General features: G+C 72.2%; 45 protein-coding genes and 1 riboswitch (1 of these 46 running past the window's edge). Of the genes, 17 read left to right on the forward strand and 28 right to left on the reverse strand.

Features of this window, described 5'->3' with window-relative positions; genetic code table 11:
- Positions 1-509 carry the 5' portion of an aldo/keto reductase gene (locus NLX94_RS21485; protein WP_254384613.1) on the reverse strand. It extends 349 nt beyond the left edge of the window, so 509 of the gene's 858 nt are visible here — the first part of the coding sequence; its start codon is at positions 507-509; its stop codon lies off the left edge, out of view.
- 44 nt (positions 510-553) lie between these two features.
- Here NLX94_RS21485 and NLX94_RS21490 point away from each other — a divergent pair, with 44 nt between their 5' ends.
- Positions 554-1,558, forward strand: a complete 1,005-nt coding sequence (locus tag NLX94_RS21490) for a ketopantoate reductase family protein (RefSeq protein WP_254384614.1) — start codon at positions 554-556, stop codon at positions 1,556-1,558.
- Between the two features lie 214 nt (positions 1,559-1,772).
- Here NLX94_RS21490 and NLX94_RS21495 read toward each other — a convergent pair whose 3' ends face one another.
- The 14 genes from NLX94_RS21495 to NLX94_RS21555 all read right to left on the reverse strand — a co-directional run bounded on the left by NLX94_RS21495 (position 1,773) and on the right by NLX94_RS21555 (position 15,463).
- The gene (locus tag NLX94_RS21495; protein ID WP_254384615.1) at positions 1,773-2,543 is read right to left on the reverse strand and encodes a sirohydrochlorin chelatase; all 771 of its coding nucleotides are present in this window, start codon (positions 2,541-2,543) and stop codon (positions 1,773-1,775) included.
- A gap of 5 nt (positions 2,544-2,548) precedes the next feature.
- Complete coding sequence (locus NLX94_RS21500) at positions 2,549-3,451, reverse strand: ABC transporter permease (protein WP_254384616.1); 903 nt, start codon at positions 3,449-3,451, stop codon at positions 2,549-2,551.
- The gene (locus NLX94_RS21505; RefSeq protein WP_254384617.1) at positions 3,438-4,232 is read right to left on the reverse strand and encodes an ABC transporter ATP-binding protein; all 795 of its coding nucleotides are present in this window, start codon (positions 4,230-4,232) and stop codon (positions 3,438-3,440) included. The genes NLX94_RS21500 and NLX94_RS21505 overlap by 14 nt, the downstream gene beginning before the upstream one ends.
- A 32-nt stretch (positions 4,233-4,264) precedes the next feature.
- Positions 4,265-5,383: an aliphatic sulfonate ABC transporter substrate-binding protein gene (locus NLX94_RS21510; protein ID WP_374684004.1), complete on the reverse strand. Its 1,119-nt coding sequence runs from the start codon at positions 5,381-5,383 to the stop codon at positions 4,265-4,267.
- A 205-nt stretch (positions 5,384-5,588) separates the two neighbouring features.
- The gene (locus tag NLX94_RS21515; protein WP_254384619.1) at positions 5,589-6,929 is read right to left on the reverse strand and encodes a sulfate adenylyltransferase subunit 1; all 1,341 of its coding nucleotides are present in this window, start codon (positions 6,927-6,929) and stop codon (positions 5,589-5,591) included.
- A 2-nt stretch (positions 6,930-6,931) separates the two neighbouring features.
- Complete coding sequence (gene cysD, locus NLX94_RS21520) at positions 6,932-7,870, reverse strand: sulfate adenylyltransferase subunit CysD (RefSeq protein ID WP_254384620.1); 939 nt, start codon at positions 7,868-7,870, stop codon at positions 6,932-6,934.
- Positions 7,867-8,412, reverse strand: a complete 546-nt coding sequence (gene cysC / locus NLX94_RS21525; RefSeq protein ID WP_254384621.1) for an adenylyl-sulfate kinase — start codon at positions 8,410-8,412, stop codon at positions 7,867-7,869. Before cysC ends, cysD begins: the two co-directional genes overlap by 4 nt.
- A gap of 50 nt (positions 8,413-8,462) precedes the next feature.
- The gene (locus tag NLX94_RS21530) at positions 8,463-9,176 is read right to left on the reverse strand and encodes a phosphoadenylyl-sulfate reductase (protein WP_254384622.1); all 714 of its coding nucleotides are present in this window, start codon (positions 9,174-9,176) and stop codon (positions 8,463-8,465) included.
- Positions 9,173-9,352: a DpnI domain-containing protein gene (locus NLX94_RS21535; protein WP_214956597.1), complete on the reverse strand. Its 180-nt coding sequence runs from the start codon at positions 9,350-9,352 to the stop codon at positions 9,173-9,175. Before NLX94_RS21535 ends, NLX94_RS21530 begins: the two co-directional genes overlap by 4 nt.
- Complete coding sequence (locus tag NLX94_RS21540; protein ID WP_254384623.1) at positions 9,349-11,058, reverse strand: nitrite/sulfite reductase; 1,710 nt, start codon at positions 11,056-11,058, stop codon at positions 9,349-9,351. The genes NLX94_RS21535 and NLX94_RS21540 overlap by 4 nt, the downstream gene beginning before the upstream one ends.
- Before the next feature lie 208 nt (positions 11,059-11,266).
- Entirely contained in the window at positions 11,267-11,422 is a 156-nt protein-coding gene (locus NLX94_RS39640) for a putative leader peptide (RefSeq protein WP_374683998.1), read from the reverse strand.
- A 145-nt stretch (positions 11,423-11,567) separates the two neighbouring features.
- Entirely contained in the window at positions 11,568-12,137 is a 570-nt protein-coding gene (locus NLX94_RS21545) for a GNAT family N-acetyltransferase (protein ID WP_254384624.1), read from the reverse strand.
- Positions 12,138-12,142: 5 nt separating this feature from the next.
- Positions 12,143-13,408, reverse strand: coding sequence for a GAF domain-containing protein (locus tag NLX94_RS21550; protein ID WP_254384663.1), 1,266 nt, complete (start codon positions 13,406-13,408; stop codon positions 12,143-12,145).
- 399 nt (positions 13,409-13,807) lie between these two features.
- Positions 13,808-15,463 carry an acyl-CoA dehydrogenase family protein gene (locus tag NLX94_RS21555; RefSeq protein ID WP_254384625.1) on the reverse strand — a complete coding sequence of 552 codons (1,656 nt, stop codon included), beginning with the start codon at positions 15,461-15,463 and terminating at the stop codon, positions 13,808-13,810.
- Between the two features lie 17 nt (positions 15,464-15,480).
- Between NLX94_RS21555 and NLX94_RS21560 the strand changes: the two genes are divergently transcribed.
- Together NLX94_RS21560 and NLX94_RS21565 are read left to right on the forward strand one after the other, a co-directional pair.
- Positions 15,481-16,605, forward strand: a complete 1,125-nt coding sequence (locus NLX94_RS21560) for a YihY/virulence factor BrkB family protein (protein WP_254384626.1) — start codon at positions 15,481-15,483, stop codon at positions 16,603-16,605.
- Positions 16,606-16,658: 53 nt separating this feature from the next.
- The gene (locus tag NLX94_RS21565; RefSeq protein WP_254384627.1) at positions 16,659-17,447 is read left to right on the forward strand and encodes a helix-turn-helix domain-containing protein; all 789 of its coding nucleotides are present in this window, start codon (positions 16,659-16,661) and stop codon (positions 17,445-17,447) included.
- Here the strand turns inward: NLX94_RS21565 and NLX94_RS21570 are convergent.
- Both NLX94_RS21570 and NLX94_RS21575 read right to left on the reverse strand, forming a co-directional pair.
- Positions 17,360-17,779 (reverse strand): VOC family protein, encoded by a 420-nt coding sequence (locus tag NLX94_RS21570; RefSeq protein ID WP_254384628.1) that lies wholly within the window; start codon positions 17,777-17,779, stop codon positions 17,360-17,362. The genes NLX94_RS21565 and NLX94_RS21570 overlap by 88 nt on opposite strands.
- A gap of 73 nt (positions 17,780-17,852) precedes the next feature.
- On the reverse strand, positions 17,853-18,677 hold the full coding sequence (locus NLX94_RS21575; RefSeq protein ID WP_254384629.1) for a TetR family transcriptional regulator: 825 nt from the start codon (positions 18,675-18,677) through the stop codon (positions 17,853-17,855).
- 350 nt (positions 18,678-19,027) lie between these two features.
- On the opposite strand from NLX94_RS21575, the gene rsgA reads away from it, so the two are divergent.
- Entirely contained in the window at positions 19,028-20,146 is a 1,119-nt protein-coding gene (gene rsgA, locus NLX94_RS21580) for a ribosome small subunit-dependent GTPase A (protein ID WP_254384630.1), read from the forward strand.
- A 138-nt stretch (positions 20,147-20,284) separates the two neighbouring features.
- On the opposite strand, the gene NLX94_RS21585 is transcribed toward rsgA, so the two are convergent.
- Together NLX94_RS21585 and NLX94_RS21590 are read right to left on the reverse strand one after the other, a co-directional pair.
- Positions 20,285-20,776: a DUF456 domain-containing protein gene (locus NLX94_RS21585; protein ID WP_254384631.1), complete on the reverse strand. Its 492-nt coding sequence runs from the start codon at positions 20,774-20,776 to the stop codon at positions 20,285-20,287.
- Positions 20,777-20,800: 24 nt separating this feature from the next.
- Positions 20,801-21,778 (reverse strand): helix-turn-helix domain-containing protein, encoded by a 978-nt coding sequence (locus NLX94_RS21590; RefSeq protein WP_254384664.1) that lies wholly within the window; start codon positions 21,776-21,778, stop codon positions 20,801-20,803.
- Between the two features lie 201 nt (positions 21,779-21,979).
- Here NLX94_RS21590 and NLX94_RS21595 point away from each other — a divergent pair, with 201 nt between their 5' ends.
- The 4 genes from NLX94_RS21595 to NLX94_RS21610 all read left to right on the forward strand — a co-directional run bounded on the left by NLX94_RS21595 (position 21,980) and on the right by NLX94_RS21610 (position 31,739).
- A complete protein-coding gene (locus tag NLX94_RS21595; protein WP_254384632.1) occupies positions 21,980-25,780 on the forward strand; it encodes a S8 family serine peptidase in 3,801 nt (1,266 codons plus the stop codon).
- Between the two features lie 2,739 nt (positions 25,781-28,519).
- Complete coding sequence (locus NLX94_RS39025; protein ID WP_302170124.1) at positions 28,520-29,308, forward strand: protein phosphatase 2C domain-containing protein; 789 nt, start codon at positions 28,520-28,522, stop codon at positions 29,306-29,308.
- A gap of 91 nt (positions 29,309-29,399) precedes the next feature.
- Positions 29,400-31,142 (forward strand): pyruvate dehydrogenase, encoded by a 1,743-nt coding sequence (locus NLX94_RS21605; RefSeq protein ID WP_254384665.1) that lies wholly within the window; start codon positions 29,400-29,402, stop codon positions 31,140-31,142.
- Between the two features lie 210 nt (positions 31,143-31,352).
- A complete protein-coding gene (locus NLX94_RS21610) occupies positions 31,353-31,739 on the forward strand; it encodes an ATP-binding protein (RefSeq protein WP_308402483.1) in 387 nt (128 codons plus the stop codon).
- Between the two features lie 45 nt (positions 31,740-31,784).
- Here the strand turns inward: NLX94_RS21610 and NLX94_RS21615 are convergent, their stop codons facing one another.
- A complete protein-coding gene (locus tag NLX94_RS21615) occupies positions 31,785-32,852 on the reverse strand; it encodes a DUF2637 domain-containing protein (RefSeq protein WP_254384633.1) in 1,068 nt (355 codons plus the stop codon).
- Between the two features lie 340 nt (positions 32,853-33,192).
- Between NLX94_RS21615 and NLX94_RS21620 the strand changes: the two genes are divergently transcribed.
- Positions 33,193-33,582: a VOC family protein gene (locus tag NLX94_RS21620; protein WP_254384634.1), complete on the forward strand. Its 390-nt coding sequence runs from the start codon at positions 33,193-33,195 to the stop codon at positions 33,580-33,582.
- A gap of 64 nt (positions 33,583-33,646) precedes the next feature.
- Here the strand turns inward: NLX94_RS21620 and NLX94_RS21625 are convergent, their stop codons facing one another.
- Positions 33,647-34,546, reverse strand: a complete 900-nt coding sequence (locus NLX94_RS21625) for a (2Fe-2S)-binding protein (RefSeq protein WP_254384635.1) — start codon at positions 34,544-34,546, stop codon at positions 33,647-33,649.
- A gap of 68 nt (positions 34,547-34,614) precedes the next feature.
- Between NLX94_RS21625 and NLX94_RS21630 the strand changes: the two genes are divergently transcribed.
- Positions 34,615-35,337: a GntR family transcriptional regulator gene (locus NLX94_RS21630; protein ID WP_374683999.1), complete on the forward strand. Its 723-nt coding sequence runs from the start codon at positions 34,615-34,617 to the stop codon at positions 35,335-35,337.
- A 590-nt stretch (positions 35,338-35,927) separates the two neighbouring features.
- On the opposite strand, the gene NLX94_RS21635 is transcribed toward NLX94_RS21630, so the two are convergent.
- A complete protein-coding gene (locus tag NLX94_RS21635) occupies positions 35,928-36,707 on the reverse strand; it encodes a hypothetical protein (RefSeq protein ID WP_254384637.1) in 780 nt (259 codons plus the stop codon).
- A 199-nt stretch (positions 36,708-36,906) separates the two neighbouring features.
- Positions 36,907-38,586 (reverse strand): PucR family transcriptional regulator, encoded by a 1,680-nt coding sequence (locus NLX94_RS21640; protein ID WP_254384638.1) that lies wholly within the window; start codon positions 38,584-38,586, stop codon positions 36,907-36,909.
- A gap of 254 nt (positions 38,587-38,840) precedes the next feature.
- On the opposite strand from NLX94_RS21640, the gene NLX94_RS21645 reads away from it, so the two are divergent.
- The 6 genes from NLX94_RS21645 to NLX94_RS21670 all read left to right on the forward strand — a co-directional run bounded on the left by NLX94_RS21645 (position 38,841) and on the right by NLX94_RS21670 (position 47,277).
- Complete coding sequence (locus NLX94_RS21645) at positions 38,841-39,737, forward strand: xanthine dehydrogenase family protein subunit M (RefSeq protein WP_250744166.1); 897 nt, start codon at positions 38,841-38,843, stop codon at positions 39,735-39,737.
- Between the two features lie 2 nt (positions 39,738-39,739).
- On the forward strand, positions 39,740-40,348 hold the full coding sequence (locus tag NLX94_RS21650) for a (2Fe-2S)-binding protein (RefSeq protein WP_254384639.1): 609 nt from the start codon (positions 39,740-39,742) through the stop codon (positions 40,346-40,348).
- A 2-nt stretch (positions 40,349-40,350) separates the two neighbouring features.
- Entirely contained in the window at positions 40,351-42,759 is a 2,409-nt protein-coding gene (locus tag NLX94_RS21655; RefSeq protein WP_254384640.1) for a xanthine dehydrogenase family protein molybdopterin-binding subunit, read from the forward strand.
- Positions 42,760-43,127: 368 nt separating this feature from the next.
- The gene (locus tag NLX94_RS21660; protein WP_254384641.1) at positions 43,128-44,591 is read left to right on the forward strand and encodes an NCS2 family permease; all 1,464 of its coding nucleotides are present in this window, start codon (positions 43,128-43,130) and stop codon (positions 44,589-44,591) included.
- 91 nt (positions 44,592-44,682) lie between these two features.
- Positions 44,683-45,846 (forward strand): XdhC family protein, encoded by a 1,164-nt coding sequence (locus NLX94_RS21665; protein WP_254384642.1) that lies wholly within the window; start codon positions 44,683-44,685, stop codon positions 45,844-45,846.
- Positions 45,847-45,966: 120 nt separating this feature from the next.
- On the forward strand, positions 45,967-47,277 hold the full coding sequence (locus NLX94_RS21670; protein ID WP_254384643.1) for a YncE family protein: 1,311 nt from the start codon (positions 45,967-45,969) through the stop codon (positions 47,275-47,277).
- Position 47,278: 1 nt separating this feature from the next.
- Here the strand turns inward: NLX94_RS21670 and NLX94_RS21675 are convergent, their stop codons facing one another.
- The 3 genes from NLX94_RS21675 to aroD all read right to left on the reverse strand — a co-directional run bounded on the left by NLX94_RS21675 (position 47,279) and on the right by aroD (position 51,870).
- The gene (locus NLX94_RS21675; RefSeq protein WP_254384644.1) at positions 47,279-48,631 is read right to left on the reverse strand and encodes a phospholipase D-like domain-containing protein; all 1,353 of its coding nucleotides are present in this window, start codon (positions 48,629-48,631) and stop codon (positions 47,279-47,281) included.
- A 59-nt stretch (positions 48,632-48,690) separates the two neighbouring features.
- On the reverse strand, positions 48,691-50,910 hold the full coding sequence (locus tag NLX94_RS21680; RefSeq protein ID WP_254384645.1) for a germacradienol/geosmin synthase: 2,220 nt from the start codon (positions 50,908-50,910) through the stop codon (positions 48,691-48,693).
- A gap of 222 nt (positions 50,911-51,132) precedes the next feature.
- A complete protein-coding gene (aroD, locus tag NLX94_RS21685; protein ID WP_254384646.1) occupies positions 51,133-51,870 on the reverse strand; it encodes a type I 3-dehydroquinate dehydratase in 738 nt (245 codons plus the stop codon).
- 220 nt (positions 51,871-52,090) lie between these two features.
- On the opposite strand from aroD, the gene NLX94_RS21690 reads away from it, so the two are divergent.
- Positions 52,091-52,309 (forward strand): hypothetical protein, encoded by a 219-nt coding sequence (locus NLX94_RS21690; protein WP_243338778.1) that lies wholly within the window; start codon positions 52,091-52,093, stop codon positions 52,307-52,309.
- Between the two features lie 43 nt (positions 52,310-52,352).
- Here NLX94_RS21690 and NLX94_RS21695 read toward each other — a convergent pair whose 3' ends face one another.
- Complete coding sequence (locus tag NLX94_RS21695) at positions 52,353-52,826, reverse strand: hemerythrin domain-containing protein (RefSeq protein WP_254384647.1); 474 nt, start codon at positions 52,824-52,826, stop codon at positions 52,353-52,355.
- Positions 52,827-52,856: 30 nt separating this feature from the next.
- Positions 52,857-56,474: a cobaltochelatase subunit CobN gene (cobN, locus tag NLX94_RS21700; RefSeq protein ID WP_254384648.1), complete on the reverse strand. Its 3,618-nt coding sequence runs from the start codon at positions 56,472-56,474 to the stop codon at positions 52,857-52,859.
- 53 nt (positions 56,475-56,527) lie between these two features.
- Positions 56,528-56,609: riboswitch (cobalamin riboswitch) on the reverse strand.
- Positions 56,610-56,737: the final 128 nt, after the last annotated feature.

The raw sequence follows: 56,737 nt of genomic DNA on the forward strand, positions 1-56,737 counted from the left end.
GCCTCCTGCAGCTGGGCCGCCGTCACCGTGTTCAGCCCGATGTGGCGGATCTTGCCCTCCGCCCGGAGCTCCGCCAGCGTGCCCAGCTGCTCCGCCGCCGGGACGGCCGGGTCGAAGCGGTGCAGCTGGTACAGGTCGATCCGGTCCAGGCGGAGCCTGCGCAGGCTCGCCTCGCACATCGCGCGCAGGTCCTCCGGGCGGCCCGCTGCGTGCCACTGGTCGGGCCCGGTGCGCACCACCCCGCCCTTGGTGGACACCACCAGCCCTTCCCCGTACGGGTGGAGGGCCTCGGCGACCAGCTCTTCCGCCAGGTGGGGGCCGTAGTTGTCGGCGGTGTCGATCAGGGTGACCCCGCGGGCCACGGCCGTGCGCAGCAGCCCGACCGATTCGGGGCGGGTGGCGCGCGGGCCCCAGTAGCCGGCGCCGACCAGACCCCCGGTGCCGAGTCCGAGGCGGCGTACGGGCAGGTCCCCGCCGAGGGCGAACGTCTCATCCACGTCAACAGACATGGCCCGACCGTAACCCAGGCCCTCGGATGTGCCAGGCTCGAGGCATGCGTTACATCATCATCGGCGCCGGAGCGATCGGCGCGACCATCGGCGGACGGCTCGCGGAGTCCGGCGGCGAGGCCGTCCTCGTCGCCCGCGGCCCGCACGCGCAGGCCCTGCGCGCGGACGGGCTGCGGCTCACCACGGCCGACGGGGAGCGCGTGCACCGGCTGCCCGTCGTCACCGGGCCGGCCGAGCTGGGCGAACTGCGCCCCGACGACGTCCTGTTGCTGACCGTGAAGACCCAGGACGCGCTCGCCGCCCTCGATGCGTGGGCCGACGCCGAGGTCGCGGGCGGCGGCACGGCCGCGCAGCGGCTGCCGGTGCTGTGCGCACAGAACGGGGTGGAGAGCGAACGCCTCGCCCTACGGCGCTTCGCGCGCGTGTACGGGGTCTGCGTGTGGCTGCCGGCGACCTTCCTGGAGCCGGGGGTGGTCTCCGCGCTGTGCGCGCCGCTGACCGGGATCCTGCACATCGGGAAGGCGGCCGGGGGCGCGGACGCGCGGGCCGGGCGGATCGCGGCCGACCTGGAGAAGGCCGGGTTCGGGGCGCCCGTCGTCGAGGACGTGATGCGGTGGAAGTACGCGAAGCTGCTGGGCAACCTGGGCAACGCGATCCAGGCGACCACCGGCCCCGAGCCGGAGCCCGCGAAGGCGGCGCTGCTGCTGCGGGCGGTGCGGGAGGCGAAGGCCGCCTTCGCGGCGGCGGGGATCGACTGGGCCTCCGACGCCGAGCAGTCGGCGGCGCGTGACGGGAAGGTCGAGGTGCCGGCCGGGCTGGTGCGGGGCGGGTCGTCCTGGCAGAGCCTGGCGCGGGGGACGGGGTCGGTGGAGGCGGACTATCTCAACGGGGAGATCGTGCTGCTGGGGCGGCTGCACGGGATTCCGGCGCCGGTCAACGACACGCTGCGGCACGCGGCGAACATCTTTGCGCGGGAGGGCCTCCCGCCGGGCGCGATGTCCATCGAGGACCTGACGGCCCTGGCCGACGAGGCTGCGGCCCGGGCGTAGCGCCGGCTGCGGGCGCTCCGCCCTGCGGGGCGAAGTCCCCTACCCACCCTTCCACCGTTCCCTGGGGCTCCGCCCCAGACCCCGCGCCTCAAACGCCGGCGGGGCTGGATTGCCCGCAGGGCAATTTCAGCCCGTCCGGCGTTTGAGGACCGGGTCCGGGCGGAGCCCGGGGAACGGTGGAAGGGCGGGTAGGGGACAGCCCCGCAGGGAGGGGTCAGGCCGCCAGGGCCGGGATGCGGGACGGGGCTGCCGCGTCGAACCTGCGGAGCAGCAGGCGGGCCAGTTCCGGGGAGGGGCCGAGGACGTCGGCCACCACATCCGCGCCGGCCTCGGCCGCGCCCGCCGCGATGCGGTCGGGCAGCCGCCCGGGGGCGATGACGTAGGGGGCCACCGCGATCCGGCGGACGCCCTCCGCGCGCAGCGCCCGTACGGCGTCCTCCGTCCGGGGGAGAACAGCGGAGGCGAACGCAGGCCGCACGGCGCACCAACCGGTGTGCCGCCACTCCCGCGCGATTTCAGCGATCACTGCGATCGCCTCCGGGTCTGAGGAACCGGCGGACGCGAGCACCACACCGGTGGTGGCGCGGTCCGCCGGGGTGAGGCCGGCTTCCCACAGCCGGCGCTCCAGGGTCGCCAGCAGCAGCGGCGACGGGCCGAGCACGTCCGCGGTGCGGACGGTGAGGTCCGACAGGTGGGACGAGGAGGCCGCGAGCACGGCCGGGATGTCGGACTTCGCGTGGAACGCCCGCGTGAGCAGGAGCGGGAGCGCCACTATCTCGCGTACGCCCGACAGGTAGAGCGAGGCCACCGCCTGGTCGACGGTCGGGGTGTCGAAGTCCAGGAAGGCGGTCTCCACGCGCAGCCCCGGCCGCAGCGCCCGTACCCGCCGGGTGAGGGCGTGCACGGTCGCCGCGTGCCGCGGGTCGCGGCTGCCGTGGGCGATGACCAGCAGGGCCGGGGCGTGAGTGGAGTGGTGCGCGGACACGGTGATCAGCTCTTGACCAGCAGGCCGCGGGTGCGCAGCACCCACCGCTCGATGGGGCTGAAGATCAGCAGGTCGATGGCGATGCCGACGACCAGGATCAGGATGATCGCGAGGAACACGCCCGGCAGGTCGATGTTGTTGCGGCCGTTCTCGAGGAGCTGGCCCAGGCCCAGACCGAGGTCGGGGGAGCTGGCGATGATCTCGGCGGCCATCAGGGAGCGCCAGGAGAAGGCCCAGCCCTGCTTGAGGCCGGCCAGGTACCCGGGCAGCGCGGCCGGCATGACGATGTGCCAGGCGCCGCGCAGGCCGGTGGCGCCCAGGGTGCGGCCGGCCCGCAGGAAGAGCGGGGGGATCTGGTCGATGCCGGAGACGAGGCCGTTGGCGATCGAGGGGACGGCGCCGAGCAGGATGACGGTGTACATCATCGCGTCGTTGAGCCCGAACCAGAGCACCGCCGGGGGCACCCAGGCGACCGAGGGCAGCGACTGCAGGCCCTGCAGGATCGGGCCGATCGCGGCGCGGACGAACTTCACCCGGGCGACGAGCAGTCCGAGCGGGGTGCCGATGGCCAGGGCCAGCAGGAAGCCGAGCAGACCGCGCGAGACGCTGGTCCAGATGACCTCGAGCAGGGTCCCCTTCATCCACATGTCGGACAGGCTGTCCCAGACGGAGGACAGGGCGGGGAGCTTGGTCTCGTCGGTGATCTTCGCCGCGACCAGGATCTGCCAGACGAGGAGGACCAGGCCGACGGCGAGGACCGGCGGCAGGACCTTCTTGACGAGGACCTCGCGCACCGGGGTGCGGTGGGTCTGGACGGCGTCGAGCGCGTCGAGGCCCGCCTCCAGTCCCGCGAGGTCGTCGGCCTTGGCCTTGGACTGGGTCTCGGGGGTGGTGTCAGTGCTGGCCATGGCGGCGGATCTCCCCACGCAGGTGTTCAGTGATCTCAAGGGACAGCTCCGCGACGTCCGCGTCTTCGATGCGGCGCGGCTGCGGGATGCCCACGGTCCACTCCTTCGCGACCCGGCCGGGGCGCGAGGACAGCAGGACCACACGCTGCGCGAGCCGTACGGCCTCGCGGACGTTGTGCGTGACGAACAGGACGGACAGGTTCGTCTCTTCCCAGATGCGGGTGAGCTCTCCGTGCAGCACGTCGCGGGTGATGGCGTCGAGCGCCGCGAAGGGCTCGTCCATCAGCAGCAGCTGGCTGTCCTGGGCGAGCGCCCGGGCCAGGGCCACGCGCTGGCGCATGCCGCCGGACAGCTCGTGGACCCGCTTGCCGTACGAGCCGGACAGCCGGACCAGCTCCAGGAGGCGTTCGGCCTCCGGCTTGCGGTCGGCCTTGGCCACCCCGCGCAGGCGCAGGGCGAGTTCGATGTTCTTGCCCGCGGTGAGCCACGGGAAGAGGGCGTGCTCCTGGAACATGAGCGACGGACGGCCGCCGGGGGTCTCGATGGACCCCGTGGACGGCTTGTCCAGACCCGCGACCAGGTTGAGCAGCGTCGACTTTCCACACCCCGAGGCGCCCAGGATGGTGACGAACTCTCCGGGAGCGACATCGAGACTGATGTCGTCCAGGACGAGCTGCGATCCGGCCGGGCCGGAGAAGGACTTCGAGACGTGCTCGATGCGGGCGGCGTGCGTCAGCTCCGCTACGGAGCCCTCGGCAGCCTTGGCAAGCATGGTGGCCATGGTCGTCACCTCCTGGGTTGCTGGTTACGGGGTTACTTGGTGGCGCCGAGGCCGGCGTCGGAGACTGCGGGCTTGCCCGCGGCCTTGAGGACCTTGTTCAGGAGCGTCAGGTCGTAGATGCCGTTGAGGTCGGGCTGCTCGATGAGCTTGGCCTTGACGGCCCATTCGGCCTGGGTCTTCAGGGTCGAGGCGAGCGGGTCGTCGGTGAGGAGGATGCTGGGCCAGGCCGGGTCGATGACCTTGGCGTCGAGGGGCTTGCCGCTCTCGGCGGCGAGCTTGGCGTTGGCGGAGGCCTTCGCCTTCTCGGGGTTGGCGTTGATCCACTCGTTGGTCTTGACGGTGCCGGTCAGGACGGCCTCGACGACGTCGGGGTGCTCCTTGAGGAACTTCTGCGACACGATGATGTTCGTGATGACGAACTTCTTGTCGGGCCACAGGGCGGTTTCGTCGAGGAGGACGGCGCCGCCGTCGGAGACGAGCTTGGAGGCGGTGGGCTCGGGGACCCAGGCGCCGTCGATGGAGCCGGACTTGAAGGCGTCGGGGGTGACCTTGTTGTCGGTGCGGACGACGGAGACGTCGCCCTTGCCGGACTCGGGGTCGACCTTCCAGCCCTTTTCGGCGATCCAGTTGAGGAACGCGACGTCCTGCGTGTTCCCCTTCTGCGGGGTGGCGATGTTCTTGCCCTTGAGGTCGTCCAGGGTCTTGATCTTCGCCGGGTTCACGACCAGCTTCACGCCGCCGGAGGCGGAGCCGGAGATGATCCGCAGGTTGGAGCCCTTGGACTTGACGTAGGCGTTGATCGAGGGGGAGGGGCCGATGAAGCCGATGTCGAGAGAGCCGCCGTTGAGGGCTTCGATCTCGGAGGGGCCGGCGTTGAAGGCCTGGGGCTTGATGGCGGTGGCGCCGAGTTCCTTGGCGATCAGGCCTTCCTGGAGACCGACCAGCGCGGTGGCGTGGGTCAGGTTCGGGAAGTAGCCGATGCGGACCTCGGAGGCCGAGAGCTTCTTGCCGTCGGCGGCGACGTTCGCCTTGGGGGCGTCGTCCTTCGCGGCCTCGGAGCCGTAGCCGCACGAGGCGAGGGCGCCGATCAGGAGCGGCAGGGCGGCAGCGGCGACGAGGCTGCGGCGCAGGGTCTTAGCAGAGGTACCGATGGCAGGCACGGGAGGACTTCCTCTCGTAGCGTCGCGTCACGACGCACGTCTTCGTTTGCTGAGCAGTGGGAGGGTGTGGGCGCGCATGCGGTGCGCGTACGCCTTCACGCACATCGCCCCACACCTCCCTGGCCGCTGCCGAGGGAGCCGCTGCCTACACGGCCGCCCTCCTTCGCGAAGGTGGAGTAGATATCGGCCGACATGATCAGAAGTCCCACCCTTCTTCGTCGGCCTGGACGGTGGTCTCCGCGGTGGAGGCGAAGGATTCGCCGACCATACCCGCCGCCAAAGTCGTTCCGTCCGCCGGGTCGATCAAGAGGAAGGACCCGGTGCGGCGCGAGTCGGCGTACGCGTCGAGCGCGAGCGGCTCGGCGGTACGGACGACGACCCGGCCGATGTCGTTGGCCACGAGCTGCCCGGGGTTCGGGTGCTGGGACAGGTCGTCCAGGGTCAGCCGCGAGGGGATCTCCTTGACGATCGCCTTCACCGTGCGCGTCGTGTGCTTGATCAGCACCCGGGCGCCCACGGCGAGGGGCTGGTCCGCCACGTGGCAGACCGTCGCCACGACGTCCTGCGTGGTGGCGGGGGAGCTCGACGACGGCGCGATCAGGTCGCCGCGCGAGATGTCGATGTCGTCCTTGAGGCGCAGGGTCACCGACTGCGGGGCCCAGGCGATGTCGACGCTCTCACCGAGCGCGTCGATGCCCTCGATGACCGAGGTGCGGCCCGACGGCAGGACGGTGACGGCCTCGCCGACCCGCAGCACGCCGGAGGCGATCTGGCCCGCGTAGCCGCGGTAGTCCGGGTGCTCGGCGGTCTGCGGACGGATCACGTACTGCACCGGGAAGCGCGCCGGGCAGGCGGTGAGGTCGTGGCTGACCGGGACGGTCTCCAGGTGCTCCAGCACCGTGGGGCCGCCGTACCAGTCCATGTTCGCGGAGGGCTCGACCACGTTGTCGCCGGCCAGGGCCGAGATCGGGATCGCGGTGATCTCCGGGACGCCGAGGCCCGTGGCGTACGCCGTGAACTCCTCGGCGATCTTCGCGAAAACGGCCTCGTCGTAGCCCGCGAGGTCCATCTTGTTGACGGCGAGGACCACGTGGGGGACCCGGAGGAGGGCCGCGACGGCGGCGTGCCGGCGGGTCTGCTCGATCACGCCGTTGCGGGCGTCGACCAGCACCACGGCGAGGTCGGCCGTGGAGGCGCCGGTGACCATGTTCCGGGTGTACTGCACGTGCCCGGGGGTGTCGGCCAGGATGAACCGGCGCCGGGCGGTCGCGAAGTAGCGGTAGGCCACGTCGATGGTGATGCCCTGCTCCCGCTCGGCCCGCAGGCCGTCGGTGAGCAGCGCCAGGTCGGGGGTGTCCTGACCGCGGCTGGCCGAGACCCGCTCCACGGCTTCCAGCTGGTCGGTGAGGACCGACTTGGAGTCGTGCAGGAGGCGGCCGACCAGGGTGGACTTGCCGTCGTCGACGGAGCCCGCGGTCGCGAAGCGCAGCAGCGTGGTCGCCGACAGGTCGGCGAACTGCTCGGTGGTGGAGGTCATGGTTAGAAGTACCCTTCGCGCTTGCGGTCTTCCATCGCAGCCTCGGACAGCTTGTCGTCGGCGCGGGTCGCGCCCCGCTCGGTGAGCCGGGAGGCGGCGATTTCGGTGATCACGGCGTCCAGCGTGGTGGCGTCGGAGTCGACGGCACCGGTGCAGGACATGTCACCGACGGTCCGGTAGCGGATCAGGCGGGTCTCGGTGGTCTCGCCTTCCTTGGCGCCACCCCATTCGCCGGCCGTCAGCCACATGCCGTTGCGCTGGAAGACCTCGCGCTCGTGGGCGAAGTAGATCTCCGGCAGTTCGATCTTCTCGCGGGCGATGTACTGCCACACGTCCAGCTCGGTCCAGTTGGACAGCGGGAAGACGCGGACGTGCTCGCCCGGCGCGTGGCGGCCGTTGTAGAGCTGCCACAGCTCGGGGCGCTGGCGGCGCGGGTCCCACTGGGAGAACTCGTCGCGCAGGGAGAAGACGCGCTCCTTGGCGCGGGCCTTCTCCTCGTCGCGGCGGCCGCCGCCGAAGACGGCGTCGAACTTCAGCTGCTGGATCGCCTCCGTGAGGGGGACGGTCTGCAGCGGGTTGCGGACGCCGTCGGGGCGCTCGCGGAGCTTGCCGGAGTCGATGTACTCCTGGACGGAGGCCACGTGCAGCCGCAGTCCGTGCTTGGCGACCGCGCGGTCGCGGTAGTCCAGGACCTCGGGGAAGTTGTGGCCGGTGTCCACGTGGAGCAGGGTGAACGGCACCGGCGCGGGCGCGAACGCCTTCAGCGCCAGGTGCAGCATGACGATGGAGTCCTTGCCGCCGGAGAAGAGGATCACCGGCTTCTCGAACTCGCCCGCCACCTCGCGGAAGATGTGCACGGCCTCCGATTCGAGGGCGTCGAGGTGCGACAGCGCGTAGGGCGCGTCCGTCCCTTCGTGGACGTGTGCGACGGTGGCGGTCATGCCAGACCCCTCTCGGTGAGCAGCGCGTGCAGGGCCGAGGCCGACTCCTGTACGGACTGCGTGTGCGACTCGATACGGAGGTCCGGGGACTCCGGTGCCTCGTACGGGTCGTCGACCCCGGTCAGACCGGAGATCTCGCCCGCCGCCTGCTTGGCGTACAGGCCCTTCACGTCGCGCTCGGAGCAGACCTCGACGGGGGTGGCCACGTGGACCTCCAGGTACGAGGTGCCCTCGGCGGCGTGCCGCTTGCGGACGGCCTCACGGCTGTCCGCGAACGGCGCGATCACCGGGACGAGCGCCTTGACGCCGTTGGACGCGAGGAGTTCGGCGACGAAGCCGATCCGCTGCACGTTGGTGTGCCGGTCCTCGCGGGTGAAGCCGAGGCCGGCGGAGAGGAACTCGCGGATCTCGTCGCCGTCGAGGACCTCCACGCGGTGGCCCTCGCCGCGCAGCCGCTCGGCCACCGCGTAGGCGATGGTGGTCTTGCCCGCGCTCGGCAGCCCGGTCAGCCACACGGTGGCGCCCTGGTCGCTCACGCTCATCTGGTTCGTCTCCGTAGGTTCCGTGCGTTCGGTGCGTTCGGTCGTCGTCATCAGCTGTGCAGCCCGCACTCGGTCTTGCCGCGCCCGGCCCAGCGGCCGGCGCGGGCGTCCTCGCCCTCCACCACCCGGCGGGTGCAGGGGGCGCAGCCGACGGAGGTGTATCCGTCCATCAGCAGCGGGTTGGTGAGCACGCCGTGCTCCAGGACGTACGCGTCCACGTCGTCCTGGGTCCAGCGGGCGATCGGCGAGACCTTGACCTTCTGCCGCTTCTCGTCCCAGCCGACCACCGGGGTGTTCGCCCGGGTCGGGGACTCGTCGCGGCGCAGGCCCGTGGCCCAGGCGTCGTACGCGGTCAGGCCCTTTTCGAGGGGCTTGACCTTGCGCAGCGAGCAGCAGAGGTCCGGGTCGCGGTCGTGCAGCTTGGGGCCGTACTCGGCGTCCTGCTCGGCGACCGACTGGCGCGGGGTGAGGGTGATGACCTTGACGTCCATCACGGCCTCGACCGCGTCACGGGTGCCGATGGTCTCCTCGAAGTGGTAGCCCGTGTCGAGGAAGACCACGTCCACGCCGGGGAAGGCGCGGGAGGCGAGGTGGGCGACGACCGCGTCCTCCATGGAGGAGGTCACGGCGAACTTCTTGCCGAAGGTCTCGGCCGCCCAGGTGAGGATTTCCAGCGCGGTGGCGTCCTCGAGGTCCCGGCCCGCCTGCTCGGCCAGTTCCTTCAGACCGCCGGTCGTGAGATCCACGTCCTGAATGGTGGTCATATCTCGTCCCCTCCAGCGTCATTGGACTGAACGCCCCGGGCCAGCAGCCCGAGGTACTTCAGCTGGAAGGCTCGATTGCAGGCCCTGCATTCCCAGGCGCCGTGGCCTGTTTCGTTCGGGAACAGGTCCTCGTCGCCGCAGTACGGGCAGTAGAACGGTGCGGCGCGCTCGCTCACGACAGGTCCTCGTCCTTGGCGCGGCCGACCCAGGCGGCGAAGCGCTCGCCGTCCTCGCGCTGCTGCTCGAAGCGCGTGACGACCCGCTCGACGTAGTCCGGCAGACCGGACGAGGTGACCTTCAGACCGCGGACCTTGCGGCCGAATCCGGCCTCCAGGCCGAGCGCGCCGCCGAGGTGGACCTGGTAGCCCTCGACCTGGTTGCCCTCGTCGTCCAGGACCAGCTGTCCCTTGAGACCGATGTCCGCCACCTGGATACGGGCGCAGGCGTTCGGGCAGCCGTTGATGTTGATGGTGAGCGGCTCGGCGAACTCCGGCAGGCGGCGCTCCAGCTCGTCGATCAGCGAGGCGCCGCGCGCCTTCGTCTCGACGATGGCCAGCTTGCAGAACTCGATGCCGGTGCAGGCCATCGTGCCGCGGCGGAACGGGGACGGCTTGACCCGCAGGTCCAGCGCCTCCAGGGCCGCGACGACCGAGTCGACCTTGTCGGCTTCGATGTCGAGGACGATCATCTTCTGCTCGGCGGTGGTGCGCAGGCGGCCGGAGCCGTGCTGGGTGGCCACGTCCGCGATCTTGACCAGGGTGGCGCCGTCGACACGGCCCACACGGGGCGCGAAGCCGACGTAGAACTTGCCGTCCTGCTGCTGGTGCACGCCGACGTGGTCGCGCCACTGGCCGCTGGGCTGCTCGGGCGCGGGGCCGTCGGTCAGCTCGCGCTTGAGGTACTCGTCCTCCAGGACCTGGCGGAACTTGGCCGGGCCCCAGTCGGCGACGAGGAACTTCAGGCGGGCGCGGGTGCGCAGCCGGCGGTAGCCGTAGTCGCGGAAGATCGAGATGACGCCCTCGTAGACGTCCGGGACCTCGTCGAGCGAGACCCAGGTGCCCAGGCGCACGCCCAGCTTCGGGTTGGTGGAGAGGCCGCCGCCGACCCAGACGTCGAAGCCGGGGCCGTGCTCGGGGTGGTTCACGCCCACGAAGGCGATGTCGTTGATCTCGTGCGCCACGTCGAGCAGCGGCGAGCCGGAGATCGCGGACTTGAACTTGCGGGGCAGGTTCGAGAAGGCCGGGTTGCCCACGATGCGGGCATAGATCTCGTCGATGGCGGGGGTGCCGTCGATGATCTCGTCCTGCGCGATGCCGGCGACGGGCGAGCCGAGGATCACGCGGGGGGTGTCACCGCAGGCCTCGGTGGTCGAGAGGCCGACGGCCTCCAGACGGCGCCAGATCTCCGGGACGTCCTCGATGCGGATCCAGTGGTACTGCACGTTCTGCCGGTCCGTGAGGTCGGCGGTGCCGCGGGCGAACTCCTCGGAGATCTCGCCGATGACGCGCAGCTGCTCGGTGGTCAGCCGGCCGCCGTCGATGCGGACGCGCAGCATGAAGTACTTGTCGTCCAGCTCCTCCGGCTCCAGGATCGCGGTCTTGCCGCCGTCGATCCCGGGCTTGCGCTGGGTGTACAGGCCCCACCAGCGCATACGGCCGCGCAGGTCGTTGGGGTCGATCGAGTCGAAGCCCGCCTTGGAGTAGATGTTCTCGATGCGCGCGCGCACATTGAGACCGTCGTCGTCCTTCTTGAACTGCTCGTTGCCGTTGAGGGGCGTGTGGTGTCCGACGGCCCACTGGCCCTCACCGCGGTGACGGCCGGTCTTGCGGCGCGCGGCGGCGGCGGGTGCGGCGGCTGCGGTCGTTTCGGGGGTGGCGGCCATGGCGGTACGTCCTTCTTCGGCGGCTCGAGGCAGGGGCAGGGGGAGCGGCGGCGTGACCCCTGGCGCGCGTGGAGCGGATGTGGCTGTTTCGCCGCCCTTTTGGGGCGACGTCGGGCCTACAGGGGACTGCGGTGGTGGCTGACGACGGGCGGTGTGTTCGCGTCCGCGGCGACGTCGGTGCGGGGCGCTGTCGCGGCGGTGATGTGCGTCAGCGCGCCGGACAGATGGCGCTGGACATGCGGCCGAGGTCGACGTGCCGCCGACTCACCAAGGCAATTCCAGCTCCGTTCATGGGGGGAAGCGTGGCATGTGGCGATTGGACGAGTCCACTACTGTCCACTATCCGGACGAACTCGTCTCGCATCGCAAGATCCCCGTGACGGGGGTCACCCCAGGAGCCCCTTGGGGGGCCAGCAGCCACATGCCCGTGTCCGTGTGCGGAGCCCCGGGGAACGGTGGAAGGGCGGGTAGGGGACAGCCCCGCAGGGCCGCCCGCCCGCCCCGCAGGGCTACGCGCCCGGCCAGGGGCCCGGGGTGGGGGCGACGGCCTTCTCCTCCGTCTCCTCCTTGAAGACCTTGAAGCCCCGCCGGAGGTAGTTCGCCATCGCGGTCGGGCCGTCGTCACTGCACGTGTGCAGCCAGACGCGTCGCGTCGGCTCCAGCTCCGGCCAGCGCTCGGCCAGCGACCAGGCCCGCTCGATGCCCACGGTCAGCAGGTGGCCCCCGATGCGCCGGCCCCGGAAGTCGGGGATGAGGCCGAAGTACATGATCTCCACCACACCGTCGGGCTGCGGGTCGAGTTCCACGTACCCCGCCGGGGTGCCCCGGTCGTACGCCACCCACGTCTCCACGCCGGGACGGTCCAGCTGCTCCACCCACTGCGCACGGGTCAGCGACAGCCGGTCCGTCCAGTGGATGTCACCGCCCACCGAGGCGTAGAGGAACCGGCTGAACTCGGGGGAGGGGACCTCCGACCGGACGATCCGGATCTCCGGGCCCGGTACGGCCGCCGGGACGAGGTCGGTCGGTGCGGTCATTTCCAGGGACCAGGTGGTCAGTGTGTTCGTGCTCGCGCTCATGCACTTCAGGGAATCACGCCGCTCCCCGCCGGGCCCAGCCGGGCGCTGATCACCGCCGGCGCCGTGGAGTGCGGCAGCAGCGCGGCCGGGTTCGCGGGGCGGATCAGTTCCACCTCCACGTCGTGCGCGAAGCGGTACGGGCGGTGCGCCAGCACGCCGCCCAGGTTGCGGCGGACCCGGGAGATCTCCGCGCGGACCGTCACCGTGCGCGTCGGGTCCCCGAACAGCTCCTGCGCGAGCTCCGCCGCCGAGCGCCCCTTGGGGGACTCCGCCAGCAGGAACAGCAGCTCCGCGTGGCGCGGGCTCAGCTCCTGCGACCAGCTCCCGGCGGCCCCGTAGACGGTGGCCCGCCAGGCCCCCGGCCGGCTGAGGTCGAGGACGACGCGGGCGGCCGCCCCGGCGCCGGTACGGGCCTCCGTGACGTTCACCAGCCAGCCGCCGGGCAGCGGCTCCACCAGGCAGTCGCCGAGCTGCGGCACCCACACCCGGCCGGGCCCGAAGGTCTTCGGCAGCGGGATCCGCTCCGTCGGCGCGATCCCGGTGACGGCGGCGGTCCACCCGTTGGCGTCCAGGGCCAGCGCCCGCCCCGGCACCCGGGCCAGCAGCGGGGCCGCCACCGCCCGCAGCCGTTCCAGCGACTCCAGGTGCCGCACCCGCAGCTCCCGCTCCGCGAGCCGGGCCACCGAGCTCACCCACGCCAGGGTCGCCGGGTGCATGGTGGCCAGCGGCCCGCTGACGTCCAGGACCCCCAGCAGCTGCCCGTCGCGGGGGTCCCGTACGGGGGCCCCGGCGCAGGTCCAGTCGTGGTGGCTGGAGACGAAGTGCTCCGCCGAGAACACCTGGACCGGTCTGCGGGCCACCAGCGCGGTGCCCACCCCGTTGGTGCCGACCACCGCCTCGTCCCAGTGGGCGCCCACCCCGAAGCCGAGCCGGTCCGCGTTGCGCAGGATCGAGGAGTGGCCCTCCCGCCACAGCAGCCGCCCGTCGGCGTCGGCCACGACCATGATGTGCAGGGCCTCGTCCAGGGAGGGCAGCAGCCCTTCGCGCAGGACGGGCAGCAGGTCCCGTAGCGGAGAGGTCTGGCGCCGTTCCTCGGTCTCGGCGGCCGACAGCATCCGCGAGCGGCTGTCCCGGTCCGGGTGCACCCCGCCCGCCATCATCCGGCGCCAGGACTCGGCGATCTCCGGTCGCGGTGCGGCCGGCGGCCGGTCCCCGGCAAGGGCGGCCGCCCGTACCCCCTTGAGCAGACGCGCGGCCTCGCGGGCGTCCATGGCCGAGATGCGTGCCGCATCGACCGCGCTGCCTGTGGTGTGGTGGACCACCGGAACCTCCCCGTGCGGAACAGACGTACGACGGCTTCCGCCCCGGGGGGCCGTCCGGTGCGCGCCGTTTCCGGGAGCGGACCGGTACGCCCGAAGGGCGGTTCCGAGTCAAAGGTTGCAACGTCTTGCAACTCTCGCCAAGTCCCGGTCGGCCGATCGAAACTGTACGGACGTCGCAGAGCGACGTGACAGCTCCTTCCTCGGGGCTTCGCGGATCAGGGGTGGTGCCGAGTCGGCGCGGCGCCATCCCTGTTCCTGGTCGACGGGTCCGGATCCCGCACCGCAGTGCTTTTCGTAGGGTTGGGGCCCTTCGCATCAGCCTCGCTTCCGGAGGGTTGGGGCCCTCCGTCAGCCCGCGATCCGGGCCCGTTCCACCACGGATCCAAGATCCAGACTGTGCGGCAGCGTGCCGAAGGCCGCGCCCCAGTCCCCTCCCAGGCGCGAGGCGCAGAAGGCGTCGGCCACCTCCGGCGGGGCCCAGCGCACCAGCAGGGACCCCTGCAGCACCAGGGCCATCCGCTCCACGACCCGGCGGGCCCGGGCCTCGATGCCCTCCAGGTCCGCGAGCTCGGTCAGCAGGTTCTTGATGGCCGAATCCAGCCGGTGGTCGGCGCCGCGGGCCAGGCCGACCTCCTGGAGGAAGGCGTTCAGCGCCTGCGGCTCGCGCTGCAGGGCGCGCAGCACGTCGAGGGCCTGGACGTTGCCCGATCCCTCCCAGATGGAGTTCAGCGGGGACTCGCGCAGCAGCCGGGGCATCCCGGACTCCTCGACGTAGCCGTTGCCGCCCAGGCATTCCAGGGCCTCCGCGACCATCGGCGTACAGCGCTTGGTCACCCAGTACTTCGCGGCGGGCACCGCGATGCGCAGGAAGGCCCGCTCCCGCTCGTCGCCCGTGCTCTGGACGGCGTCGTACGCGGCCGCGAGGCGGAGCGTGAGCGTGGTGGCGGCCTCCGACTCCAGGGCGAGGTCGGCGAGCACGTTGCGCATCAGCGGCTGGTCGATGAGCGGTGCTCCGAAAGCAGAGCGGTGCTCCGCATGGTGAGCGGCCTGCGTCAGCGCCTGCCGCATCAGCGAGGCCGAACCGATCACGCAGTCCAGCCGGGTCGCCGCGACCATCTCGATGATGGTCCGCACCCCCCGGCCCTCCTCGCCCACCCGCCGCGCCCACGTCCCGTCGAACTCCACCTCGCTCGACGCGTTCGACCGGTTGCCCAGCTTGTCCTTCAGCCGCTGGATCGCGAAGACGTTGCGCGTCCCGTCCGGCAGCACCCGCGGCACCAGGAAGCAGGTCAGCCCGCCCGGAGCCTGCGCCAGCACCAGGAACCCGTCGCACATCGGAGCCGAGCAGAACCACTTGTGCCCCGTCAGCAGGTACTCGCCCGAGGCGTCCAGCGGCACCGCCGCCGTCGTGTTCGCCCGGACGTCGCTGCCGCCCTGCTTCTCCGTCATGCCCATCCCGAAGAGCACCCCGGCCTTCTGCCCGGCCGGCCGCAGCCCCTCCTCGTACACGTGCGAGGTCAGCCGCGGCTCCCACTCCGCCGCCAGCTCCGGATCGGCACGCAGCGCCGGAACCGCCGCGTGCGTCATCGAGACCGGGCACCCGTGCCCCGCCTCCGCCTGCGACCACACGAAGAAGCCGGCCGCCCGCCGCAGATGCCCCGCCGGCCGCCCCCACGCGTCGGTGAGCCCGGCGCCCACGGCGTGCCCGAGGAGCCGGTGCCACGAGGGATGGAACTCCACCTCGTCGATCCGGTGGCCGTAGCGGTCGTGCGTCCGCAGCTTCGGCGGGTTCTCGTTCGCCTGCGCCCCCCAGTCCTGCGCCTGCCGTGACCCGGCCGCGCGGCCGAGGTCCGTGAGCTCTTCCCTTACCTCCGCGGCGAGTTCGGGCGCGGCGTCCGCGAGGTGCCGCTCCACCCCCTCGCTCAGGACCCGGTCGCTGCCGTATACGTCGTGGCCCACGAGCGGCGGGGCCTGGTTGCTGACTGTGTGGGTGGTGGCTGCCATGCCGATACCGTAAGGACGTGCAGCACGCGAAAGAAACACCCGAGCGGATTCCGGGACGCCTCCACCGGGCCCGCGCCCTCTACCGCAACGTCTCGAAGCGCAAGATGGCGTGGCTGCTGCTCAAAGACACCGTGAACTCGTGCATCGAGTACCGGATCCTCGGACTCGCCGCCGAGGCCGCCTTCTTCACCCTCCTCTCGCTGCCCCCGCTCTTCCTGGGCCTGCTGGGCCTCCTCGGGTACGTGGACGGCTGGTCGGGCGGAACGACCGTCGCCAGCATCGAGGAGAACATCCTGCGCGCGGTCGGCACCGTCCTCTCCGACCGCGGAGTCAACGACATCGCCAAACCGATGCTCGACGACGTCACCGGCCGCGGCCGCCCCGACCTCATCTCCCTCGGATTCGCCTTCGCCCTCTGGTCGGGCTCGCGCGCCGTCAACGTCTTCATCGACACCATCACCGTCATGTACGGACTCGACGGACACCGCGGCATCGTCAAGACCCGGCTGCTCGCCTTCGTCCTCTACGTGATCGCCCTGCTGATCGGCGCCATCGTGCTGCCGCTGATGGTGGTCGGCCCGGACGCGGTGGTGCGGGTGCTCCCCTGGAGCACCGAGGTCATCGCGGTCCTGTACTGGCCCGTGGTCACGCTGCTCTCCATCGCCTTCCTGACCACGCTCTACCACGTCTCCGTCCCGGTCCGCTCGCCCTGGATCGAGGACGTGCCCGGCGCGCTGGTCGCCCTCGCCATGTGGGTGCTCGGCTCGTTCCTGCTGCGGATCTACCTCACCAACACGGTGGAGGGCCCGACCATCTACGGATCGCTGGCCGCCCCCGTGGCGATCCTGCTGTGGATCGGCATCTCGGCCTTCGCCGTCCTCGTCGGTGCCGCCGTCAACGCCGCGATCGACCGGGTCTGGCCCTCGGTGGCCACCGCGGCCGCGCGCGAGGCGAACGAACGGGCCCGCGAGGCGGAGGCCGCCCAGCTCGTGGCCCGGGCGGCCGCCTGGCGGGCCCTGGCCGAGGGGGAGTCGGAGGACGACGAGGGCGACGAGGACGCGGGCATGCCCTCGGAATTCCCGGAGCGCTGGTCGAAGTTCCTGCCCCCGGAGGACTACCACTCCCGCCTGCGCAAGCACTGACGGCTGCCGTCCGTCGGCCGCGGCCCGCCGCCCGTCGCCGTAGCCTGGTGCGCGTGGCAGATCCCGCGGACCGCGCACCCGCACCGGGCTACGAGGAACGGCCGTCCCGGACCGTCCCCGGAGCGGTGCTCTGGCGGGCCGCCGGGGCCGGCGGCGGCGTGGTGCTGCCCGACGGGTGCATGGACCTGCTGTGGGTGGAGGGGCGGCTCCTGGTGGCCGGACCCGACACCGCCGCGCACCCCGCCGGAGAGGTCCCGGGCTCCGGCTTCGCCGGGATCCGGCTGGCCCCCGGCACCGCGCCCGCGCTGCTCGGCGTACCGGCCCGCGTGCTGCGCGACCGCCGGGTCGAGCTGGCCGACCTCTGGCCCGCCGCCGAGGTACGGCGCCTCACCGCGCGCGTGGACTCGTACGGGGATCCCCGCGCGGGACTGGAGGAGCTGGCCCGGCTCCGCACGGCCGAGAGCGGCCCCCCGGACCCGCTCGTCACGGAGGTGACGGCCCGGCTGCGCGCCGGGCAGGGCGTGGCCGCCGTGGCCGGGGCCGTCGGCCTCGGGGAGCGGCAGCTGCACCGGCGCTCGCTCGACGCCTTCGGCTACGGGCCCCGGACCCTCGGGCGGATCCTGCGCCTCCAGCGGGCCCTCGCGCTGACCCGGCGCGGGCTGCCGCAGGCGGCGGTGGCCGCGGCGGCGGGCTATGCCGACCAGGCCCACTGGACCCGCGAGGCGCGGGCCCTGGCCGGGACCACGCCGGGGGCCTACGCGGCGGGGTCGGCCGGATCGGCCGGATCGGCTGCCGCGAAGAGGGAGATCCCGGAGCCGTCCGGGTCCAGGACGACGGCGTAGCGCTGCCCCCAGAAGGCGTCCCAGGGCTTCAGGTGGCCGGTGTGCCCGGCCCCGGTCAGCTCCGCGTACAGCGCGTCCACCTCGGCGGGGGAGTCGCAGAGGAACGCGAGCCCCACCCGGCCGTCGCTCGTGGGGCGGGTCCAGGAGGGGTCGAAGGAGCGGACGACCTCCTCCGTGTCCCAGCCGATCCGCTGCCCGCCCGGCAGGACGGCCTCGACGTGCGGCTGGGAATCGGCCTCGGCGGGCACGTCGATGCCGAGGCGGCGGTAGAAGGCGAGCGATGCGGGCATGTCGGAGACGATGATGCCGATCATGTCGAGTCGGGGAGTCATGAACTCACCCTAGGCAGGCCCGCCCCGGCCGGTCTTGAACGAATCGGACACGGGCGGGTGCCCGGTCACCCCGTCACTCGGAGGATTCCTCCTGCGGCAGGTGCCGGTAGACCGTGGCCCGGGAGACCCCGAGGGCGGCGGCGATCGCGGTGGCCCCGCTGCCCGCCGCGTGCATCCGGCGGGCGGCCTCGATCATGGCCGGGCTCATGGCCACGGGCCGCCCGCGCCGGCCGCCGGGCACGGGCCGGGCGGGGCCGCCGGGTCCCTGCTGCCCGTCGGGCCCGTCGAGCAGGCGGCGTACGCCGTCCAGCACGGCCTCGCGCAGGGCCGGTACGGGGGCGTCGGCGAAGAGCACCACCGGGTCGGAGAGCATCGCGACGGCCTGGGCGGCCCGGACCCGCTCCGCGAACCCGGGATTCGCCCCCGCGACCAGGAAGTTGGCCCGGAGCAGGGCGTCGCGCAGCTGGGCGAAGACCGGGCCCGGGGTGGCCTGGGCTGTGTCCTGGAGGTACTGGAGGTTGAGGCGGAGCAGGTGGCGGTGGGCCAGCCAGACGTCGAGCACCCCCTCGATGGCCGCCCACCGGGCCCGGTCGGAGGCGCCGGGTCCGTCCGGGGCACCGGGGCCGTCGGAGGCGCCGGCCGCCGCGGCGCGGGCCAGGGCGGCCGCCAGATCGCGGAGCACCGGCTCGACGAGGGCGCCGAGGATGTCGGCCTTGCCGGGGAAGTGGTAGAGCACCGCCGGCTTGGAGACGCCCACCCGTTCGGCGATCTCCCGCAGCGAGGTCTCGTGGAATCCGTGGACCCCGAACAGCTCCGTGGAGACCCGCAGGATCCGCCGCCGGGTATCGGGCGCCGTCTCGTAAATCGTCTCAGAATGGGCGGTTCCGCTTCTCTCCATGCGGAACAGCTTAGTCTTGCCAACCGACTTGACCGGCGATTTATTCGGTCCGTCCTGACCGGCGGTAAGTTCGAACGCCCGCATCGAGCCCGCCCGTAAAAGAAGTGGCGCGGCCCTGAGGGCGCTTGTTACGGTGGGGACGTCCCGCCGACCGGTGCGGGACCGCACAACAGGTACGTCAGTACGTATGCAGACCCGGAGGTGAGTTCATTGATGACTGTCATGGCGCAGGGCGTTGCCCGCACTCAGAAGACCATCAATGTCACTTCTGTGGTCTCCGGCTGACCTCTCACCTCTCCCGCGCCCGGTAGCGGCGCGCACCGCCGGGGCCACCCTGTGAAGGGTTTCCCTTGTCTCTCCCCGCTTCTTCCGCTTCCCTCTCCTCCCTTTCCCTTTCCTCCTCCCTGGCCCCCTACGGCTGGGACGAGGCGTGGGCGGCCGAGTTCGCCCCGTACGCGGACCAGGGCCTCCTGCCCGGCCGGGTCGTACGGGTCGACCGCGGCCAGTGCGACGTCATGACGGCGGACGGCATCGTCCGCGCCGACACCGCCTTCGTCACCCCGCACGACCCGCTCCGGGTCATCTGCACCGGCGACTGGGCGGTGCTGGAGGCGCACGGCAACCCGCGCTACGTGAAGGCGTACCTGCCGCGCCGGACCGCCTTCGTGCGGTCCACCTCCTCCCAGCGGTCCGAGGGGCAGATCCTCGCCGCGAACGTCGACCACGCGATCATCGCGGTGTCGCTGGCGGTCGAACTGGACCTCGGCCGCATCGAGCGGTTCCTCGCGCTCGCCTGGGAATCGGGGGCGCAGCCGCTCGTGGTCCTGACCAAGGCGGACCTGGTCCCGGACCCCGTCACCCTCGGACACCTCGTCGAGGACGTGGAGACCACGGCGCCCGGCGTCCAGGTCCTCACCGTGTCCTCGGTGACCGGGGAGGGCACGGACGTGCTCGCCGCGGTGGTCGGCGGCGGTACGAGCGTGCTCCTCGGAATCTCCGGCGCGGGCAAGTCCACGCTGGCCAACGCCCTGCTCGGGGCGGAGGTGATGGAGGTCCAGGCGGCCCGCGAGGTCGACGGCAAGGGCCGCCACACCACCACGACGCGCAACCTGCTCGCGCTGCCGGGCGGCGGCGTGCTGATCGACACCCCCGGGCTGCGGGGCGTCGGACTCTTCGACGCGGAGGCGGGCGTCGGGCAGGTCTTCTCGGAGATCGAGGAGTACGCGGAACGCTGCCGCTTCCACGACTGCGCGCACGAGGCGGAGCCGGGGTGCGCGGTGACGGCCGCGCTGGGCTCCGGGGAGCTGTCGGAGCGGCGGCTGGAGAGCTACCGCAAGCTGCTGCGGGAGAACCAGCGGATCGTCGCGAAGACGGACGCGCGGCTCCGCGCGGAGATAAAGCGCGACTGGAGGCTCCGCTCGGCGGAGGGCCGCGCGAACTACTCCGCGAAGCGCACGGGCCGAGCCTGACCGAAGCCCCCGCCCGGGCCCCGCACCCCGACCCGCAGCCGGGCCCTTCCCCCCGCCCCGGGACGGGCCCCGCCCGGCCCGGGGCGGGGGCGCCGCTGCGGACGGGGCGATGCGGGCCGGGGGCCCCGGGGCCCCCGGCTACGCCCACACCAGCGTGCCCACCCAGGCGCCCACCACCAGCAGGCATGCGAACAGTTCCACCAGGACGCTCGTGCCCACCGCCCGCATCACCGCCCGGACCGACGCCCACGCCTCCTCGTGGGCACCCAGGCGGCGGCGTTCGCAGAGGTAGATGCCGCCCACGAAGCCGGGGACCGTGCCCACCACCGGGAGCAGGACGAAGCCCAGGAGCGCGCCCGTGCCCGCGTACACGACCATCCGGCGGGTGACGCCGACCCCGCGGAGCTGCCGCGGGGGCAGGAGCCGCTTCACCACCTGCACCACCAGCAGCAGTGCCGTCGCGCCCGCGAGCAGGCCCCAGGCCGTCGGGGAGCCCTCGTGCAGGGCCCACCACAGGACACCGGCCCAGACGAGGAGGGCGCCGGGGACGCCGGGGACCAGTACCCCGAGCAGACCGAGCACCAGCACCAGCCCCACCAGCGGCACCTGGGGCAGCTGCGGCAGATCCATCTGCTCAGCCTGCCTGACCTGGGGCTATCGGGCCACCCAGCCCCGTTCGTACGCGTGCCAGCCGAGCTGGAGCCGGGTCGTGACGCCCGAGAGCTCCATCAGGCCCTTGACCCGCCGCTGCACCGTCCGCAGGCCCAGTTCCAGGTGCTTCGCCACGCTTGCGTCCGTCATCCCCGCCAGGAGGAGGGTGAGGATCTCCAGGTCCGTGGCGTCGGGCCCGCCGCCGGTCTCCTCCGGCGCCCCGGTGGAGCCCAGCCGCAGCGGGAGCGACTCCCGCCAGACCGCCTCGAAGAGGCCCATCAGGGACTCCAGCAGCCCCGACGCGTGCACGACCAGCGCCGCCGGCTCCGCGCCGCGGGCCGTCAGGGGGACCATTGCGAGGGTCCGGTCCGCGATGACGAGTTTGGTCGGCACCGCCGCCGACACCCGGATGTGCTCGCCGCGCGCCAGCGCCGCGGAGGCCTCGCGGATCCCGCTCGGCTGGGCGAGCACCTCGCGCTCGATGACCACCCGGTACGCGACGCCCCGTACGGCCGCCCGGTCCTCGGCCTCGTTGTCCGTGCCCGTCACCACCTGCGGCCGGCCGCTGACCAGCGCGAGCACCTCCTCCACCGCGCCGAGCTGGAGCTGGTGGAAGCGGTGGGCCACCGCGCTCGCGCCCGTCACCACCTCCACCAGGTCGTGCACGGCCGGCTCGGCCGCCTCCGCCCGGTACTCCTCCGCCAGCAGGGCCGCCGCCAGCTCCGCCTGCTCCAGCTCGTGCCGCTGCTGGGTGAGCAGGGCTCCCAGGGCCACGCCGGGCGGGGCCGCCACCCAGCGGCCGGGGCGGGCCGAGGACTGGGCGGCGAGCCCGTGGCGCTCCAGGTGCCGCAGGGTCAGCTCGGTCTGCTGCACCGGCAGGGTCAGCCGGTGCGCGAGGTCCGGTATCTCCGCCGCCCCCAGCGCGACCAGCGCGCGGTAAGCGGACTCCTGTCCTTCGTCGAGACCTATCGCACCCAGCAACTCGTCCACCCAACCCTCTCGGAGCCGTTCCTGGCGGGAAGCGGCCACGGCGCAAACCCGCCGCCGACATCATCGCCGCACCCGGCGCCCCTCTGCCAAGGTGGCGCCACCGCAGCACCAACATCCGCTGGCCAGAAGCCATTTACGCGGCGATTTCGCCGTGCAATGCAGTAGTTGGCCGGAATTCATCTGGGGAGAGCGATGCGCCCGATATCGCGTACGGCACTGGGAGCGGCCATCGCCGCCGTCCTGGCCGTCACGGCCGTGGGCCCGTCCACGGCGCAGCCGAGCGACGGAGCCTCCGGAGCAGGATCCGGAACGTCGAAGAAGGCCCTCACCGGGAGCCAGGAGGCCGCGAAGCAGCCCACCGGTCCCGTGACGGTGACCCTGGTCACCGGTGACCGGATCCTGGTGTCCACCGACGCGCAGGGGCGTACGGCAGCCACCGCGATGCCCCGCGAGGACGGCTCGCAGCCGATCGTGCAGACCCGGCAGGCGGGCAAGGACCTCTACGTCTACCCCGAGAGCGCGGTCAAGGCGCTCGCCGCGGGCAAGGCCGACGAGGAACTCTTCAACGTCACCGGCCTGATCCGGCAGGGGTACGACGACGCGCACGCCAAGAAGCTCCCGCTGATCGCGGTCTACGAGCGCTCCGCGAGCCTCGCCCGCAGCGCCCCGCCCGTCCCGCGCGGCGCCGAGCAGTCGCTGGTCCTCGGCTCCATCGGCGGTGTCGCCCTCGCTGCCGACAAGGAGAAGGCCGCCGACTTCTGGGCCGATGTCACCGGCGCGCACGTCGACCCGCGGGCCCGCTCCACCGCCTCCGCCCCGCTGAAGAAGCTGTGGCTGGACGGCAAGGTCCAGGCGAACCTGGAGCGTTCCACGAAGCAGGTCGGCGCCACCGCAGCGTGGGCCGCCGGATTCGACGGCACGGGCACCAAGGTCGCCGTCCTCGACACCGGCACCGACCTCGAACACCCCGACCTCAAGGGCCGGGTCGCCGAGGCGAAGAACTTCACCGACTCGGACACCGCCGGGGACCGCCAGGGCCACGGCACCCACACCATCTCCACCGTGGGCGGCTCCGGCGCCGCGAGCGCCGGCGCGAAGAAGGGCGTCGCCCCCGGAGCCCAGCTGCTCAGCGGCAAGGTCCTCAACGATTCCGGCTACGGCCTGGACTCCTGGATCATCGCGGGCATGCAGTGGGCCGTCGACAGCAAGGCCGACGTGGTCTCCATGAGCCTGGGCGACCCCTCCCAGCTCTCCTGCGACGACCCGATGGCCGCGGCCACCGAGGCGCTGGCCCAGAGCAGCGGCACCCTCTTCGTCGTCGCCGCCGGCAACGCAGGCCCCGGCAACAACACCGTCTCCTCGCCCGGTTGCGCGCCCAGCGTGCTGACCGTCGGCGCCGTGGACCGCGCCGACAAGACCGCCTCCTTCTCCAGCCGCGGCCCGGCCGGCCTGAACCACACCCTCAAGCCCGAGATCTCCGCCCCCGGCGTCGACATCTCCGCCGCCGCGGCGGGCGGCCGCGGGGTGTACGCGTACCAGTCCATGTCGGGCACCTCGATGGCCACCCCGCACGTCGCGGGCGCCGCCGCCATCGTCAAGCAGCGCCACCCCGACTGGACGGCGCAGCAGATCAAGGCAGCGCTCGTCGGCTCCGCCAACTCGGCGGTCCCGGGCGACGTACGGGAGACCGGCGGCGGCCGGCTCGACGTCAAGGCCGCCCTCGGCACCACCGTCACCAGCGCCCCCGCACTCCAGGGCGGCACCTTCAACTGGCCGCAGGACCGCAGCGACCGCACGTCCGTCGAGGTCCCGTACACCAACACGGGGACCAAGCCCGTCACGCTGAAGCTCTCCGTCGAGAAGGTCACCGGCAACGACGGCTCCGCCGTCCGCGGCCAGGTCGCCCGCCTGGAGCGGCGTACCGTGACCGTCCCGGCCGGCGCCACCGTCAAGGTGCCGCTCGCCCTGGACCCCGCCGCGAAGCTGGAGCGCTCCCAGTACGGGGACGTCACCGGCCGCGTCGTCGCCACGGCGGACGGCGGCGTGCACGTCTCCACCCCCTTCTCCCTCTACGTGGAGCCGGAGACGGTGACGGTGCGCGTCAAGCTCGTCGACCGCGCGGGCAACCCGGCCGGCGGCCCGTCCTCCCTGGACCTGATCGGCACCGACGACGCCACCGGTGAGCGCCGCTTCAACGAGGGCTCCGTGGACCAGGTGTTCCGGGTCCGCCCGGGCTCGTACTTCCTCTCCGCCTTCGTCGGCACCCCCGACGCCGGCGCGGAGCCGCAGATGTACGACTCGCTCACCTACCTCGGCCGTCCGCAGACGGAGATCAAGAAGGACACGGTGATCGTGCTGGACGCCCGCAAGGCGGCCCGGCTGAGCATCGCCACCGACAAGCCCACCGAGGCGCGCGCCACCACCCTCGCCTTCTCCCGCTCCTGGGGCGACGCCTGGCAGCACGCGGGCACCGCGGCCGGCGGCCGCACCATCCGCGGCTTCTACGCCTCGGTCGACGGCCGGGCCACGGAGGGCGACTTCGAGTTCGGCAGCTACTGGCGGGCGGCCGCGCCGCTGCTCACCGAGCTGAAGGCCGACGGCGGCCCGGTGCTGCACCCGATCACCGCCTCCACCGGCAGCGACAACCTCGACGGCACCGGCAGCGCCCCGCTCGTCGACGCGGGCACCGGCACCCCCGAGGAGCTCGCGGCCGTCGCCGCCAAGGGCGCGATCGTCCTGGTCAAGGTGGCCGACGACGCGCTGTACGGGATCGCGAACGACGCGAAGGCGGCGGGCGCCAAGGCCGTCCTCGCCTACCGCGACGCCCCCGGCCGCTGGCAGGGCTTCACCGGCTACGCGGGCGGTGCGCTCCCGGCCCTGTCCATCGAGGCGGCCGAGGGCCGGGCCCTGCTGGCCAAGCTGGGCAAGGGCCCGGTCACGCTGCGCTGGAAGGGCACCGCGAAGAGCCCGTACGTCTACAACCTCGCGCAGATCGAGAAGGGCCAGGTCCACGGAGACCGCACCTACCGGGTGCGCGACCGCGAGCTCGGCACCGTCGAGTCGGCCTACCAGTCGATGGGCGTCGCCGCCGACTTCGTCGACGTGGTCGGCGCCTACCGCCCGCTCGGCAACGCCGTGTACTTCGGCTCCCTCGACACCGTCGCGGCGCCGGGCAAGCGCACCGAGTACTACTCCGCCGGGGACACCTCCTGGGACCACCTGCTCTCCAGCAGCTTCCCGTGGGGCGAGTTCATGACCGACCAGCACCGTACGTACAAGGCGGGCTCCCAGCGCACCGAGAGCTGGTACGACGGGGTCATCGGCCCGGTCGCGCCGCGCGACACCGCGGGCAAGGAGCAGCTGGCCGCCGAACGCCAGGGCAACCTGATCGGCTTCGCCTCCGCGATGTGGGGCGACAGCGGCCACTACGCGCAGCAGGGCGGCTTCGGCGACCTCGGCAACGTCTCGCTCAAGGTCAACGGCGAATCGCTGGGCGACACCGGCTACCCGTTCGGGGCCTTCGAGGTCCCGGCCGAGGAGTCCACGTACGAACTGACCCAGTACCTGGAGAAGTTCGGCCAGCCGGCCCGCACCTGGCAGCGCTCCTCGGCGATCCAGACCACCTGGACCTTCCGCTCGAAGCTGGACGCGACGCAGTACTCGCAGGGGCTGCCGGTCATCTTCCCGCGGATCTCCGCCCCGCTGGACGGCATGAAGACGCTGGCCGCGGCCGACGGCCAGAAGATCGGCCTCGCGGTCAGCGGGCACGCGGGCTACGCGCCGGGCGCGCTGGCGTCGGCGAAGCTGTCGTACTCGTACGACGAGGGCGGCAGCTGGAGCGAGGCGAAGGTGAGCGAGCGCGGTGGGCAGTGGACCGCGACCGTGGACCACGCCGGAGCGGCGGGCAAGCAGGTCATGCTCAAGGTCGAGCTGACCGACAGGAACGGCGCCACCGTCACCCAGATGGTCGCGCGGGCGTACGACATTCGGTAAGTCGTACGACATAGGGCAGGGGGGTCCATCGGACGGCGGTCCGATGGGCCCCCCTTTTCCTGCGCTTTTCCTGCGTTCGCCGGATTTCGGCTGCGCCGGAGCCCGACAATGAGGGCCATGAGTCAGCGGGACGCGGGCGCGGATGACTGGTGGCACAAGCTCTACGAGGACCCCGAAGGGGTCCCGGACCCCGACCCCAGGGACACCCTGGAACACCGCTTCCGCTCGGCAGCGGTCCTGGTCGCCCCGACCCCGCTCCCGGGTCCCCGGACACCCCCGACCCCACGACCACTGACGCCGCCGGACCCGTCTGCGGTGGAGACCGGCCCGGCGCGCGATGCCACGCCGCCGGCGGAGGGTCCCGGGCCCGGCCCGGAGGCCGGGCCGCCCGCGGAGGACCCCGGGCGGGTGGCGGAGGCCGGGCCGCCTGTGCCGGGATCCGGGCGGGAGGCGGAGGCCGGGCCGCCTGTGCAGGGTTCCGGGCGGGAGGCGGAGGCCGGGCCGCCTGTGCCGGGATCCGGGCGGGAGGCGGAGGCCGGGCCGCCTGTGCCGGGTTCCGGGCGGGAGGCCGGGGGCGTGCTGCCTGAGGTCACGGTGCGGGAGGCCGGGCCGGAGGCTGCCTCTGAGGTCACCTTGCCGGGGTCGGGTTCCGGACCGTTGGCGGAGGTTGGGCGGCCTGTGCCGGGGTCCGGGCCGCTGGACGAGGGCACGCTCTCCGAGGTCACGTTGCCCGTGCCGGGTTCTGGACCCTTGGCGGAGATCGAGGGGCCTGTGCCGGGGTCCGGGCCGGCGGGCGGGGTCGGGCCGGCCGAGCCGAGGTCCGGGGCGGTGGCGGACGCCGGGCCACCCGTGCCGGGTTCCGGGCCGGTGGCCGGGGCCACGCCGCCCGAGGTCGCGTTGCCCGGGGCCGGTCTGCCCATGGAGGGCTCCGAGTCGGCCGCAGGGCTGCCGGAGGCCGGGGCACCGGCGGGGGACGCGTACGGCGGCGGCTCGGTGCTGCCGCCGCCGCGGGATCCCCGGGAGGGCGGCCAGACCTGGTACGCGCTCGGCAGTGTCGCCGTCCCGCCCGCGCTGCCCGCCGAGGAGCCGGGGGAACCGTCCGACTGGAGCTGGGGCCTACGGGACGACGCGCCGACAGCGGCTGCGCCCCCGGAGCCGGCCCCGGACCCGGCAGGGGCCGGGCGCGGCCCCGACACCGCGTACGGCGGAGCCGGGCACCCGCGGCCGGCCGAGCCGGCCCCCGGCCCGGACGGCGCCGCCGCTCCGCGGACGAGCCCGGACACCGGCTCGCCGCAGGACCCCGCTCCGTGCACGCGTCCGGACACCGGCATGCCGCAGGACGCCGCTCCGTGGACGAGCCCGGACACCAGCTCGCCGCAGGACGCCGCTCCGTGGACGCGTCCGGACACCGGCATGCCGCAGGACCCCGCTTCCGGGACGGGCCCGGGCTCTGGGCAGGCTTCGGGGTCCGAGGCCGGGCCCGGCCCGGCTTCGCGGGCTGGGACCGGACCCGGGGCGGATTCGGGGTCTGGACCTGGGTCTGGGGCTGGTATGGCTACCGGGTCAGGTTTTGGGCCTGCGACTGGTCCAGTTCCGAGGTCTGGGACGGGGGCTGAGTCGGCTCCAGGGCTTGAGGCCCGGACTGGACCGGTTCCAGGGTCTGGGGCAGGGGCTGGACCGGTTCCAGGGTCTGGGGCAGGGGCTGGACCGGTTCCAGGGTCTGGGGCAGGGGCTGGACCGGCTCCCGGGTCTGGGGCAGGGAGTGGACCGGCTCCCGGGTCCGCCATCGGATCTGCTCCTACCCCGGGCGCCTGGGCCGGGTCCGGCCCCGGCGCGGATCCCAGGTCCGGGCCTGCTGCCACTGCCTGGCCGGGCCACGGGCATACGTCTGGCGCTGCACCCGGCCCTGGCACCGGCTGGGGCCCCGGGCATGCGTCTGGCGCGGCACCCGGTCCTGTGTCCGGCCCCGGCTCTGTGTCCGGCCCCGGCACGGGCTCGGGCTCGGGCCCCGGGCATACGTCCGGCGCTGCACCCGGTCCTGTGTCCGGGGCCGGCTCCGTGTCCGGCCCCGGCACGGGCTCGGCCTCGGGCCCCGGGCATGCGTCCGGGGCTGCACCCGGTCCCGTGTCCGGCACCGGCACCGGCTCCGTGTCCGGCACTGGCACTGGCACTGGCACGGGCTCGGGCCCCGGGCATGAGTCCGGCGCTGCACCTGGTTCCGTGTCCGGCACCGGCACTGGCACGGGCTCGGGCCCCGGGCATGCGTCTGGCGCTGCACCCGGTCCTGTGTCCGGCACCGGCACCGGCTCCGTGTCCGGCCCCGGCCCCGGCCCCGGCACGGGCACGGGCCCCGGGCATGCGTCTGGCGCGGCACCCGGTCCTGTGTCCGGCACCGGCACCGGCACCGGCTCCGTTTCCGGCCCCCGGCCGGGTGCTGCTCCCGGCCTAGAGGTCGGTGCCGGCACAGGCTTTGCCCTCGGGTCGCATCCCGGGTCCGGGGCGGGCTGGGGCGCCGCCCCCGAGGGACGGGACGGCCCCGGGGCGGGCTCCGCTCCCGGGGCCTCGTCCGGAGAACCCGACGGCAGAGCCGGGAAGGAGACCCGCCCGGGCACCGGCGAGGAGGCCGGGAGGGCGGCCGGGCAAAAGGTCGGCCCGGAGGGCCGGGGGTTCGGGGGGTTGCGGCCCAGTGTGGGGTATTTGGGGGATCGGCCCCCTACCTATGCCGCGGAGCCCATCGCGTTGCCCGTCGCCGATCCGGCCGGGCTGCCCGGGCTGACGCCCGACATCGTGCTGGAGGGGGCCCAGTACGGCGGCTGGACGCTGCGCGCGGCCTCCGTGCGGGGGGACTCCGCGCGGTTCCGGGGCGAGGCCCGGCGGGACTTCCTGCTCGTCGCGCGCTTCGGCGGCGGGCCCGACGCGCTGGTCCTGGTGGTCCTCGCCGGAGGCGACCGCGCCGCGCCGGGGGCCGCCGAGGCCGCCGCGGAGGTGTGCCGCTCGGTCGCGGGGGCCGTCGGGCGGAGCCAGGAACGGCTGTCGCAGGACATCCGGGACGGCCGCCGCGAGGCCCTGCGCTCGGGGCTCCAGCGGCTCACCGACCGCGGCTACGGGCAGCTGCGCGCCCGCGCCGCCGAGCTGGGGCTCCCGGAGGACGGCTACACGGCCGGGCTGCGCGGACTGCTGCTGCCGGTGGACCCCGGCTGCCGCACCCGGATCTGCTTCGGCGCGGGCGCGGGCGGGCTGTTCCGGCTCCGGGACGGCCAGTGGCGGGACCTGGAGGAGGCCGCGACGGCCGCGGCCCCCGCAGGCTTCCGCTTCCGGGCCTCCGTGGCCCGGCCCGGCGACACCCTGCTCCTGTGCACCGGCGGCCTCGCGGACCCGATGCGCGAGGAGGAGCCGCTCTCCGCCGAGCTCTCCGCCCGCTGGGCCGACGCGGCCCCGCCCGGCCTCGCCGCCTTCCTCGCGGACACCCAGCTCCGCCTGAAGGGGTACGCCGACGACCGGACGGCCGCCGCGGTCTGGGAGGCGTAACCCGGCGGACCATGCGTGGATGGGAGGCGCACACGGCACACGGCACACGGCACAGCGGAGCCGAACCGGAAAAGGGAAGGGCGCCCCCTCCATGGCCAAGCAGAACGTGGCGGAGCAGTTCATCGACATCCTCGTGCGCGCCGGAGTGCGCCGGATGTACGGGGTCGTCGGGGACAGCCTCAACCCCGTCGTCGACGCGATCCGCCGCACCGGCGGCATCGAGTGGATCCAGGTGCGCCACGAGGAGACCGCCGCCTTCGCGGCCGGCGCCGAGGCCCAGATCACCGGCACCCTCGCCGCCTGCGCGGGCTCCTGCGGCCCGGGCAACCTCCACCTGATCAACGGGCTCTACGACGCCCACCGCTCCATGGCCCCGGTCCTCGCGCTCGCCTCGCACATCCCCTCCTCCGAGATCGGCCTCGGCTACTTCCAGGAGACCCACCCCGACCGGCTGTTCACCGAGTGCAGCCACTACAGCGAGCTGATCTCCAACCCGCGCCAGATGCCCCGGGTCCTGCAGAGCGCCGTCCAGCACGCCATCGGGCGCGGCGGGGTCAGCGTGGTGTCCCTGCCCGGGGACATCGCCTCCCAGCCCGCGCCGGAGCGGAGCGCCGAGCAGGCGCTGGTGACCGCGCGGCCGACCGTACGCCCCGGGGAGGGGGAGATCGACAAGCTGGTCCGGCTGATCGACGAGGCCGACAAGGTCACCCTCTTCTGCGGCAGCGGCACCGCCGGCGCGCACGCCGAGGTCATGGAGTTCGCGGGCCGGGTCAAGGCCCCCGTCGGGCACGCCCTGCGCGGCAAGGAATGGATCCAGTACGACAATCCGTACGACGTCGGTATGAGCGGGCTGCTCGGCTACGGCGCGGCCTACGAGGCCACCCACGAGTGCGATCTGCTGATCCTGCTCGGCACGGACTTCCCGTACAACGCCTTCCTCCCCGACGACGTCAAGATCGTCCAGGTGGACATCCGGCCCGAACACCTCGGCCGCCGCTCCAAGCTGGACCTCGCGGTCTGGGGCGATGTACGGGAGACCCTGCGCGCGCTGAACACCCGGGTGAGGGCGAAGACGGACCGCCGGTTCCTCGACCGGATGCTGAAGAAGCACGCGGACGCGCTGGAGGGGGTGGTGAAGGCGTACACGCGCAAGGTGGAGAAGCGCACGCCCATCCACCCCGAGTACGTGGCCGCGGTGCTCGACGAACTCGCAGACGAGGACGCCGTTTTCACCGTGGACACGGGCATGTGCAACGTCTGGGCGGCGCGCTATCTTTCCCCGAACGGAAAGCGCCGCATCATCGGCTCCTTCAGCCACGGCTCCATGGCCAACGCCCTTCCGCAGGCCATCGGCGCACAGTTCACCGATCGTGGACGTCAAGTGGTGTCGATGTCGGGCGACGGCGGTTTCTCCATGCTGATGGGAGATTTCCTCACCCTGGTGCAGTACGACCTCCCCGTCAAAGTGGTCCTCTTCAACAACTCATCCCTCGGCATGGTCGAGTTGGAGATGCTGGTTTCCGGCCTCCCTTCGTACGGAACGACGAACAAGAATCCCGACTTCGCCGCGATCGCCCGCGCGGCGGGCGCCTACGGGGTCCGCGTGGAGAAGCCCAAGCAGCTCACAGCAGCTTTGAGGGATGCTTTCAAGCACAAGGGACCCGCTCTGGTGGACGTGGTCACGGACCCCAACGCCCTGTCCATTCCACCGAGGATCAGCGCCGAAATGGTGACCGGATTCGCACTTTCGGCCAGCAAGATCGTGCTGGACGGAGGGGTGGGCCGGATGATCCAGATGGCGCGATCCAACCTCCGCAACGTGCCGCGCCCTTGAGCCGGTATGCGTGCGGATTCCCCCGGGGGGCATGCATCCCGTAGGCCTGTTCGACCGGCGGGCCGTCGGGCAGCGGGGACATGCGGGAGGTACATCGCCGTGCGGGTGGGGGCGAAGGCCGGGAAGCTGTGGCGCAGAGGGCGGCCGGTGCCGCGCGAACCGTCGGCCGAGGAGGGGACGGGGGCGCACGCGTCGGGGATCACCCGCAGCGTGCGGCGGGCCGACCTCAAAGCGGTGGGAGAAGTCCGCAGGGATTTACGGGAGTTGATGCGCCACCGGTGCCGGGCGGAGGCCGCGGAGGTGGCCGAGCTGCTGATCACCGAGCTCGTCACCAACGCCCTCGTCCACACCGATCACGGGGCCGAGGTGTCCGCGATGCTCGCCGCCGACCGGCTGCGGGTGGAAGTCCGCGACTACGCCGCCCGCCGGCCCCGGCCGCACGTACCGTCCGCCGACGACGGTACGCACGGCAGGGGGCTGGTCCTGGTGCAGTCGCTCGCCGACGCCTGGGGCGTGGACGCGCTCGGGCTGGCGCTGGGCGGCGGCAAGGTGGTGTGGTTCGAGCTCGACGGGGCGAAGGAGGCGGGGCCCGCCTGAGTGATCCGGCGGGCCCCGCGATCAGCCGGCCAGCCGACTGGCCGATCAGCCGAACTGCTGCTCCAGGTCCTTCAGTTTGCGCTCCAGGGAGTCGAGCCGGGGGAGCGTCTGCGTATCGTCCTCGGCGGTGAGGTCCACCGTCCGAGGACCGACGGCCAGGTCAGTGGATTCGGTTCCGCTCACGGCCTGCAGGGAGGGCCGGCGCCGCAGTGGCAGCTGTCCGGTTTCCGCTATGGCCGGCTCCGCGCCGACCGGCGCGGAGCCCGCTCCGGGGGCCAGCCCCGGCACTTCGACCTGACGGGCCCGGGCCACGCGCCCGAACGCCCGGTTCTGCCGGCCGAGCGCCTTGATGTGCGCCCGGTCCAGGCGGTGCTGCTCCCGCCTGCGGTGCCGGTCCTGCTCCTTCTCCTTCTTGTCCTCGCGCACCTCGTCCACGGCCTCGTCGAGCGTGCGGACCCCCTCCAGCAGCATCAGCGACCACGCGCCGAAGGTCTCCCGGGGCGCCCGCAGCCAGCGGACCATCCTGATCTGCGGCAACGGCCGCGGGATCAGGCCCTGTTCGCGCAGTGCGGCCCGGCGGGTCTGCTTCAGGGCGCGGTCGAAGAGCACGGCCGCCGAGAGCGACATGCCGGAGAAGAACTGCGGGGCCCCGTCGTGGCCGAGACCGCGCGGGGCGTGCACCCAGTTGAACCAGGCGGCGGCTCCCGCGAACAGCCAGACCAGCATGCGCGATCCGAGGGCCGCGTCGCCGTGGCTGGCCTCGCGGACGGCGAGCACCGAACAGAACATGGCGGCGCCGTCGAGACCGAAGGGCACCAGGTACTCCCAGCCCCCGGAGAGGTTGAGGTTCTGCCGGCCGAAGCCGACCAGCCCGTGGAAGGAGAGCGCGGCGGCGACCGCCGCGCAGCAGAAGAGCAGGACGTAGGAGGCGGTCCCGTAGACGGCTTCCTTGCGCCGCCGCCGCTCCTCGCTGCGCTCCCAGCTGTCCTCGGCCACCGCGGCCTTCTCGCCTTCGCGCTTGCCCCGGGCCAGTACCGCCACTGCCGCAAGTCCGCCCAGGATCAGCAGGCTGCCGGGCAGCAGCCAGTCCAGCGATATGTCGGTCAGTCTCATGCGGTTGTCCCTTGCCTCGCGTATGCGGCTGTTCGGCTTGTGGCCGGTGCGGCTTTCCGGGCGCCATAGTGGCGCAGCCGGTGAGCCGTACACGCGGGTTTCGGGGCAAGTGGACGCCAACGGGGGGCGGAGCCCGCCGGATAGGGTGTTGCGGATCGAACTCCAGCTCGTGTGGGGTGAGTTGGGTTCGATTTTCGTCAGCCTGACGGGTGGGTTGAGGCGGCGGAGGCGGCGGCGCGGAAACCCGGTGGCGGTCGTACGTCCGGGCGGGTGACACTGGGCGGCCGTCGGCGCCCCAGCGGGAGCGCCGGTCCGACCGTCGGAAGTAGAGAAGAGCACTGTGGCGAGCAGGTTCACCGAGCTGAGTGTCGACTGCCACGACCCGGAACGGCTCGCGGCCTTCTGGTGCGAGGTCCTGGACTACCAGGTGATCGACCGGGGCGAGGACATGATCGAGATCGGCTCCTGGGTGCCGACCGTGGAGGGCGTCCGGGCCGGCGGGATGCCGCCCACCCTGGTGTTCGTCCAGGTGCCCGAGGGCAAGACCCTGAAGAACCGGCTCCACCTCGACGTCAGCCCGATCGACCGCGGCACCGAGGAAGAGGTGACCCGCCTGCTCGGCCTCGGCGCCACCCGTACGGACGTGGGCCAGGGCCCGGGGCGGAGCTGGGTGGTCATGTCCGACCCCGAGGGGAACGAGTTCTGTGTTCTGAGGAGTCTCGCGCCCTAGGGGTCCCCCGGCTGGGGGCGTGCGGCGGCCGTCGGGCCGCTGTCAGGCCGCTGCCAGACCGCTGTCAGGCCGCTGTCAGGCGTGCGATGCGGTCCTCGTCGCAGGTGCGGGGGCAGGTGACGCAGGTGTCGTCCGGGCGGATCGTGTAGAAGAAGCAGCAGCTCGCCCGGTCGCGGGTGGGGAGCTCCCGGCCGTCCGGGGCTTCGAGGGTGCGGAAGCCCGCGCCGCCGGTGTACGGGGCGGTCGAGCCCGGGAAGAGCCGGTCCAGCTCGCGCACGGCCCGCTCCTCCTCGGCCTCGCCGAGCAGGCTGCCCACGTACCAGAGGCCCTCGACCACGTCGTCGGTCATCAGGCCCCACAGGGCGCGCCGCCCGCGCCGCGTGCGCGGGCCGAAGCCCTCCATGACCGGTTCGAGGTGCTGGGCCACCGCAGCCCGTACCTCGGCGCGCAGCGCGTCCTCGTCGGGCACGACCCGGGCCCCGGGGAGCACGGCCGCCGGGTCGTCCGGCAGGCAGGCGAAGGCGTGGGTACGGATCGCCATCCGGCCGTCCGTCCGGTGGAAGGACACCGCTTCGGGGGGTAGGAGGGGCACGCGCCGGTTCAAGAACCACGGGACGGTGAGGAGCAGGCAGGCCGTCCAGGCGTACCGGTGCAGGCCGAAGCCCGCCACCACGTCGGGCCGGCCCGGTCGGCCGTAGTCGCGGAGGACCTGCTCCTCGTCCCACGCGAGGAACGCCTCCAGGGCTTCGCCGCCGGCCGCGAGCTCGTCCGCACCGACCCACCCCACACCGCGAGGGGAGGGTTCGTGCGGGGCGAGCTCGGTGATGCGCAGGCCGTCGTAGGCCTCGGTCAGCCGCGCGTACGCGTCCGCCACCGGAGAGCCGGCCGGGGCGGGTGCGGGCTGGGTGGGAGTAAGTACGGGCTGGGCGCAGCCCTCGGCGGGTGCGACGGCCGTGACGGTCATATCGAACCCACCCCACCGAATCACGCGATCGTTAACAGGTAAGCCTTACCTTACCTGATCTCGGGTGGGTGTGGGAAGGCGGGCTATTCTTCGGGGCAGGTCGAAACCCGTGGGAGGACCGAGTGCGCGATACGGCCCGAGCCCGGGTACCGGAACAGCAGGACCGCGAAGACCGCAAGGTGGTGCGCCATTCCGTGCGCGGGCAGATTCTCGACGCCCTGCGCGCGGCGCTGCTCGCGGGGGAGCTGGAGCCGGGGGAGATCTACTCGGGGCCGGTGCTGGGGGAGCGGTTCGGGGTCTCCGCGACGCCCGTGCGCGAGGCGATGCAGCAGCTGGCGCTGGAGGGGGTCGTCGAATGCCTCCCCAACCGGGGGTTCCGGGTCCTGACCCGGACCCCGGGGGAGCTGGCGGAGCTGGCCGAGGTCAGGGCGCTGCTCGAAGTCCCGGTGATGCTGCGGCTGGCTCGTACGGTGCCGGCTGCGGCCTGGGCCGTGGTGGGGCCGGCGGCGGCGGGGACGGTGGAGGCGGCGGCCGCGGGTGATGTGGCGGGGTATGCCGATGCGGACCGGGCCTTTCACCGTGCGGTGCTTGCGCTGGCGGGCAACGGGCAGCTGCTGCTGGTGGCGGAGGACCTCCACCGGCGGTCGCAGTGGCCCCTGCCGGGGCCGCGGCGGGTTCGGCGGGCGGAGCTCGTTGCGGATGCGGCGGAGCATGTGGCTGTGCTGGCGGCCCTCTCGGCGGGTGACCTCCCGGCGGCGGAGTCCCTGATCCGCACCCACTTCACACCCTGACGCGCGGCACCGTTGCCGGGGGCGCCGCCCCCGGACCCCTGCGCCTCAAACGCCGGCGGGGCTGGGTTGTGGTCGGGGTCCGGTTGTACGGGGGCTGGCTGCGGTGGGGCGGTGCCGGGGGCGGGGCGGGGTGTTGGCCGGGACTGCATGATTTAGGCGCCCTACGTACAACTCCGACAGGGCGGCGGCTTCCCTCTAGCGCCACAAATCACGCTTTACGTCCCGGCCAACACCCCACCCCGCCCCCGTCCCCGCCCCGGCCGCCTGCGTCCCCCCGTGCCCGGCCCCGGGCTGGGGTTGGTCTTTTCAGCCGTCCGGCGTTTGAGGACCGGGGTCTGGGGCGGAGCCCCAGGGGGTCCGGGCGGAGCCCGGGACCCCGGTTTCAGCCCGTCCGGCGTTTGAGGACCGGGGTCCGGGCAGCGCCCGGGGAACGGTGGAAGGGTGGGTAGGGGACCCAGCCCCGCAGGGCCGGGCCCGGCCGCAGCTGCCCGGCGGGCCCTGTGCCGGGACGGCGGTGGTGGTAGCCCTGCCAGGTGGCGGCGGGGTGCAGCCCGGGGGCCCGCCCGGGGCTGAGTGGTGTGCGCGGTGCGTCAGGAAGGGGCGGCCGCCGGGCGGAGTTGGTCGGCCAGCCAGGTGGGGATGCCGCCCAGGAGGTGGAAGAGGCGGCGGGCCTCCGCGCGGAGGCGGGCGGCCTCCGGTTCCGGTTCGGCTTCGGCCAGGGCCGCCAGGGCCGGGGCCGTGCCGATCAGGAAGCCGAGGTCCTCCCGGATGCGGAGGGATTCCGCGAAGCCCTTGCGGGCCTCGGCGACCTCGCCGTCCCGGAGGGCCAGCGCCGCCAGGTGCCGCCAGGTGAAGGAGAGCAGGAGGGTGTCCCCGTGGGCGAGGGCGCCCGCGTGGGCTCGCCGGTAGGCAGGGAGGGCCGAGGACGGGGCGTCCGCCAGGTGTTCCGCGACCAGGCCCCGGCGGAAGTCGAGGAGGGGCCTGGTGCGGGAGCCGGGGGACAGGAGGGCGGCCGCGCGGCCGAGCGCGGAGCGGGCCTCGTCGGCGCGGTCGCGTACGCCCAGTACGGTCGCCGCGTACGCCAGGTGGCCCCGCTCGCACGCGGCCGCGCCCCGGTCGTCGTCGTCCTGGGAGACGGCTTCGGCCACCCGCAGGGCGTCTTCCGCCTCGGCCCAGCCCTGCCCGGTGAACAGGCAGCGTTCGACCAGGAGCCCGGTCCGCTGGACGGCGGCTCCGGCATCGTGCAGGTGCGGCGTCAGCAGGGCCGCCGCGTCGGTCCAACAGCCGCGCGAGCGCAGCCGCCATATCGCCCGCTGGAGGGGGTCGTCTCCCCCGGTAGTTCCGGCACCGGACATGGCGGTATCCGCCACATTGCCCTCCCCAAAGCAACCAAGCAGCACGTCGTTGAGCCCTGGGGCGAAATGAGAGCACGGATCGGCGGGTTCGGCCAAGGGGTCGGGTGAACTCTTTCACAAAGTCCGGACGGATCATCAGCCGCCCCCGTCCGGCCGCGAGTCCGGCTCCACTCGGCCCCGACCGGCCCCCCGGCCGGTCAGGCGGTGGATCTTCTCAGCTCATCCGCAGTGCGAGGAAGAAGTCGAGCTTGTCCTCCAGCCGGGAAAGATCCCGCGCCGTCAACTGCTCGATTCGCCCGACCCGGTACCTCAGCGTGTTGACGTGGAGGTGCAGCCGCGTCGCGCAGCGGGTCCAGGAGCCGTCGCAGTCCAGGAAGGCTTCGAGCGTGGGGATGAGCTCGGCCCGATGGCGGCGGTCGTAGTCCCGCAGCGGGTCCAGCAGCCGGGCCGTGAAGGCGCGGCGGACGTCGTCCGGGACGAACGGGAGCAGCAGGACGTGCGAGGCGAGCTCGTGGTGGCCGGCCGCGCAGACCCGGCCCGGGCGGGCCGCGGCGACCCGGCGGGCGTGCCGGGCCTCCTCCAGGGCCCCGCGCAGGCCCTCGGCGGAGGACACGGCCGCGCTGACGCCCAGGGTGAGCCGGCCGTCGTCGGCGAGCCCGGCCGCCAGGGGGTCCCGTACGGCCGCGAGCAGCGTCTCGGCGTGCAGGGCGGTGTCGGGGCCCTTCTCCTCGCCGGGCTCCCCGGCGGGCGCGGGCAGCGGTACGAGGGCGATCGCCTCGTCCCCGGCGTGCGCGACGGCGATCCGGTCGGACGGTTCCGGTCCGGAGACCGAGGGGTCGACCAGGATTTCCTCGAGGAGCGACTGGGCCACGGGGCCGCCGGCGATGTCGCCGCCGTCCCAGTCCACCCGGGCCACGACGACCTGCCAGTGCGGGGCGGTGCCCAGACCGGGCAGCAGGACCGGTGCGGCCACCCGCAGGCGGGCGGCGATCTCGGCGGGCGGGGCGCCCGTCTGGACCAGCTCCAGGACCTCCTGGGCCAGGCGGCGGCGCACGGTGCGGGCGGCGTCGCGGCGGTCCCGCTCGACGGCGATGAGCTGGGTGACGCCCTGGAGCAGGTCGAGCCGCTCGGCGGGCCAGTCGCCGGCGTCGGCCTCGACGGCCAGCAGCCAGTCGGAGAGCACGCTCTCGCGGACGTCCCGGCCCGCCGGACCTGCGGCGCCGCGCCCGTGTCCCCTGATCGGGAAGAGGGAGTAGGTAATACCCTGGAGGGAGATCCGGTGCGGTCCCCTGCGGCCCGTCCGGACCGCCGCGAGGTGCTCGCTCGCCAGTGCCGCGCAGATGCCCGGCGCCAGCGGCTCGCCCGCCCCGGCGATCTGCCGGCCGGTGGGCGAGAGCACCCAGGCCCGGAGATCGAGGTCCGTGGTGAGCAGATCGAGGACCACGTCCGGTCCGCCGCCGGCCGGACCGGAGGTCATGAGCCGCCGGTGGCGGTCCACGACCGCCGCCAGGTCTCCCGCACGCTCTCCCGACACCTGCCGCACCACGTACTCGGTGATGGTGGCGAATGCAACGTCTTCGTTTACGGCGAACAGCGGGAGACGGTTGCGCAGACACGCCGTGACGAGGTCGTCGGGAATGTCACCCAGTTCCGCCTCGCCCGCCGCGAGCCCGGCCACGCCGGCGCTCGCGAGGATTCGTACGAACGGCTCGGAGTCGGCCGAATTTCGTCTCCATGCCAGGCCAGTGAGGACCAGTTCCCCTCCGGATAGGTATCGGCTGGGATCCCTCAGGTCGGTCGTCATGACCCCGCGGACCGTCCGGTCGAGTTCTTCCTCGCCGCCCAGCAGCCGCAGCCCCAGCGCCTCGGTTTCCAGCAGTGCGCGCAGCCGCATGATGTCGCCGCCGATCTGTCTCGAATGTTGCCGTTGGAAATCGGGCAGGTCGTCGCATCCTGCCTTTCATACGAATCTACAAGACGAGGGAGGTCCCCAGCCAACTCCTTCATGGTTTCGGTGACTGCACCCGAGGGACGGAGGGCCGGTGTACTGAGTCCACACCGCGTTAACAGCACGTGAACGACCAGTCGAGGGCCCAACGGCCTCCTGGCTTGAAGTGAACGACCCGATTAAGAAGAAGAGAGCCGCACATGGACTTCCTTCGCCCCGCCAGCTGGGAGGAGGCGCTCGCCGCTAAGGCCGAGTTCCCCACAGCTGTGCCGATTGCGGGTGGCACCGATGTGATGGTCGAGATCAACTTCGACCACCGTCGGCCGGAGTACCTCCTGGACCTGAACCGCATCGGTCTCCTGCGGGAGTGGGAGGTCGGCGAGGACGTGGTCCGGCTCGGCGCCTCCGTCCCGTACACGCAGATCATGGAGAACCTCCGCACGGAGCTTCCGGGACTCGCGCTCGCCTCGCACACGGTCGCGTCCCCGCAGATCCGTAACCGCGGCGGTGTCGGCGGCAACCTCGGTTGCGCCTCGCCGGCCGGCGACTCCCACCCCGCGCTGCTCGCGGCGGGTGCCGAGGTCGAGGTGGAGTCCGTACGCGGCTCCCGCCTGATCCCGATCGACGAGTTCTACACCGGCGTCAAGCGCAACGCGCTCGCCGCCGACGAGCTCATCAAGACCGTCCACGTCAAGAAGGCGGACGGCCCCCAGCAGTACTCCAAGGTCGGCTCCCGCAACGCGATGGTCATCGCCGTCTGCGCGTTCGGCCTGGCGCTGCACCCCGAGACCCGCACGGTCCGCACCGGCATCGGTTCGGCCGCGCCGACCCCGATCCGGGCGAAGGCCGCCGAGGAGTTCCTCAACGCCGCGCTCGAAGAGGGTGGCTTCTGGGAGTCCGGCAAGGTCATCACCCCGTCGATCGCCAAGCAGTTCGGTGACCTCGCCTCCGGCGCGGCCAACCCGATCGACGACGTCCGCGGCACGGCGAAGTACCGCCGCCACGCGGTCGGCATCATGGCTCGCCGCCAGCTCGTCTGGACGTGGGAGCAGTACCGCGGTTCGAACAACGGCCGCTCGCTTGAAGGGGCTGCGTAATCATGCGCGTCAATTTCACTGTCAACGGCCGTCAGCAGGAAGCCGACGACGTCTGGGAGGGCGAGTCCCTTCTCTACGTCCTGCGCGAGCGCCTGGGCCTGCCCGGTTCGAAGAACGCCTGTGAGCAGGGCGAGTGCGGTTCCTGCACCGTCCGTCTCGACGGCGTGCCGGTCTGTTCCTGCCTGGTCGCGGCCGGTCAGGTCGAGGGTCGCGACGTCGTGACCGTCGAGGGCCTGGCGGAGTTCGCCAAGCAGCGCGACGAGCACGGTCACGGCGGTGCCTGCGGCACCGGCGGCGGCTGCGGCAGCAAGGGCGGCGTCACCCTGGACGCGGCCAAGCAGTGGCAGGCCAAGCCGGGCGACTCGCAGACCGGCGAGGGCGTCGAGCTCTCCACCATCCAGCAGGCGTTCATCGACGCCGGCGCCGTCCAGTGCGGTTTCTGCACCCCGGGCCTCCTGGTCCAGGCCGACGCGCTGCTGGAGGAGAACTCCTCCCCGTCCGACCAGGACATCCGCGAGGCCCTGTCCGGCAACCTCTGCCGCTGCACGGGCTACGAGAAGATCCTCGACGCGGTCCGCCTGGCGGCCGCCCGTCAGTCTGAGGCGGTCTGACCATGGCCCAGAACAACACGCGTACGGTCCCGGCGGGTACGCCGACCAACGTCACGCAGAACCACCAGAAGGGCGGGATCGGCGAATCGATTCTGCGCCCGGACGGCACCCTCAAGGTGACCGGTGAGTTCGCGTACTCCTCGGACATGTGGCACGAGGACATGCTGTGGGGCCAGACGCTCCGCAGCACCGTGGCCCACGCCGAGATCGTCTCGATCGACATCTCCGAGGCCCTGGCGATGCCGGGTGTCTACTCGGTCCTGACGTACGACGACCTGCCGGCCGAGATGAAGAACTACGGCCTCGAGATCCAGGACACCCCGGTTCTCGCCAACGGCCGGGTACGTCACCACGGTGAGCCGGTCGCCCTCGTGGCCGCCGACCACCCGGAGACCGCCCGCCGCGCGGCCGCCAAGATCAAGATCGACTACCGTGAGCTGCCGCTCGTCACGGACGAGGCCTCCGCCCTCGCCGAGGACGCGCCGCTGATCCACGAGGGCCGCGACGACCACCACATCGGTCACGTCCCGCACCCGAACATCGTGCACCGCCAGCCGATCATCCGCGGCAACGTGGAAGAGGCCCGCAAGCGCGCCGACGTCATCGTCGAGGGCGAGTACACCTTCGGCATGCAGGACCAGGCCTTCCTCGGCCCGGAGTCCGGTCTGGCCGTACCGTCCGAGGACGGCGGTGTCGAGCTCTACGTCGCCACCCAGTGGCTGCACTCGGACCTCCAGCAGATCGCCCCGGTCCTGGGCCTGCCGCCGGAGAAGGTCCGCATGACGCTCTCGGGCGTCGGCGGCGCGTTCGGTGGCCGCGAGGACATCTCGATGCAGATCCACGCCTGCCTGCTGGCCCTGGCCACGCAGAAGCCGGTCAAGATCGTCTACAACCGCTTCGAGTCCTTCTTCGGTCACGTGCACCGTCACCCGGCGAAGCTCTACTACGAGCACGGCGCCACCAAGGACGGCAAGCTCACGCACATGAAGTGCAAGATCGTCCTGGACGGCGGCGCGTACGCGTCCGCTTCCCCGGCGGTCGTGGGCAACGCCTCCTCGCTCTCGGTCGGTCCGTACGTCCTGGAGGACGTGGACATCGAGGCGATCGCGCTCTACACGAACAACCCGCCCTGTGGCGCGATGCGCGGCTTCGGCGCCGTCCAGGCCTGCTTCGCGTACGAGGCCCAGATGGACAAGCTCGCGGCGAAGCTGGGCATGGACCCGGTCGAGTTCCGCCAGCTCAACGCCATGGAGCAGGGCACGATCATGCCCACCGGCCAGGTCGTGGACGCTCCGGCGCCCGTCGCCGAGCTGCTGCGCCGGGTCAAGGCCCGCCCGCTGCCGCCGGAGCGCCAGTGGGAGTCGGCCGGCGAGGGTGCGGACGTCCGCGCGCTGCCCGGTGGCCTCTCCAACACCACCCACGGTGAAGGCGTCGTCCGCGGCGTCGGCTACGCGGTCGGCATCAAGAACGTCGGCTTCTCCGAGGGCTTCGACGACTACTCCACCGCCCGCGTGACCCTCGAGGTCATCAACGGCGAGGCCGTCGCGATGGTCCACACGGCCATGGCGGAGGTCGGTCAGGGCGGTATCACCGTCCACACCCAGATCGCCCGTACGGAGCTGGGTGTCTCGCAGGTCACCATCCACCCGGCCGACACCCAGGTCGGCTCCGCCGGTTCCACGTCCGCCTCGCGGCAGACGTACATGACCGGTGGCGCGGTGAAGAACACCTGTGAGGCCGTCCGCGAGGCGGTCCTGGAGATCGGCCGGCGCAAGAACGGCTCGTACCACCCCGCGTGGGCGACCGCCGAGCTGCTCCTCGAAGGCGGCAAGGTCGTCACCGATGGCGGAGAGGTCCTCGCGGACATCGCCGACATCCTCGAGGGTGAGGACGCGATCGACATCGAGCTCGAGTTCCGTCACGCCCCGACCGAGCCCTTCGACCTGGTCACCGGCCAGGGCAACGGCCACGTCCAGTACACCTTCGCCGCGCACCGCGCGGTCGTCGAGGTGGACACCGAGCTCGGCCTCGTCAAGGTCGTCGAGCTGGCGACCGCCCAGGACGTCGGCAAGGCGCTGAACATGCTCTCCGTGGTCGGCCAGATCCAGGGTGGTACCACCCAGGGCCTGGGCGTCGCGATCATGGAAGAGATCATCGTGGACCCGAAGACCGCGAAGGTGCGCAACCCCTCCTTCACGGACTACCTGATCCCCACCATCCTCGACACCCCGACCATCCCGGTCGACGTCCTGGAGCTCGCCGACCCGAAGGCCCCCTACGGCCTGCGCGGTATGGGCGAGGCCCCGACCCTCTCGTCCACCCCGGCCGTCATCGCGGCGATCCGGGCGGCGACCGGTCTGGAGATCAACAAGACGCCGATCCGTCCGGAAGCCCTCACCGGCACCCTCTAGGACGGCGTGGTCCGGGGGCCGCGAGGCCCCCGGACCCCCCAGACTTCCGGGCGGTGTGACACGGGAACGTCACACTTCCAGTCGCACCGCCCGGAGCACGAAGTCCGGAGTCATCAGTACCGCACCGCTCGCGGTCAAGTTTTCACCGGAAGTACCCCAGCAAGACCCCCGGTCGCACCACCTACCCCCGGTGTCACCAGAAGTACCAGCAGTACGGCAGAACCCTCGCAGTACCCGCAGTACACGCAGTGCACATTTTGCGTCGCCTCGGGCCGTCACCCCGGGTCGTGCAGCCAAACGCAGTTTCCCAAATCCCGTGTCTCCAATCTTTATGCGGGTGCCCCTTTGAACCTTGGGAGTTAGGCACCATGACCCAGTCCTCTGTGGAGTCCAAGCCCAGTGCGGAGGGAGCCGGAGACGGCTCTTCGTCCCCCGCTGGACAGTCTTGGCTCGACCGGTACTTTCACATCAGCAAGCGCGGCTCCAAGGTCGGCAATGAGGTTCGTGGCGGTATCACGACCTTCATGGCCATGGCCTACATCCTCCTGCTGAACCCCCTGCTCCTCTCGGGCAAGGACGTCGAGGGCACCACGATGGCCGCCTCGGCGATCATCACCGCCACGGCGTTCGCCGCAGCCGTCTCGACGCTCCTCATGGGCTTCGTCGGCAAGGTCCCGCTCGCCCTCGCCGCCGGCCTCTCGGTCTCCGGCGTGCTGGCCTCGCAGGTGGCCCCGCAGATGACCTGGCCGCAGGCCATGGGCATGTGCGTGGTCTACGGCATCGTGATCTGTCTCCTGGTTGTCACCGGCCTCCGAGAGATGATCATGAACGCGATCCCCCTCGCGCTCAAGCACGCCATCACCATGGGCATCGGCCTCTTCGTCGCCCTGATCGGCTTCGTGAAGGCGGGCTTCGTCGGCAACGGCGGGGAGTTCATGCCCCCCGTCCAGCTCGGCGCGACCGGTGAGCTCTCCGGCTGGCCCGTCCTGCTCTTCGCGATCACGCTGGTCGCGATCTTCATGCTCCAGGCCCGCAAGGTGCCCGGCGCGATCCTGATCGGCATCGTCGGCGGCACGGTTCTCGCCGCGATCCTCAACGCCATCGTGGACATCGACCCGAAGGCCTGGAAGAACGGTCCGCCGGAGCTGACCGGCTCCGCGGTCTCCGCGCCCGACTTCTCGCTCTTCGGTGACGTCTCCTTCGGCGGCTGGGGCGATGTCGGCTACATGACCGTCGGCATGATCGTCTTCACCCTGGTGCTCGCCGGCTTCTTCGACGCGATGGCCACCATCATCGGCGTCGGCACCGAGGCCAAGCTCGCCGACGAGCAGGGCCGCATGCCGGGCCTGTCCAAGGCGCTGTTCATCGACGGTGCCGGTGGCGCCATCGGTGGCATCTCCGGTGGCTCCGGCCAGACCGTGTTCGTCGAGTCCGCCACCGGCGTCGGTGAGGGTGCCCGCACGGGTCTCGCCTCCGTCGTCACCGGCCTCTTCTTCGCCGCCTGCCTCTTCTTCACCCCGATCACCCAGATCGTCCCGGGTGAGGTCGCCTCCGCGGCCCTGGTCGTCATCGGCGCGATGATGATGCAGAACGCCCGCCACGTGGACTGGGCCGACAGCTCGACCTCGATCCCGGTCTTCCTGACCGTCGTGGTCATGCCCTTCACGTACTCGATCACCGCCGGTGTCGCCGCGGGTGTCATCTCCTACGTCGCCATCAAGGTCGCTCAGGGCAAGGCCCGTGAGATCGGCGGCTTCATGTGGGCGCTGACCGGAATCTTCCTGGTCTTCTTCGCGCTCCACCCGATCGAGAGCTGGCTCGGCGTCGGCTGAGCCGACCCGTCCGCTCCGTAGGAAAAGCCGTACCAGCCGCACCTCTCCACGTATCTGATACTGGAAACCGAACCCCTCCGAGGAGGCCCCCATGCTGGACATCGCCGAAGAACTGAACCGGTGGGTCGAGCAGGGACGTGACTTCGCCGTCGCCACGGTCGTGGCGGTCGGCGGGAGCGCACCCAGGCAGCCCGGAGCGGCCCTCGCCGTCGACAGTGACGGAACGGCCATCGGTTCGGTCTCCGGTGGATGCGTGGAGGGTGCGGTGTACGAGCTGTGCCAGCAGGCGCTGGAGGACGGCGAGACCGTCCAGGAGCGCTTCGGCTACAGCGATGACGATGCCTTCGCCGTCGGTCTGACCTGCGGCGGAATCATCGACATCCTCGTGACCCCGGTCCACGTGGACTCTCCCGCCCGGGAGGTGTTCGCGGCTTCGCTGGCCGCCGCCGCCCGCGGGGAGGCGGCGGCGGTCGCCCGGATCGCCGAGGGCCCGGCCGAGCTCATGGGCCGTGCCGTACTCGTCCGGGGCGAAGGCTCCTACGAGGGCGGGTTCGGCGGTCACCCCGAGCTGGACCGTGCCATCGCCGACGAGGCCCGGGCCATGCTCGACGCCGGCAAGACCGGCGTGCTGGAGATCGGTGCCGACGGCCGCCTCTGCGGAGAGCCGCTCAAGGTGCTGGTCGAGTCCAGTGTCCCGCCGCCGCGGATGGTCGTCTTCGGCGCCATCGACTTCGCCTCCGCCCTGGTGCGGATCGGCAAGTTCCTGGGCTACCGGGTGACGCTGTGCGACGCCCGGCCCGTCTTCGCCACGAAGAAGCGTTTCCCCGAAGCGGACGAGATCGTGGTCGACTGGCCGCACCGCTACCTGGAGGAGCAGTCCTCCTCCGGTGCGATCGACGGCCGGACGGTCCTGTGCGTCCTCACGCACGACGCCAAGTTCGACGTCCCGCTCCTCGAACTGGCCCTCAAGCTTCCCGTCGCCTACGTCGGCGCCATGGGCTCCCGCCGCACCCACGAGGACCGCAACAAGCGGCTCCGCGAGGTCGGCGTGACCGAGCTCGAACTGGCCCGGCTGCGCTCCCCGATCGGCCTGGACCTCGGGGCCCGCTCTCCGGAGGAGACCGCGCTGTCCATCGCCGCCGAGATCGTCGCCAACCGGCGCGGCGGCACCGGCGCGGCCCTGACCGGCGCGCACATCCCGATCCACCCGGATGTCGCGAACACGGTGATCAGCAGGATCGGTTCCGTCGCTTGAAGAGGTGACGGGCTGTAGCACGGTGTGGAAAGGGCGCGACCCCGTGGGGGTTGCGCCCTTTCGTTGTTCCCCCTATCTTACCGGCCGGTAACAGCGTCTCCCCGTAATGGAGTTGACCGGATGTCTGCCAGCCGATCGAGCAACCGCGGCCCCTTGACGGCCTTTCCGGCCTTACCGGCCCTGGCGGCCGCGGCCGCGCTGGCCCTGGCGGCCCTCGCGGCCGGGCCCGGGCCCGCGGCGGGCGCCGCGCTGCCGGCCGCGGCCGCCGGGCCGGCCGGGCCGGGGCCGCGCGAGGTGCTGTTCGTGGGCAACAACTGGGAGGGCACCGCCGACGTCCTCGCCTCCACCGGGGACCTGGCCAGGGTGGGCCGGATCAACATGATCCCGGACAAGGAGGAGCGGCTCCGGGAGATCTGGCTCAACCCGGTGAAGCTCGCCTACTTCCTGGGCGTCCGGGCCACCGCGGGCGAGGGCCACGACCAGTTCGTGGACGACATGTACACCACCCCGGACGGCTCCGCCGTCGTCGCCTCCCGCCCCAGCTTCGCCGACGTCGTCTCCATCGACCTCCGCACCGGCCGGATCAACTGGCGCTTTCCCGTCGCCGGTTACCGGTCCGACCACATGGCGGTCTCCCCGGACGGCACCCGCGTGGCGGTCTCGGCCTCCACCGCCAACACCGTGCACGTCCTCGACATGGCCACCGGCCGCCAGGCCGGCTCCTTCGCCACCGGTGACAAACCGCACGAGAACACCTTCACCCGGGACGGCCGCCTCCTGTGGAACAGCTCCATCGGTGACGTGACCTCCGCCCTCGACGCACCCTGGCTGGACTGGACGAAGGGCGACCGCCGGATCACGGTCGCCGACGCGCAGACCTTCCGCCCCGTCCGGGTGATCGACATGCGGGCCCGCCTCGACGCCTTCGGGCGCTCCGACCTGTCCGACGCGGTCCGGCCCATGTCCTTCACCCCGGACGAGTCGAAGCTCTACTTCCAGGTGTCCTTCTTCAACGGCTTCGCCGAGTACGACGTGGCCGCCGACCGGATCACCCGTATCAAGACCCTCCCCGTGAACCCCGCCACCAGCCCCGACCGCACCACCTGGGTCAACGACTCCCGGCACCACGGCATGTCCATGAGCCCGGACGGGTCCAAGCTGTGCATCGCGGGGACCATGGACGACTACGCGACCGTCGTTGACCGGGCCACCCTGGAGCAGGGGCCGCTGGTCCCCGCCGCCAAGCCGTACTGGGCCACCGTCGACGGGGACGGCTCCGGCTGCGTGATCTCCGAGAGCGGCGCCGACCAGGTCACGGCCATCGACTTCGCGACCGGCGCCAAGAGGGTCTCCGTACCCGTCGGCGACCACCCGCAGCGGATCCGCCTCGGCCACGTCCCGGCCGGCTGGACGGGGCCGGCCGCGAACTGACCTACGGGGCTCCGCCGTACTGGGACTCCGCGAGGGCGGCGGCGCGCTGGTCGCGGAAGTTCGCCGCGTAGGCTTCGTGCACCGTGGGGCTGTTGTACTTCAGCAGGGCTTCGTCGTTGCTGGTCAGGGCCATGCCGGTGTAGGTGTGGCTGCCGGTGAAGACGAGCTTCTGGTCCTTCGCGCCCTTGTAGGAGCCCTCGATGAGCAGGTACTTGGTGTGGCTGAAGGTTCCGGAGAGCTGGGGGTCGGCCGGGTTCTTCAGGTCGTCGTTGGCCAGCCGGTGGAGGGAGATCCTGCCCTTGCCGGTCGACCTGGTGAGCCAGTAGGCCGTCTCGCGGTGCACGCCCTCGGCCTCGTAGTCGGAGAGCTTGCCGTACACGACGTCGATGAAGCAGCCGGCGTCGGCCAGCTTCCAGAGCTTCTCGGCCACGACCGGCCGGGAGATGTGGCCGTTGGCGATGCGGATCACGGTGCGGCCGTCGGCCGTGCCGTGGCCGGCGGTGTTGCCGTGGCAGACCGGGGCGGAGGTCCCGTCCGGGTTCGTCACGGGGGTCTCGACCATGCTCAGGATGTTCTCGACGACGTCCGTCGAACTGCGCGGGAAGAAGTAGCCCTTGGCGAGCCCGGCCTCCACGTCGATGGCCAGGTTGTCGACCCGCCCCGACCCGTCCGGCAGTGCTTGCGAAGCGGCCAGCAGGTCGAAGTAGCGGGTGTAGCCGGCGTGCAGGTCCGCGTTGTCGGCGACGGTCAGGGCGTCGTTCCAGGCGGACTCGCGGTCCCAGGTGGTGAGGTTGCCCGAGGACTGGACGACGACGTTGTCGACGGGCTTGCCCTTGTCGGGAAGACCGCTTCCGGTGGTCCGGGAGAAGAGGAAGAACTTGTTGTGGTTGACGCCGCCCGTGCCCTTGGCCAGGCACGGCCGGTTCGCGGCGCACACCTTGAACCAGGAGGTGCCGTACGTCGTGCCCGCGGGCGGGGTCGCCGCGAAGGCCGTGGTCAGCTTGTCCCTCACCGTGGCACCGGAGCCGGACATCCAGGCGTCCGTGATGCTGTTGTCGTCGACGAGGACCTGGACGTTCACGTTCCTGCGGTGCGCCGCCGCGAGCTGGTCCGCGAGCCAGCTCGATCCGAACAGGTACAGGGATATGCGGATGGTCGAGCCGCTCTGGGCGCCGTTGACCAGGCGACCCAGCTGGCTGAGGATCGCGCCCTGCTCCGCCGTGGTGCCCCTGGGCTTGTTGAAGACGGGGCCGGTGGTCACGTACGTCGTGGTGTCCTCGGCGGAGGCGGCCGGAGCGCCCACCGTCAGGAGGCCCCCGATGAGCAGGGCCGTGAGGATTCTCTTGATGATCACGCGGGTCACTTTACGGCCGGCCCGCCCCGGCACCGGGCCGGGGCGAGGTGGTGCGGCGCTCAGCGGGCGGGCAGGGAGATCCGGGCCGCCGACATGCCGAATCCGGTGCTCAGGACGCCGGTTGAGATCCCGTCGCCCAGTCGGTGCAGGTCCTCCGAGCGGTAACGCTTCGCCTTCTGGTGCCAGTTGAGGATCGCGGCCAGCCAGTCCTGCAACTCGCCCACGTAGGCGTCGAGTCCGGCCCGTGCGTCGGCGCCCAGCTGCCAGTCGTCGTAGAGCAGCGGCAGCTGGCCGGCGACGATGTGCTCGAACTCCTCGGTGCGGCGGGTCAGCAGCTCGTGGCAGATGTGCAGGGCCTCCGGGTACCCGATGTCGAAGAAGTTCCGGGTGACGAGCACGTAGTTGTGCACCTCGCCCTCGACCTCCACCTCCTTCTGGTACGAGAAGAGGTCGTTGATCAGGCAGCCGGCGTCGGCGACCGCGTTCTCCAGGGAGCGGATGGTGCTGGAGGCGTAGATCTCCTGCGGGATGCCCCGGCCCGCCTGGCCGAGCCGGCACAGGTACATGGTGAGGTAGGTGCCGAAGGTGCGGCGGCGCATCTCGGCGTAGTCCACCGGGTCCGGGATGCGGTTCAGGATCTGGTTCTCCACCTCCCACAGCCAGCTCTCCAGCATGTCCACGAGGGTGGCCCGGAACTCCGCGCGCACCCGGGGATCCATGTCCCGGCTGGTGCGCACCCACAGGTCGGCGAGGGAACGTTCCAGCGCGGTGACGGGCACCGCCTGCTCGGTGTGGTCCACCGGGATCATGGCGAGGAGCCGGGCGTGGGTGGCCTTGGCGGCGGAGAGGTTCCTGGAGTGGGCGAAGACCACCGGGTAGTAGTCGTCCCCGTACGTCCCCCAGGTCAGCCAGCAGGCGTTGAGGGTCAGGGCCTCGGGGGTGGCGTCGGGGTCGAGGCCGGCGGAGCAGAGCGCGAAGTCGTAGCCGCGCAGCCGCTCTTCGGTCCAGATGGCCGATCCGGGGTCGCCGGGGTGCGGGTCGAGGAGTCCCATCTCCCGGGCCCAGGCGACGGATTCCTCGCGCGCGCGGGCGTGGTGCGGGCTGAGGGTGAGCGGGAAGGGCATGTAGACGTCCGGGACCACGGACGGTCCCGTGTGCTCGAAGGGGACGTGGGTGAAGGAGCGGCGGCGCAGCTCCAGGGCGCGCGGGGCGAGGAGGGAGCGCAGGTCGAGGGCGGTGGTGCCGAGGCCCGAGGGCATGAACGGCAGGGTGAGCGGGGCGGTGGCCCGGGCCTCCTTGTTCATGTAGCGGCTGGAGACCATGTGCCATTCGTGCCCGCCGGACTGCCAGTCCTGGAGGCCCTTGGCGTAGGCGAGGACGGCGGCGATCTCCGCCGGGTCCATGGCGTGGTCGGCGAAGAGCTGGGGGAGTTCGGCGAGGGCGGTCTGCTCGAACTGCTGGAGCCGGGAGGTGAGGAGGTCGTTCGAAGCCTCCGCGGCCTCCTGGGTGGTGCAGTCGAGGAAGGTCTCCAGCACCAGGACGGCGTTGGAGAGTTCGCCCTCCTCGGAGACCTCGCGCTGGTAGGAGAAGAGGTCGTTCCTGATGTGCACGGCGTCCGAGAAGGAGTCGCGCAGCACGCAGAGGGGGCGGGAGTGCGCGACGCGGGCCGGGACCTCCGCGGCGACGTACTCGACGAGGCCGGCCGACCAGGGGGCGCCGCCGACCTTGCGGCGCATCTCGATGTATTCGAGGGGGTTGGCGACCCGCCCGATGTCGATGTTGGCGAGCTCCCACATCGATTCGTCGAGCAGGTTCTTGGTGGACAGGGAGAACCGTTCCCGCCAGTGCGCCGACATGGCCGGGACGGTACGGGCCCACAGGTCGGCGAGTCCGGCCTCGACGGGGTTGGTGGCCTCGGGGAACCCGTCCGCCAGGTCCATCGGCATGAAGGCGCCGAGCCGGTCGAGGTAGGCCTTGGCCCCCGCGCGGTCCTGGGAGCGTTTGAACATCTCCAGGAAGTGGTCGTCGAAGAAGAAGACCCACACGTACCAGTCGGTGACCAGCGACAGCGCCTCGGCGTCGCAGTCGGGGTGGGTGTACGAGCAGAGCAGGGCGTAGTCGTGCGAGTCGAGGTCGCTCTCCTCCCAGACGCCGGAACCCTCCAGCATCCCGAAGTCGCGGGCCCACTTCTTGGTGTGGACCCTGGCGTCCTCCAGGTGGGGGTTCAGTCGCGCCGGATATGGCACATAGAAATCCGGCAGTTGGAACGGCTGCGTCACGGCAGGGTGGGCCTTTCGTCTGACGGTCTCGTGTGGTTCCTCACGAGATCAGCAGGGCACTACCCGTGGCGCCGGTGGGATAAGGGGGAGTTCACTTCATCAGGTGACGTGCGGGTGGTTCTGTGGCGGATGGGGCCGCAGGGAAGTAGGGGGACGGGGGAGGCGTGCCGGGGAAGTGGTGCACCTCCCCGGCACGGCCCTCGGGCCTCCGCGGCGCGGGGCTCAGCCCTCCGCGGACTTCCGCTCGTCGAACGCCGGGTAGAACTTGCGCAGCAGGCCGAAGGTCTCGGGGAAGTCGAGCTGGCCGGGGGCGGAGCTGGCGCCGAAGAAGGAGTACGTGATCCGCGAGCCGAGGGCGGGGAAGAAGACGCGCGAGACGGCCCCGGCCTCGCCCATGGCGATGACGATCAGCCGGGTGTCCTCGGCTCCGGCGCGCAGCAGGAGCGAGGCGAGGCGCCGTACGTCGTCCTCGGACCGGACCATGGTGGACACCTTGACCACGTCGGCGCCAGCGCTCTTCGCGTCGTCGATGACCGCCTGGAGTTCTTCGGTGGCCGGGGTGAATTCGAAATTGTGATAGGAGACGAGCGCCACGGTGTCGTGCCGGTGGGCGGCCTCGATCACCTCGGAGAGGATTTCCCCGGAGGAGAGCTCGATGTCCACGGCCTGGACCTGGGGGGCGAGCGCGCGGAACAGTTCGAGGCGCTCGGCCTCGGTGCCCTTCCAGTCGCCGCCCTCGCGGGCGGAGCGGATGGTGGCCAGCACGGGCAGGGCCTTGAACGCGTCCACCTGCGCCAGGACATGGGCCGTGCCGGTCGCCGCGTACCGGTCGACGCGCAGTTCGGCCACGTCGACGCCGGCGCTCTTCGCGGCGTGCGCGCGCGGCTCGGTCTCGCTGTCGTCGAAGCTGACGGCCACCAGCGGAATCCCGCCGTCGAGAAGCGCCCGCAGTGAATTCATTTCTTGGTCACAGCCTTTTCGATCCGATATCCCGACGCGAAGTGCAGGGTGAACAGGGCGGATTATACGTGGAATCGCCCGGGGTGAGGGGGCTGCCCGCCCCTTGGTCGGTCGGGGGTCCGGTGTGCTCGAAGGCGGGGTGTCGCACCCCGGAATGCTTGTCCGATTGTTCTAGGTTTGTGCCATCAGTTCATACTTTCGAGTTCCGGGAGAGAGACTCATGGCGATCGACCTCGACAAGGTGCTGGACAAGGCGTGGGCCGACAAGCCGCTCGCGGAGGTGCTCGCGGCCCCGGTGGCCGCGCTCAAGGGCGTCACCGACAAGGACGGCGAGCTGCTGCTGGAGGCCTTCGGCGTGAAGACCGTCGCCGATTTCGGCCAGCTGAAGTACGCGCGCTGGGCGCAGGCGCTCGTGGCGCTGAACCAGACCACGAAGTAGCTGAACCGGACCGCGAAGCAGCAAAGTCGCCGGGGCGTCGCGGTCACCCGGCGGGCCTCAGGTCCCCGTCGGGATGGGCCGCGCGCCAGGCCTTGATGGACAGGTCCCAGTCGTCGCCCGTCAGGGCGGTGAGGGACGCGGGGAAGAGGCCGTCCTCCTCCTTCGCGATGTGGTGGTGGAGCTCCTCCACCGCCCGGCGCAGGGCCGCGGCGTCCGCCGGGTCCGCCAGGTCGGCGCCGGCGAGGAACGCCGCCAGTTCGCGGTGCTCCGCGACCAGCGCCGCGATGTACGCGGCGTACTCCGGGTCCTGCTCCATGACGGCGAACAGGCCGTCCTCCTCGCCCTTCCAGTGGGCGAGCAGGACGGCCGTCATCTGCGTCACGAGGGCGCGCGCCCTCGGGAGGTCCCCCGCGTCGAGGGCGCGCAGCGCGTCACCGGCGGCGTTCGTCACCGCCTCGTGCTCGGCGATGAACTCCTTGATCAGCGGGATCTCGCGGCAGCCGCAGTAGTGGCACATGCGGCCCAGTCTGATCCAGCCGGTGCCCGGTCAGTCGCTTTCGCCTTCGAGGTTGCCCTCCGTGTCCAGGTACACCTGGCGCAGCGCCTCCAGGACCTGCGGGTCCGGCTTCTCCCACATGCCGCGGGACTCGGCCTCCAGCAGCCGCTCCGCGATCCCGTGCAGGGCCCAGGGGTTGGCCTCCTCCAGGAAGGCGCGGTTCTGCGGGTCCAGGACGTACGTCTCGGTCAGCTTGTCGTACATCCAGTCGGCCACCACCCCGGTGGTGGCGTCGTAGCCGAAGAGGTAGTCGACGGTCGCCGCCAGCTCGAAGGCCCCCTTGTAACCGTGGCGGCGCATCGCCTCGATCCACTTCGGGTTCACGACGCGGGCGCGGAAGACCCGGGAGGTCTCCTCGACCAGCGTGCGCGTCTTGACCGTCTCGGGCCGGGTCGAGTCCCCGATGTACGCCTCGGGGGCCGTGCCGCGCAGGGCGCGGACGGTGGCCACCATGCCGCCGTGGTACTGGAAGTAGTCGTCGGAGTCGGCGATGTCGTGCTCACGGGTGTCGGTGTTCTTCGCCGCGACCGTGATCCGCTTGTAGGCGGTCTCCATCTCCTCGCGCGCCGCGCGCCCCTCCAGGCCCCGGCCGTACGCGTACCCGCCCCACACCGTGTAGACCTCCGCGAGGTCGGCGTCGGTGCGCCAGTCGCGGGAGTCGATCAGCTGCAGGATGCCCGCGCCGTACGTGCCCGGGCGCGAGCCGAAGATGCGGGTGGTGGCCCGCCGCTCGTCCCCGTGCACGGCCAGGTCCGCCTGCGCGTGGGCCCGTACGAAGTTGTCCTCCGCGGGCTCCTCCAGGGAGGCGGCCAGCCGGACCGCGTCGTCCAGCAGGCCGATGACGTGCGGGAACGCGTCGCGGAAGAAGCCCGAGATGCGCAGGGTCACGTCGATGCGCGGCCGGCCGAGCTCGGCGAGCGGGATCGGCTCCAGGCCGGTGACGCGGCGCGAGGCCTCGTCCCAGACCGGGCGGATGCCGAGCAGCGCCATGGCCTCGGCCACGTCGTCGCCCGAGGTGCGCATCGCGCTCGTGCCCCACAGGGACAGGCCGACGGAGGCGGGCCATTCGCCGTTGTCCGTGCGGTAGCGGGTCAGGAGGGAGTCGGCCAGGGCCTGGCCGGTCTCCCACGCGAGGCGGGAGGGGACGGCCTTCGGGTCCACCGAGTAGAAGTTGCGGCCGGTCGGCAGGACGTTGACCAGACCGCGCAGCGGGGAGCCGGAGGGGCCGGCCGGGACGGAGCGGCCGTCCAGGGCGGAGACCACGTGGGCGATCTCGTCGGTGGTGCCGGCCAGGCGCGGGACGACCTCGCGGGCCGCGAAGTCCAGTACCGCCGCCACGTCCGCCGAGTGGCCGGCGGCGACCGGAGCAACCGACTCCGGGGCCCAGTTCGCGTCCTCCATCGCCTGGACCAGCGCGCGGGCCGTCTCCTCCGCCTCGTCGGCGGTGGTGCGGGTGGCCGCGGACTCGTCGAGGCCGAGCGCCTCGCGGAGCCCCGGCAGGGCCGTCGTACCGCCCCAGATCTGGCGGGCGCGCAGGATGGCGAGGACCAGGTTGACGCGGGCCTCGCCGGTCGGGGCTCCGCCCAGGACGTGCAGGCCGTCGCGGATCTGGGCGTCCTTGACCTCGCACAGCCAGCCGTCGACGTGCAGCAGGAAGTCGTCGAAGCCGTCGTCGTCGGGGCGCTCCGCCAGACCCAGGTCGTGGTCGAGCTTCGCGGCCTGGATCAGGGTCCAGATCTGGGCGCGGATGGCCGGCAGCTTCGCCGGGTCCATCGCGGAGATCTGGGCGTACTCGTCGAGGTGCTGCTCCAGGCGCGCGATGTCCCCGTACGACTCCGCGCGGGCCATCGGCGGCACCAGGTGGTCGACCAGGGTGGCGTGCACCCGGCGCTTGGCCTGGGTGCCCTCGCCCGGGTCGTTGACCAGGAACGGGTAGATGAGCGGCAGGTCGCCGAGCGCGGCGTCGGGGGCGCAGGCCGCCGACAGGCCGGCGTTCTTGCCCGGCAGCCACTCCAGGTTGCCGTGCTTGCCCAGGTGGATCATCGCGTCGGCGCCGAAGCCGCCGTCCTCGGCGCGGGCCTGGATCCAGCGGTACGCGGCCAGGTAGTGGTGGCTCGGCGGCAGGTCCGGGTCGTGGTAGATCGCGATCGGGTTCTCGCCGAAGCCGCGCGGCGGCTGGATGAGGATGAGGAGGTTGCCGCGGCGCAGGGCCGCCAGCACGATGTCGCCCTCGGGATTCGCGGAGCGGTCCACGAACATGTTGCCGGGGGCCTCGCCCCAGTGCTCGTTGACGCTGTCCTGCAGCTCGGCCGGGAGCTCGGCGAACCAGCGCTTGTAGTCGGCCGCCGGGATCCGGACCGGGTTGCGGGCGAGCTGCTCCTCGGTGAGCCAGTCCTGGTCGTGGCCGCCGGCCTCGATCAGGGCGCGGATCAGCTCGTCGCCGTCGCCGGACACCAGGCCCGGGACGTCCTCGACGGGGCCGAAGTCGTACCCGCCCGCGATCAGCGTGCGCAGCAGCTCCACGGCGCTGGCCGGGGTGTCCAGGCCGACCGCGTTGCCGATGCGGGAGTGCTTGGTCGGGTACGCGGACAGGACCAGGGCGATCTTCTTGTCGCGGCGCTCGATGTGGCGCAGGCGGGCGTGGCGCACGGCGATCCCGGCCACGCGGGCGGCCCGCTCCGGGTCGGCGACGTAGGCCGGAAGCCCGTCCTCGTCCAGCTCCTTGAAGGAGAACGGGACGGTGATCAGGCGGCCGTCGAACTCCGGGACGGCGACCTGGGTGGCGGCGTCCAGGGGGGACAGGCCCTCGTCGTTCTCCTCCCAGGCGGACCGGGAGCCGGTCAGGCACAGGGCCTGCAGGACCGGCACGCCGAGGGCGGCCAGGGCGCCGGCGTCCCAGGACTCGTCGTCACCGCCGGCCGAGGCGGTGGCCGGCTTGGTGCCGCCGGCGGCCAGGACCGTGGTGACGATCGCGTCGGCGGACGCGAGCTGCTCGATCAGCTCCGGCTCCGGGGAGCGGAGGGAGGAGACGTAGAGGGGGAGCGCCTGGGCGCCGTGGGCCTCGATCGCCTCGGAGAGGGTGTGCACGAAGGCGGTGTTGCCGCTCATCTGGTGCGCGCGGTAGTAGAGCACCGCGATCTTGGGGCCCTCGGTGCGCTGCGGGGTGCGCTCCAGCGGGCCCCACGTGGGGGAGGCGGCCGGGGGCTCGAAGCCGTGGCCGGTCAGCAGCACGGTGTCGGAGAGGAAGCGGGCCAGCTGCTCCAGGTTGGCCGGGCCGCCGTGGGCGAGGTAGCCGTGCGCCTCGGCGGCGATGCCGATCGGGACGGTCGAGGCTTCCATCAGCTGGGCGTCGGGGGCCTGTTCGCCGGTCAGGACGACCACCGGGCGGGTCTGACCGGGCGCCAGGAGCAGGTCGAGGCCCTCCTGCCAGGCACGGAGGCCGCCCAGGAGGCGTACGACGACCAGGTCGACGCCGTCCAGGAGACCGGGGAGGTCGTCCAGGGGAAGGCGGGAGGGGTTGGCGAACCGGTACGGGACGGGAGCGTCCCCCGTGTTCGCCGCGCGGGCGCTGAGCAGATCGGTGTCGGACGTCGACAGCAGCAGGATCATGCGGCGGCAGGCCTTCCTCGGGGTTTCCGCGCCCCGGGCAGTGAGGACGGCGGGAGTTCCTGACTCATCCGGTGCGGCCGGGGCCGCGCGGATTCACAGTGGCGGGACCGCGCCGGATTCGCACCGGGCTTCCTCCCATGTCGCCGTCCTCGGCGATGGCGGGCCTGTTGGCCGCCTGGGGCACATCCTAGACGAGTCATTCCGAATGCTGACGATGTGTTCGGGAACGCAGACAGGGCGTCCAAGATCGTTGTGTGACGAAC

The sequence above is a fragment of the Streptomyces sp. TBY4 genome (genome assembly GCF_024213195.1).
Classification (GTDB): domain Bacteria; phylum Actinomycetota; class Actinomycetes; order Streptomycetales; family Streptomycetaceae; genus Streptomyces.

Excerpts from the sequence above, each read along its gene's own strand:
- NLX94_RS21490 (WP_254384614.1), top strand. The coding sequence starts at position 554 with ATGCGTTACATCATCATCGGCGCCGGAGCGATCGGCGCGACCATCGGC.
- NLX94_RS21500 (WP_254384616.1), bottom strand. The coding sequence starts at position 3,451 with ATGGCCAGCACTGACACCACCCCCGAGACCCAGTCCAAGGCCAAGGCC.
- NLX94_RS21505 (WP_254384617.1), bottom strand. The coding sequence starts at position 4,232 with ATGGCCACCATGCTTGCCAAGGCTGCCGAGGGCTCCGTAGCGGAGCTG.
- NLX94_RS21515 (WP_254384619.1), bottom strand. The coding sequence starts at position 6,929 with ATGACCTCCACCACCGAGCAGTTCGCCGACCTGTCGGCGACCACGCTG.
- cysD (WP_254384620.1), bottom strand. The coding sequence starts at position 7,870 with ATGACCGCCACCGTCGCACACGTCCACGAAGGGACGGACGCGCCCTAC.
- cysC (WP_254384621.1), bottom strand. The coding sequence starts at position 8,412 with ATGAGCGTGAGCGACCAGGGCGCCACCGTGTGGCTGACCGGGCTGCCG.
- NLX94_RS21530 (WP_254384622.1), bottom strand. The coding sequence starts at position 9,176 with ATGACCACCATTCAGGACGTGGATCTCACGACCGGCGGTCTGAAGGAA.
- NLX94_RS21540 (WP_254384623.1), bottom strand. The coding sequence starts at position 11,058 with ATGGCCGCCACCCCCGAAACGACCGCAGCCGCCGCACCCGCCGCCGCC.
- NLX94_RS39640 (WP_374683998.1), bottom strand. The coding sequence starts at position 11,422 with ATGCGAGACGAGTTCGTCCGGATAGTGGACAGTAGTGGACTCGTCCAA.
- NLX94_RS21545 (WP_254384624.1), bottom strand. The coding sequence starts at position 12,137 with ATGAGCGCGAGCACGAACACACTGACCACCTGGTCCCTGGAAATGACC.
- NLX94_RS21550 (WP_254384663.1), bottom strand. The coding sequence starts at position 13,408 with ATGGACGCCCGCGAGGCCGCGCGTCTGCTCAAGGGGGTACGGGCGGCC.
- NLX94_RS21555 (WP_254384625.1), bottom strand. The coding sequence starts at position 15,463 with ATGGCAGCCACCACCCACACAGTCAGCAACCAGGCCCCGCCGCTCGTG.
- NLX94_RS21570 (WP_254384628.1), bottom strand. The coding sequence starts at position 17,779 with ATGACTCCCCGACTCGACATGATCGGCATCATCGTCTCCGACATGCCC.
- NLX94_RS21575 (WP_254384629.1), bottom strand. The coding sequence starts at position 18,677 with ATGGAGAGAAGCGGAACCGCCCATTCTGAGACGATTTACGAGACGGCG.
- NLX94_RS21585 (WP_254384631.1), bottom strand. The coding sequence starts at position 20,776 with ATGGATCTGCCGCAGCTGCCCCAGGTGCCGCTGGTGGGGCTGGTGCTG.
- NLX94_RS21595 (WP_254384632.1), top strand. The coding sequence starts at position 21,980 with ATGCGCCCGATATCGCGTACGGCACTGGGAGCGGCCATCGCCGCCGTC.
- NLX94_RS21605 (WP_254384665.1), top strand. The coding sequence starts at position 29,400 with ATGGCCAAGCAGAACGTGGCGGAGCAGTTCATCGACATCCTCGTGCGC.
- NLX94_RS21615 (WP_254384633.1), bottom strand. The coding sequence starts at position 32,852 with ATGAGACTGACCGACATATCGCTGGACTGGCTGCTGCCCGGCAGCCTG.
- NLX94_RS21625 (WP_254384635.1), bottom strand. The coding sequence starts at position 34,546 with ATGACCGTCACGGCCGTCGCACCCGCCGAGGGCTGCGCCCAGCCCGTA.
- NLX94_RS21640 (WP_254384638.1), bottom strand. The coding sequence starts at position 38,586 with ATGCGGCTGCGCGCACTGCTGGAAACCGAGGCGCTGGGGCTGCGGCTG.
- NLX94_RS21645 (WP_250744166.1), top strand. The coding sequence starts at position 38,841 with ATGGACTTCCTTCGCCCCGCCAGCTGGGAGGAGGCGCTCGCCGCTAAG.
- NLX94_RS21650 (WP_254384639.1), top strand. The coding sequence starts at position 39,740 with ATGCGCGTCAATTTCACTGTCAACGGCCGTCAGCAGGAAGCCGACGAC.
- NLX94_RS21655 (WP_254384640.1), top strand. The coding sequence starts at position 40,351 with ATGGCCCAGAACAACACGCGTACGGTCCCGGCGGGTACGCCGACCAAC.
- NLX94_RS21660 (WP_254384641.1), top strand. The coding sequence starts at position 43,128 with ATGACCCAGTCCTCTGTGGAGTCCAAGCCCAGTGCGGAGGGAGCCGGA.
- NLX94_RS21665 (WP_254384642.1), top strand. The coding sequence starts at position 44,683 with ATGCTGGACATCGCCGAAGAACTGAACCGGTGGGTCGAGCAGGGACGT.
- NLX94_RS21670 (WP_254384643.1), top strand. The coding sequence starts at position 45,967 with ATGTCTGCCAGCCGATCGAGCAACCGCGGCCCCTTGACGGCCTTTCCG.
- aroD (WP_254384646.1), bottom strand. The coding sequence starts at position 51,870 with ATGAATTCACTGCGGGCGCTTCTCGACGGCGGGATTCCGCTGGTGGCC.
- NLX94_RS21690 (WP_243338778.1), top strand. The coding sequence starts at position 52,091 with ATGGCGATCGACCTCGACAAGGTGCTGGACAAGGCGTGGGCCGACAAG.
- NLX94_RS21695 (WP_254384647.1), bottom strand. The coding sequence starts at position 52,826 with ATGTGCCACTACTGCGGCTGCCGCGAGATCCCGCTGATCAAGGAGTTC.
- cobN (WP_254384648.1), bottom strand. The coding sequence starts at position 56,474 with ATGATCCTGCTGCTGTCGACGTCCGACACCGATCTGCTCAGCGCCCGC.